We start from the raw sequence: 56,751 nt of genomic DNA, 5'->3' as shown, positions 1-56,751 counted from the left end.
ATCCTGGATTTTATGAAAAATTTTATTTCACGCCCGGTGATCTGGGCTTTGAACCCATCGCTACAAGCGTGGGGAAGCTGGGTGTGCTGGTGTGCTGGGATCAGTGGTATCCTGAAGCAGCTAGGATTATGGCACTAAAAGGGGCAGAAATCCTTATCTACCCTACAGCGATCGGTTGGTTTGATAGTGATGAGCCCAGCGAGAAAGAACGCCAAAAAGAAGCCTGGACGGCGGTGCAACGGGGGCATAGCATTGCTAATGCCCTCCCGGTGGTGGCGGTGAATCGGGTCGGGTTTGAAAAAGACCCATCGGGCGTTTTGGAGGGCATTCGTTTTTGGGGCGGGAGCTTTGTTTTTGGACCTCAAGGGGAGCTGTTGGCTATAGGGGGCAGTGAAGATGATGTTATCATCACCGCAGAAATAGATTTGCAAAAATGCGAGGAAGTGCGCCGTATTTGGCCCTTTTTGCGAGATAGGCGGATTGATTTTTATACTGATATTTTAAAAAGATTTTGTGATTAGGGGGAGATAGTTTTGATCGTGTTCAATCCTGTTGTCATCGCTGTGGTGGTGATGTGTGTGTTGTGTTTGTTTCGCCTCAATGTAATGCTTGCTATCATCGCAGCTTCTTTAGTGGGGGGCTTGGTCGCAGGGATGGGGGCGATCGAGACGATGGGCGTGATGATAAGCGGGATGAAAGGCAATCTTGAAACCGCTTTGAGTTATGTGCTTTTGGGTGCTTTGGCAGTGGCGATCTCACGGGGAAATCTCACAAAAATATTGATTTATAAAATCGCAAAATTCATCGATGGCAAGGCGATTTTCCTGTGTTTTTTCATCGCATTTATTGCGTGTTTTTCCCAAAATCTCATCCCCGTGCATATCGCTTTTATCCCGATTCTTATCCCGCCACTTTTGGGCTTGATGAATCGCCTTAAAATCGATCGTCGGGCTGTGGCGTGTGCCTTGACCTTTGGGCTGGAAGCCCCGTATGTGAGTATCCCTGTGGGGTTTGGATTGATTTTTCATACGATTTTGCGGGATCAAATGCGACAAAATGGTATCGATGTGGGGCTTTCAGATATCGCTAGCGTGATGTGGATTGGCGGTTTGAGTATGCTTATAGGGCTTATTATCGCTATTTTGGTGCTTTACCGCAAGCCCCGTGTTTATCGGGAGGAGATTTTAGAGGCCCAAGTGCAAAAGCTAGAAAATATCCGACTGGGATTTAAAGATTATTTTATGCTTTTGGGTGCGGTGGTGGCTTTTGGGGTGCAGATCTACACGGGTTCTTTGCCGTTTGGGGCATTTATTGGCTTGCTTGTGATGTTGCTTGGCAAGGTCATCGAATGGAATGAGATGGATTTGGTGATGGATGAGGGGCTAAAGATGATGGCTTTCATCGCTTTTGTAATGCTTATCGCTGCGGGATTTGGCGAAGTGCTAAAAGAGAGCGGGGCGATTGGCGAGCTTGTCTCTGCGACTACGGATTTAGTCGGTGGCAAGCTCGGCGGGGCGATTTTAATGCTTGCGATTGGCTTGCTTATCACGCTAGGGATTGGCACTTCTTTTGGGACGATCCCTGTGATTGCGGCATTTTATTGCCCGTTGTGTGTGGCTTTGGGCTTTGGCACGCCAGCGACGATTTTATTACTTGGTATTGCGGGGGCTTTGGGCGATGCGGGCTCTCCGGCATCTTCAAGCACGATGGGACCGACTTCAGGGCTCAATGCCGATGGCCAACACAATCACATCTGGGATACCTGCGTGCCGACATTTATTTCTTATAACATCCCTTTGCTTATCGGTGGCATTGTGGGTGCGATGGTGTTGGGGTGAAAAATGGCAGTGCGTAATCTTATCGTTGGTGCGGGTATTTCGGGGTTGGTGCTAGCAGAGAGGCTGGCAAATGAGTGTAAAGAAGAGGTTCTTATCATCGATAGGCGTGATCATATCGGCGGGAATATTTATGATTACGATGATAATGGCGTAAATGTCCATAAATACGGCGCACATATCTTCCATACCAACATATCAAAGGTCTGGGAATATCTGCGGCGATTCACACGCTTTTATCCTTATATGCACGAAGTTTTGGCATTGGTAAAAGGCGCACTGGTCCCTGTGCCTTTTAATCTCAACTCCCTAGCAACGCTATTTCCTGAATCGATGGCAAAAGAATGGGAAGAAAAATTGCTAAAAACCTATGCCTATGGTAGCAAGGTTTCCATTGCCGAGCTAACCACGCAAGAAGAATTAAAGTTTTTGAGCGATTTTGTTTATGAAAATATCTTTTATCACTATACATTGAAGCAATGGCAATGCGCGCCTCAAGATCTCGATACCTCCGTGCTTTCTCGAGTGCCTGTGCGTATTGGCAAAGACAATCGCTATTTTGAGGATAGATTTCAGGGTATCCCGCTTGAGGGCTATACCAAGATGTGTGAAAAAATGATAGAAAATCCCCTGATTACCCTAGCATTGCAGACTGATTTCAAAGAAATGCCGAGCGGGGAGTTTGAGCGGGTATTTTATAGCGGGGGAATCGATGAATTTTTTGATTATTGCTTTGGGGAATTGCCCTATCGGAGTTTGGCATTTGACTTTCTCAAAGTCCCAAAAGAATATTTCCAAAAAGCGAGTGTGATCAACTACCCGAATAATTATGACTTCACACGCATTGTCGAATACAAATATTTTTTGGATCAAAAATGCCCCCCAAATGCTCCCCATAGCGTGGTTTCTTTTGAATACCCTCAGGCCTATACTCTAGGGTTGGAGCGATTTTATCCTGTGCCAAATCCAGCGAGCAAAAATCTCTATGAAAAATACGCCCACAAGGCAAGCGAGCTAAAAAATGTTTATTTTATCGGGAGGCTGGGGCAATACCAATATTATGATATGGATAAGGCGATATTAAAGGCTTTGGAGCTTTTTGAGACGCTAGAAAAAACGAGATAAAATCATTCTATTTAGCGATGTTACAAAACTTTCGCTATAGTATCGTTATAATCTTCCTCATCAACAAGAGAATTAGAAAAATCATCAAACAAATCTACGAAATAAAAAAGGATTAATGATGGAATATTTTGTTTTTGGATTAATTACTCTAGGATTTTGTGTGATTGCTTATAGTGCCTATACTGCAACGTTAGAAAATAATGATTAATTTTTCATTCTTTCAACCAAGCCTATTCAAGGATAAACAATGCCAAAGCTAGATGAGAAAAAAGCAAAGCTCGAAGAATTAAAGACTTATAGAAACTTTGCTCTTACTTCGTTATTGACCTTAATTGCCTTTATTTTTACTCGAATTACTGAAAGCAATGCTTTGGATACTAGGTTTAAGTGCTTTAACGATTGTAGTGCTTGGATTAAGCGTTTTTATGCTACAAAAGAAGATATTAAAAATAATCAAAGAGATAGGAGAGCTGTAATGGAAATTTTAGCTATTTGTGCCGCCGTATTTGGATTAATCAGCTTCTTTGCCACGATTGCCCTTGTGATAAGAAGTGTTTAATCTGTCATTCTTTCAACCCAGCAGTAAGAATCTACGCTCTATAAAGTAATTTAAAGATAAATCTGACTACAATGCACGCTTTGAATCTGCAAAAATAAAATATAGGAGATGAGGCTTTGATAATAATGTATCGCACACAAACTAGTGCACAACCCAGCAATGCGAAAATATCAAGTATCGCAAATATCGCAAGTAGCGATTTTGTCCGAGAAACCCCGAGCGCTTTTGATGGAGTCTATGCCACTCAAGCACCCACAAATCACATTTGCCCCCCCCCCCAGCAAAAACCAACAAAATTTTAGTGCCTCCAAACGTATCAGCTAGCCTAAAGCCACGTTTGCTCCGTGCCAGAGGATTGTAAAATGCCATCGGTTTCTATCATTATCCCTAGTTACAATACCCAAAGCTTCATCGGCGACGCACTTGAATCGGTGATTTCGCAGAGTTTTAGCGATTTTGAATGCTTAGTCGTTGATGACGCTTCAACCGATGGCAGTGTGGCTATCATCAAAAAATACGCCAAAAAGGATTCTAGGATTATCCCTATTTTTCTAAAAACCAATCAGGGCGTATCCCAAGCCAGAAATCTCGCTTTGGAGCAATCAAAAGGCAGATATATCGCATTTTTGGACTCCGATGATACGTGGGAAAAAGACAAGCTAAAAATCCAGATTGCCTTTATGCTCTCTAGAAATATCGCCTTTTGCCATACGCCCTATTTTGTCATCGACACGCAGGGCAAAAAAATCGGCTCATTTTCCCCCAAACCAATCATTAGCTATCAAGACGCCCTAAAAACCTGCGATATTGGCAATTCAACGGCTGTTTATGATACTGCAATCTTAGGCAAAGTCAGCAGTGGTGTGATCCGCCACGATTATGAAATCTGGCTAAAAATCCTCAAAAACCAAAAAAGTTATGCCCCCCCCCCATTCCAGCCTCCTTGCTTCCTAGCTTCTATCCGCATTCGCTGTGGGAGCGATACGCACAATAAAATCAAATCCGCCAAACGCCAATGGCAGGTTTATCGTGAGATCGAAAAACTTAGCCTACTAAAAAGTGCGTATTATTTTGCCCATTATGCGTTTTATGGGCTAAAAAAACGCCGCCAATACTTCAAAGGTGTGGCGTGATGGCAACCCCTTATCTAAAAAACCCCGATAACATCGCTCTTTGGAGTGTGATTTTTTTGGCTGTGGCATTTTTTACCATCTCGATAAATACCCATTTCTTGATCAAAGATACGATTTTAGCCATTGGTGGGCTGTTGTATCTGGGTTATCTTTATCAAAATGGCTTTAAAATCGGGCGGATTTTTAGGGAGCTGCACCCGATTAGATTTTGGATATTTAGCTTTTTGGGCGTGGTTGCGATGGCGCTTATCTCGTTGCATTTTGCTTTTGATTCCATAGCCACGCTCAAAGCCATCGGGCAGTTTTTGATTTTGCCATTAATCTTGGCATTGTTCTTTTATCTCGTGGCAAAGACCTGCCCGCCTAAAGCCTTGCGATGGTTTTTGGTCTTGCTAGGCGTAGCGATTTTTTCTCATCCCATCGCTACGATTGTAGATTTTCTCCTCACGCACAATCCCCGTGCGACTGGCTTTGGTGAGCGGGCAATTATCCCGTATGCGATATTTTTGCTCCTCGCATTAGCCCTTTCTGTGGCAATGGTGATTTACCTCAAAGGCAAATGGCGGTTTGCTTCCTGCCTGCTTGTGGGTGTGAGCCTTTTTGGGTTGTTTGCCAATGGCACGCGTAGCTCGATTTTGGCGGTGGGCGTGATGGCAATCGTAGCGATGTTTTTCTTGCCCGTGCGACACAAAAAACCAATCATCACGCTAGGATTTGTCCTGATGGTAGGTGCTGGGGTGGGGCTGGTGGTCAAAAGTGCGGATTTTAGCGAGCGGTTTAATTTCAAAAAAATAATCGAGCATATCGGCATTGTCTGGAGCTATGCCCCTGCAGAGATGGGGCGCTTTGATAGAAATTGTTTTATTGATTATGTTTATTCTTGCTCGCCTTTTAGCGGGGAGAAACTTGATGAGCGATTTAGCTTTGAGATGAGTGCGTTGAATCGCTTGAGCCTTTGGAAAAGTGCTTGGCTGGCTATCAAGGAAAATCCTTTTCGCCCTAATGGGTTTTTTAATGCTTCTTTCGATGTGAATCTAAAAAATATCTTTCCTATTGATTCGCTCCAACACCCTTATATGCAGAATCGTTCCCGCACATTGCTTTATTATACAAGCGCCCATAATATGGTTTTGTCTTTTATTTTTGAGTTGGGTATTGAGGGGTTTATTTTTATACTGATGAATTTTATATCAATGCTTCTTATCATCAGGCACAAAATTTTTGAGGTTCAAACAGAAGTGGTTCCAAAAGTTTTTTTGGTCGGATTTTTTATTTTTTTGATTGGAGTAGTTTGGAATATATTTTTTGATGCAACATTCGCTTGGTCAAATATTAATTATTTTTTCTTTATCCTCTGTGGTGTTGCTTTGGGGGTGAGTTGTCGGCGGTGCGATAATGGTATTTGATTGTTTTACATTTTATGATGAATTAGATATTTTAGAAATCCGTCTCCATATCCTTGATAGCGTGGTGGATAGATTTATCATCATCGAAGCCAATGAGACTTTTACGGGGATGGCAAAGGACTATGTATTTGAAAAAAACAAATCGAGATTTGAAAAGTTTTTGCCTAAAATCATCTATATCCCGATGGTTTTCCCTGAATTTCCCCAAAAAAATGCCGAAGAAACAAGGTGGGCGAGAGAAAATTACCAAAGAAATCAGATGGCTTTGGGGCTGGAGGGTGCGTGTGGGGAAGATGTGATTCTCATCTCTGATGTCGATGAAATCCCAAGCCCGCAAAGTATCCAAAACCACCGCCACAAACCCGGAATCAAAGCCTTGGATATGCTGGCATTTTATTTTTATCTCAATGCGTTATCAAAATACCATATCTGGACACACGGGACAAAAATGCTTTTTTATAAGGATTTTTTATCCATTCTTGATGATGTGGGTGATTTGTCTGATTATGGCGTTTGTTTTCAGTCTGATGTCAATATTGGCACGACCGCTACAAAAATCAGGCTTTATGAGGGCAAGCACCAAAGGCATTTTTTCCCTAGTGGGTGGCATTTTTCTTATATGGGGGGTGAGCAAAAGGTTATCCAAAAGCTTGATTCATTTTCCCATCAAGAATGGCGGGAGCAAATCCCTGAAGCCCGCACAGAGGCAAAACGAATGATGAGTGAGAAAAAGCCCTTTGGCTATGAGCTGGTAGGGTTTGATTTGGCATTTTGCTCCAAAAAAGGCTTATTACCTGGATTTGTCATCGCCCATCAAGACAAATATCCCCATCTTTTTGCCAAAGATAATTTGAAAAAATCGGGGCATATTATTTTTATCAGTAGGATTATTCTGATTAAAGAATTATTTATTAAAAAATTAAAAAATTATTTTAAATATTTGATAAAAGCCACACGATGAAAATTATTTTTGATGTTAGCACTTTGAGCGATATGGTTACTAAAACTTCAAGTCGGGTCGGTATTTGTCTGACTACGTATAATTTGCTTGGTGAATTTTTGCACTATGCTTCCTGCCACGATGAGATCGAAATATTGTTTTATGTGGATATGAGGAGTGATGTCGCTGTCAAAAAATATTTTCAATCTAGCGATGTTTATAAAAAAATTGACAATATTTGTATGTATTCCAAGCTTAGCCAATGGGTTTCTTGGGGATTTTGTTGGCGTTTTGGTTTCACCCCCAAAAATGCTTTGGAAAAATTTTTGGCAAAGTCTTTTACCGCATTGCTTTTATTGGGGCAAAAAATTTTTGCCCCCTTTGATAAAATCGTTTTGGACAAAGAGGAAACTTATATATTTTTTTCTCCAAGATATAAAATCCCTGACATTATTAAAAACCACCCTCATATCATCAAATTTACACTGCTCCACGACACCATCCCTTTGGAATTAAGCGAGTATTTTCCCCAGAACAAAAAGCAATGGTTTAGAGAGCTTTTTGATTCGCTTAATAGCGAGGATTATTATTTTGCCAATTCGATTTGCACGAGAAATGATTTTTTGAAGCACGCCCCCCAGATCAACCCTAGCCATTTTTGGGTTACTTACCTCGCAGCCAATAAAAGCTTTTTCCCCGATGTCAATAATGCCAAAAACCAGCGAATCCGCCAAAAATACCATATCCCGCCAGATAAAAAATACATTTTTAGCCTCTGTTCGCTAGAACCTCGCAAAAATCTTTTGTTTGTGGTGGAAAATTTTATCCATTTTATCCGTGAAAACGCCATCGATGATGTGGTTTTCGTGCTTGGTGGGGGGCATTGGGAAGAGTTTATCGGCAAGCTAGATCGCAAGATCGCTTCTTTGGGGGATTATCGCTACAAAATCATCAAGGCAGGCTATGTCGATGATGAGGATCTGGCAAATCTCTATGCGCACAGCCTCTGTAGTGTGTATCTTTCTATCTATGAGGGGTTTGGTTTGCCGGCTTTGGAGGCGATGGCGTGCGGGGCGCCCTTGATCGCTTCTAGCACGACATCGCTTCCTGAAGTCGTCGGCGATGGGGGGTTGCTCGTTTCTCCAAGCGATGATATAGCCTTGCGTGAGGCATTTGGCAAAATCTATTTTGACCCCGAGTTTGCCAAAGCATTGTCTATGCGGGGGCGAGAGCAAGCCAAGCAATTTAGCTGGGAAAAATGCGCCCAAGAGATGATAGAAAAAATGCAAGCGGTCGCGGGGGCAGGGCAAGGGAAAAAATGCGAGGAAAAATCGGAAGAAGAATCGGGCAAAAAAGAATGCCAAAAAGAATGCGAAGAGAAGCGGGGCGAAAAATGCGAACAAAAATCGGGCGAAAAAAATAGCGAAAATAGCGAAAAATGCGAACACAAACAGGAGAAAAAATGTCATTAAAAACTATCCATCGGATATTTTTTGGCTTTGGCGGGGAAGAGGACATCTACCAAGAGTATTTCCAAAACTGGCAAGAAAAGCTTAGCGACTATGGCTATACATTCCAATGCTGGGATGCGACCAATCTCCCCCTAGACCTCAATCCCTACGTGCAGGCGATGACCCAGCTAGGTGATGGGGTGTTTTTGAGTGATTATTTTCGCTGGTGGGTGCTGAAAGTTTATGGCGGGGTGTATCTTGATGGCGATATTGAAATCATCGATGGCAAGAAGCTTGATAAACTCGTCGAAGAGCTAGAGGCAACGAGCGAATATGATGCCTTTATCGGGACAGAATACAACGAAAAAGGCGGTTATACCAGCCATAGTATGGGGGCAAAAAAAGGCTCGAAGTTTTGTGCGTTTATGTGTGGGATTTATGAGAATCTAGGCAAGCTTTATCTGGCTCGCAAGGAACTCCTCATCGGTCCCAAGATCACGGCGTTGTATTTTCTGGATAATGGCAGTTTTGTCGATTCCAAAGGCTATGTGTATGGGATGAGCGAACCCATCGTGAGCGCGGGGGTGAAGATCTACCCGAAAGATTATTTTTCCCCTATCACCTGTGGGAAAACCCCGATTTTAGAAGATCTGACCGATCGTTCGGTTTTGGCTCACCATTATGGGAATTCGTGGTGGGAAAAGGATTCGTATTTTTTTACCCAAAAACTCGCAATGCAAAAACGCCGTAAGATGATAAACGACTATCTACAGGAACAAAAAAGCTTAAAATTTCGGCTCAAAATGGGAGTGAAAAATCTATTTATCAAGCTGTTGTTCCCTATTGGCTCGAAACGCCGATTGTTAGCCAAGCAAATCGCCCAAAAAATCATCCATCTCGCTATCAAATAAAGCCCCCAAATGAAAACTCCCAATAAAACCCTTAGCGTGATTATCCCTGTTTATAATGTCGAAAAATATTTGGCACAATGCCTAAATTCCGTGCTAGCCGTTAGCGTGGAAAATATGGAAATCCTCTGTGTGAATGATGGCTCTACCGATGGGTCTTTGGAGATTTTGCAGGCTCACAGCTTGCGTGATGGGCGGATAGAGGTCATCAATAAGCCCAATGGTGGCTATGGGCATAGCTGTAATCTCGCTATGAGGCGGGCAAGGGGGGAATATATTGCGATTGTAGAGCCGGATGATTTTATTGATCCGATGATGTATGCGACGCTTTTGTCGGTGGCAAAATCAAAGGATTTGGACGTGCTCAAATGCGGGTATTATGAGTATTTTGATGGCGATGATTCCCAGCAAGCGCAGTGTAAAATCGCACAATGGACACAGCGGACACAAAAAATCGCCCCGCAAAACGATGTTTTTACGATAAAGGATTGCCCGGCGTTGCTGTTTTTTCACCCCAGCATTTGGGCGGGTGTGTATAAACGGGCGTTTTTGCTCCGCCACAAAATCGCATTTGTAGAGGCAAAGGGGGCAGGCTGGGTGGATAATCCATTTGCACTCCAAACGCTTTGTTTGGCTGAAAGGATCGGCACTATCAAAACGCCCTATTATTTTTATCGCCAAAGCAATCCTGAGGCTTCCAGTCATCTCAAAGATTTTACTATCCCGCTCGATCGTGTCTGTGATATGCAGGCATTTTTTAGGGACTTTGCCAAAACGCCAGCATTTTGCCCGCAACTCATTGTGCCTGTGTTGAAAAAATACACCCGTTATATCCTGCTAGCTATCTATGTGGGTAAAAAAGCACATATCCCAGAATGCCATATCCACGCCCGTGTGGCTAGCGTGGTCGAAGCGATCAGGCAGGATTTTGCTATCCCGCCCGTGTTTGCGATTTGGTTTTGGCTCTTTTTGCACGTGCCTATGGGTGTGATTGCCCCGATTTATGGCTGTCTCAAATGGCTAAAATATAAAATTTTCCGATAACAAAAACGATTTTTTAGCTTTGGGATTTGGTTTTGTCAAGATGAGATTCAATCGGATTTGGATATGATTTTGCAAAATATCGGAGAAGAACAATGAAAGAAGACGCGCTCAAATGGGATGAGCGACATTCTGGAGGTTTTATGCCCCAGACCCCGAGCGATTTTTTGGTCCGTTTTAGCGATAGTTTGCCCCAAGGTAGGGTGCTAGACATCGCTTGTGGGAATGGGAGAAATGCCCTATTTTTAGCCCAAAAAGGCTTTGTTTGTGAGTGTGTAGATATTTCATCGGTGGGGCTTGCCTCGCTTGCGGGTGTCGCAGGTGTGATCCCAATATGCGTGGATTTAGATGATTATGCGATAAAGCCCTGTGCCTATGAGGTGATTTTGGATTTTTATTTTCTCAATCGCAGGCTTTTTGGCGGTATCAAGGCGGGCTTGAAGAGAGGGGGTGTGTTTTTGATGGAGACATTCATCGCTGATGAGGCTTTTCCTATCGATATGGGTGCGGATAAGATTTTGCAACCTGGTGAGCTTGAAAGGGAGTTTGGTGATTTTGAGATTTTTTGCAAAGAAGAGCGGACCGCTTATCGGCTCGAAAAAGAGGTAAAAGTCATCACATTTGGGGCAAAAAAACCACAATGAAAGACGCCAAAATGAAAGAAACCGCAATGGAAGAGCCGAAAATAAGCGATTTGACATTTTTTCAAAAATTGCGGAAAATCTTTAATATCGCCCTGCCATCGGGGGCAAATTCGTTTTTGGATATTTTTGTCATTGCGATTTCGATGTTTTTTATGGGGAGGCTTTCTGATAGCCATATCGTAGCAGTCGGCGTGTCGATGAATTTTTTTATGCTGTTTTATACGATCAATGCGATTTTTTATATCGGGACAAACGCCCAAGTTTCGAGATTTTTTGGGGCAAAGGATAGGGAAAATGCGAATTTGGTGTTTTCTACGATTCTCATCGGGGCGTTTTTTGTGTGTATCCCTGTGATAGGGATCGCATTTTTGGGCTATGGGGCTTTTTTGGATTGGATCGATATGGGAAAAGACGCCAGAAGGCTGGCAGAGACCTATTTGTGTGTCGTGATTTATGCGATCCCAGCGATGTTTTTAAAAAACATTATGATTTCTGCACTCGCCGGGATTGGCGATACACTCACCCCTTTTGTAATGCGTCTTTTTACGACAACGTTTTGCATTGGCTTGAATTATGCCCTGATATTTGGGGAGTTTGGTTTCCCAAGACTTGAGATTATCGGTGCGGGCTATGCCAACAATATCACGGCTTATTTGGAGCTTGTGATTTTGCTGGTGTTAATGCTTTCAAAAAGTCGGTATTTGCGTTTTCGCCTCAAATTTCATTATTTGTTTTTCAAAAATGCCCTCAAGATCGGTATCCCTGCGGGGCTTGAGAGGCTTTTGACATTATTTTCTTTGGTGCTGACAACGAAATTTTTGTCTGAATATGGTGATAGCGTGTTGGCAGGTTCGCAAATCGGCACACGGATTGAGGCATTTTCTTTTATGCCCGGTTTTGGTTTTATGGTCGCAGCGATGGCACTGATGGGGCAAAGTCTGGGGGCAAATCGGATCGATTTGGCGGGGGATTTTATCAAAACGATTTTAAAGATTGCTTCCGTGCTAATGGGCGTTTTGGGCTTGGTGATGGCGGGGTTTGCCCTGGATTTTTCATCGATTTTTACCTCAAAAGAAGAGGTGCTTTATGTTTCAAAGCTGTATTTGTTGGCTGTGGGGCTTTCTCAAATCCCTTTGATCTGGGTTTTTGTGCTTGATGGGGCGTTGCGGGGTGCGGGGATTACCAAGATTTCTTTGTGGATAAATGCTGGGAGTATCTGGGTATTTCGGATTTTTCCGATGTGGGTATTGCTACGGCTGGGCTTTGGGGTGGAGTGGATTTTTGTGATGATTTTTTTAGAAACGTATATCCGTGCGTTGATATTTTGGCTTGTCTTTAGGACGGGGGTGTGGCAACGCCCCGGTAAGATTATTTAAAAAATATTTAATTTAATTCCCTGTGATTTATTTGCATTGTTTGGGGAGCATTTTTTCGTGCAAGGTGCTTTTTTCCATCACTTGATGGATCGAACTGGGGATGATTTGATTATGTTCGTCCAAAAACACCCTGTATAAATACCCATCAATGCACTGGTCGAGATGGGCGGGGAAATGCACGATTTTGCTCGGCGTTTGTGCGGGGTTTTGATTAGGGTTTTGATGGGTGGCTATCAAAAAGGATGTGCTGAGTAAAAAAGTCAATAAAATTTTTTTCATTTGTGCCTACCTTTGTTTTTGATATGTAATTTTCTCAAAATTTATTAAACCTTAAGCAGATTACAAATAAATCCTGATTATACTGCCTAGACAAAACAATAACAAAACAAAACAAAAAAATAGGGAGGTTGTTATGCTGAAAAGCTTTCAAAACAAGGTTATTTTTACTTTGATTATCTTTTTTGGCATTGGTTCAATGGCTATCTATTGGCTATTGAAGCAAGATTATGAAAAAATGGCGATAACAGAGGGGAATAAAACGGCTATGATGTTGAGTAACTCTATCTTCAACACTGTGCGTGCGAGTATGGCGATGGGGACGCGGGAGGCGATTGATGATTCGCTAAAGGCTTCCCGAGAGATTCAGGGGGTGAGCTCTCTTAAAATCCACCAATCCCAAGATGTTTTGCAGCTTTTTGGCATTAATAAAGCATTTACTAAAAATCCCGAGATTCAAAAAATATTTTCTACCAAAAAATCTGACATCGAGCATATCCAAGATACTGACGGGCAATCTATCTTGCTTTTGCAACCCCTCATCGCACAAAAAAATTGCTTGGACTGCCACGCAAATTCTCAACTTGGCGATGTTTTGGGCGTGATGGAGTTGCGGATTTCTTTGAATGAATTTTATTCTCAAATCCAGTCGTATTCTAAAAATATTCTTTTTACGATGATTGTTATTTCCTTGTTGGCAGTTTTTGGGCTTTGGGTGTTTTTTCAACGGGAGTTGATAAAACCGCTCAATAAACTCACCAATATGGCAAAAGATCTCACCGCTACCAATGAGGGCGATTTGACGAAACGGATCGCGATAAAAAGCCAAGATGAAGTGGGGATCACGTCATTTTATTTCAATGCCTTTATCGAAAAGATCCAAAATACCATCTCGATAGGGAAAAATATCGCCAACAAAAACAACCAAACCAGCCAAACGCTAAAAAATATCTCGGGGACACTGAGGACAAATTCTGATGAAGAAGTCGATTCTATCAACTTGATGAATGGCCTTAGCAAAGATATAGGCAAAAACCTAGAAACCGCCCAAGAAGATTTGAATGTTACGATTGAAGACCTTGAAAAAACCGATAGCACGCTAGAAAGTTTCGCCCAAAAGTTGCAGGTTGTTGTTGATCTGACCTTGCAATCAAGCCAAAATCAAAGCAATATTATGGAAAATTCCCAATCCCTCATCCATAATACCAACGAAATCAAAAGTATCCTTTCTATCATCGAAGATATCGCCGAGCAAACCAATCTCCTCGCCCTCAATGCTGCGATTGAGGCGGCGAATGCTGGCGAACACGGCAGAGGCTTTGCTGTCGTCGCTGATGAGGTTTCCAAACTCGCAGCAAGGACGCAAAAATCTTTGACAGAAATCGCAGCGATGATCAATGTAGCTGCCCAAAGTATCGAAGATGTCAATCAGCATATACGGGTTGCTGGAGAAGAAAGCAAAGAAGTTTCTCAAAAAGCTTCCGATCTCATCAATGATGCCAAGCTCACCCAAGAAAACCTAGCGAACACAAAAAATATATCCGAAAGCGTCGTGCATAAAAATTCTTTGATCGTCGCACAAATGAAGCAACTCAATGAAATGACCGATAGGATTGTTAAAATTTCTTCAGATACCAAAAAAATGGGGCAAAGTATTGAAGAAATCGTGCTTGATTTGACAAAAAAAGCCCAAGAGCTTGATTTGGAACTTTCAAAATTCAAAACCTAAAATAAGGTTGGGATTTACATTTGAATGTAAAAATACGCCACAAAAATAACAAGAGCTTCACGTTCGAGTTATTGCCTATTGGAGAGAAAAAATGATCGAACTACTTATCAATGGTGAAAACAAACGTTTCGCTAAAGCGCTCAATATCCAAGAGATTTTAGACACGCTCGGTATCGAGTCAAAAGTCGTGGCTGTGGCGCTGAATGCGGTCGTGGTGAAAAAACACGATTGGGGGAATACATTCCCCAAAGATGGCGATAAAATAGAGTTTTTGCAATTTATGGGCGGGGGCGGTTTTGATGGGGCATAGAAGCGAATTGATGGGAGAAAAAATACGCAAGATTCCTGTAGGGATCATCGGTGTGAGCGGGTATACCGGGCTTGAACTCATCAAGATTCTTTGCGATCACCGGGTTTTTGAGATTGTCTATATGGGAAATTCTGAGGGTGGCAAGGAGCTATCTGCGATCCATCCTTGCTTCAAAAATGTGTTGGAAATGCCTGTGGTGAAAGCCGATGCTAAAGAAGCAGCCAAGCATTGTGAGTTGGTTTTTCTCGCTCTCCCGCACAAGCACGCGATGGCATTTGCCAAAGAAATCTTGGAATGTGGCAAAAAAGTAGTCGATCTTTCTGCAGACTATCGCCTCAACGCCCAAAACTACGAACAAAACTACCAAACCCCCCATACCGATACGCATAATCTCACCCACGCTGTTTATGGGTTGCCTGAATATGCCCGTGAGGCTATCAAAAACGCTTCTTTGGTCGCTAATCCGGGTTGTTACCCTACCGCAACGCTTTTGGCGTTGTTGCCATTTTTGGAATTTTTGGAAGATTCTAGCGTGTTTGTTGATGCCAAAAGTGGCGTGAGTGGGGCGGGCAAAACCCCCACAGATAACACGCATTACCCCCATATCAATGAAAATATTTTCAGTTATGCCCCGCTTAGCCATCGCCACCAAATCGAGATAGAAGAAAAATGCGAGATATTGGGGGGCAAAGGCGTGCAGGTGAATTTCATTCCCCATCTCACGCCACTAAGTCAGGGGATGTTAGTAAGCGTTTTTGGCAGGCTCAAAGCCCCCATCGACCCTATGGAAGTCCTGCATAATCGCTATGAAAAAGAAAAATTTATCCGCATAAGAAATCAAAGCGTGGATGTAAAAAATGTGCGTGGCACGAATTTTTGCGATCTTTTTGCCCTCCGTCGCAACAAGGATATTTATATCAATGCGAGTATTGATAATCTTTTGCGGGGCGCAAGCTCGCAAGCAGTGGTAAATGCGAATGTGATGTGTGGTTTACCCGAAGATCTTTGTATCCCAAAAATTGCACGATGACAAATCTTGCCACCGACCCTGCCATCAATCTTGCCACCGACCCCGCCATTGATCCTATCACTAATCCCATCACCGACCCGGCGATAGAAATTCCTGTTATCAAAAATGGCGCTGTTTTCCTCGCCGATTCGCATTTTATGGATTCGGGCGGAAAAACCATCGAGTTTTTGGATTTTGTAAAAAATCTTATCATTTCGCCTCCCGAGCAGGTTTTTTTGATGGGTGATGTTTTTCATCTATTTTTGGGTCATCTCCCCTCGAGCCAAAAAGAAAATGCTGGCTTGATAGCCCTTATCAACGCTCTTAGCGAGAAAACCGAAGTATTTTATTTTGAGGGCAATCACGATTTTGGTATCAATAGCGTTTTGTTGCCTTGCGTGAAGCTCTATCCGCGTTCGTTGCAGCCGGCATTGTTCCTCTGGGAGGGCAGGCGGTTTTTTTTGGCACACGGCGATATTTTTATCACCAAGACTTATGAATGCTATATCCGCACGATGACAAGCCCGCTGGTCCTAAGTTTGCTAAAGCTTCTTGATAGGCTAAGCTTGGGGGTCATTTATGCTAAGGTTTCTAAAAAAATCCAAAAAAAACCTATCAAATTGTTGCAGATGGATGGCGGGGCTTTTGAAAAATTTGCTTTGGAAAGATTTGAAAAATATTCGCAATTTGCGAAAAAAAATAATCTGGGATTCGTTGGTGGCGTGATCGAGGGTCATTTCCATATTGGGAAAAAACTTGATTATTATATTTCGCTCCCGTCTTTTTATTGTGAAAAAAGGGCTTTTATTATACAATCAAACCAAAAGTCATAAGGAAGTGGAGTAGATTTTGAGCAATACCAATTTAAAATTAGCCTCGAATGAAATCGAATTGATTGACTTTAGGATTTATGAAGCCCGAGAAGATGGGATTTATGAAGGTATTTATGGCATTAATGTCGCCAAAGTTCAAGAAATCATCAAAATGCCTGAAGTTTTTGAATGCCCCTCAGATCTTGATTATGTGGTGGGTGTTTTTGATTTGAGGCAAACCATCATCCCTCTGATTGACCTTTCTAAGTGGATAGGTATCGTTTCTAGCCACACGCACGAAGAAAAAACCGTTATTATCACAGAATTTAACAATATCAAGATCGGCTTTATCGTGCATTGTGCTAAGCGGATTCGCCGTATCAATTGGCAAGATATTGAGCTGGCGCATTTTAATTCTTCTAGCGTTATTGAGAGGGAGCGTATCACAGGAATCACGAGAATCGAAGATGACAAAACGCTTTTGATACTTGATTTGGAAAGTATCATTGATGATTTAGATTTTTATCAAGAGAATAATAAAAAATCACCTTATCCCCCCGACCACAAAAAAGCCAAATTTAATGGTATAGTTTTGTTTTTGGACGACAGCAATGCAGCGAGAAAAATGATTCGAAAAAACTTGGTTGAGATGGGTTTCACTATCATAGAAGCGATTGATGGCGAAGATGGTATGAGGAAATTAGAAAAACTTTATGATGAATATGGCGATCAGCTTTCTGAGCATTTGAAGTTGATTATTTCGGATGTGGAAATGCCAAAAATGGATGGTTTTCATTTTTTGTCTCAGATCCATCAAGATAGTAGGTTTTTGAACATACCTGTGATTTTTAATTCCTCAATTTGCGACAAATACAGCGCAGAAAAAGCCAAAGATCTAGGAGCTGAAGCCTATTTGGTTAAGTTTGATGCGGATAAATTTTATGATGAGATTTCAAAAATCTTAGGCTAAATCAAAGTTTTATAGAAATGATTGTAAAATACGACAAATCTGAATCAATATCAAAAAAGAGGTGTTTAAATGGATGATATGCAAGAGATAATGGAAGATTTTTTAATTGAAGCATTTGAAATGATCGAACAGCTAGATCAAGATCTCGTCGAGCTTGAGAATAGCCCTGAGGATCTTGAACTCCTCAATCGAATCTTTCGAGTTGCCCATACTATCAAAGGTTCAAGTTCGTTTTTGAATTTTGATACCCTCACGCATTTGACACATAATATGGAAGATGTTCTTAACAAAGCCAGAAAAGGCGAGCTAAAGCTTACTCCCGATGTTATGGACGTGGTTTTGCAATCAATTGACTTGATGAAAGCCCTTTTGGTAACCATCCGAGATACGGGGACAGATTCTAATAGTGGCATTGATATTTCTGATACCGTCAAAAAGCTCCAAGCGATTTCAAATGAAAAGTCTTCCCAAGCTCAAGAAGAGGTCGCTTCTCCAGCGAGTCCAAGCACTCCAGAAAACGCCCCAGAAGCAGAAAATCCGCTAGCTGATGAACCTGAGCTTGATTATGCGAATATGAGTGCTGAAGAAGTCGAAGCAGAGATCCAAAGATTGCTCCAAAAGCGACAAGAAGCAGACAAGCAAAAACGTTCTCAAAAGAAAAAAGATGGCGCACAAGAGGAAGTCCAAGCGCCCACTGCCCCTACAGAGGCGCCTCCCAAAAAACAAGAACCCCCAAAAACTGCCCAAAGCAAAAAGCCTGAAGCACCCAAACAAAAAGCAGATGAAAACAAATCCCCATCTACAGGTGTTGAACAAACCGTCCGTGTTGATGTGAGGCGTTTGGATCATTTGATGAATCTCATTGGCGAGCTTGTGCTTGGCAAAAATAGGCTCATCCGTATCTATGGTGATGTGGAAGAGCGCTACGATGGGGAAAAATTCCTCGAAGAACTCAATCAGGTTGTTTCTTCTATCTCAACGGTTACTACAGATCTCCAGCTTGCCGTGATGAAAACGAGAATGCAACCCGTTGGAAAGGTTTTCAACAAATTCCCCCGAATGGTGCGTGATCTTTCTAGGGAATTAGGCAAGAGTATTGATTTGATTATCACTGGAGAAGAAACAGAGCTTGATAAATCCATCGTCGAAGAAATCGGCGATCCGTTGATCCATATCATTAGAAATTCCTGCGATCACGGCATTGAGACCCCAGAGGAGCGAAAAGCTGCGGGCAAAGAAGAAACCGGCAAGGTTGAGCTTAAAGCTTATAATGAGGGCAATCATATTGTCATTGAGATCGCAGATGATGGCAAGGGCTTAGACCCTGATATGCTAAAGCAAAAAGCCATCGAAAAAGGCGTGATTACCGAGAGGGAAGCCGATACGATGACGGATAAAGAAGCATTTGGCATTATATTCAAGCCCGGTTTTTCCACTGCAAAAACCATCTCGAATGTTTCCGGGCGGGGCGTTGGGATGGATGTCGTTAAAACCAATATCGAAAAACTCAATGGGTTGATTGAAGTCGAGTCTGAAAAAGGCGTCGGCACGACAGAAAAGCTCAAAATCCCGCTCACGCTAGCGATTATCCAAGCCTTGCTTGTAGGCGTCCAGGAGGAATATTACGCCATCCCGCTTTCATCAGTTCTTGAGACCGTTCGGGTGAGCCAAGATGAGATTTATACCGTTGATGGCAAAAGCGTGTTGCGATTGCGTGATGAGGTTTTGTCTTTGGTGCGTTTGGCTGATATTTTCAAGGTTGATTCTATCTTGGAAACGATGAATGAAGTCTATGTTGTCATCGTTGGTTTGGCAGATCAAAAAATCGGCGTGATTGTAGATTATCTCATCGGTCAAGAAGAAGTGGTTATCAAGTCTTTGGGTTATTATCTCAAAAGCACCACAGGTATTGCAGGGGCAACCGTGCGAGGCGATGGTAAAATCACATTGATTGTCGATGTCGGGGCGATGATGGATATGGCAAAAAATGTCAAAGTCAGTATCAATAAGCTTATCGATGAAGCCGAAGCCTCGAAGGTAAAAAATTCTCCTAGCGATTATGTTGTGCTTGCAATTGATGATAGCAACACCGATCGGGCGATTATGAAAAAATGCCTCAAGCCTCTAGGTGTTACCGTGCTTGAAGCTGCCAATGGATTAGAGGGGCTTGAGATCGTCAAAAATGGCGACAAAATGCCCGATGCGGTTTTGGTTGATATTGAAATGCCTCGAATGGATGGCTATACCTTTGCTGCTGAGGTTAGGAAATATAATAAATTCAAAAATCTGCCTTTGATCGCAGTTACTAGTCGGACAAGCAAAACCGATCGTATGCGTGGGGTGGAATCAGGGATGACAGAATACATCACCAAGCCCTATACCGCAGAATACCTTGCTAACGTAGTCAAGCGTAATATCAAACTCAACATAGACGGAGCAAGCGATGAGCAATAATAAAACACTCAAAGATGTCTTTGATAAGCAAAAACAAACCAATGAGCGCCCCAGCAGACAAGAAGAAATCGAAGATATTCTTCAAGTCATCGGATTTATTGTCGGGAATGAAGAATTTGCTGTTCCTATTTTGAATGTCATTGAGATTGTCAAGCCCATCGAATACACGAGGGTGCCAGGAACTCCCAATTATGTCCTCGGGGTTTTTAACCTTAGAGGCAATGTTTTCCCACTTATCAACTTGCGATTGAAGTTTGGCATCCCCTCTGCCAAGCAAGACAAAGACACCCGTTATTTGGTTGTGCGCCATAATGACCAAATCGCTGGTTTTGTTATCGACAAGCTCACCGAAGCGATTCGGATCAAAAAATCTGACATCGACCCTGTCCCAGAAACCCTTGCTGAACAGGACAATCTAATGTATGGTGTGGGCAAAAGAGAAGATCGCCTCGTTACGATTCTCAAAATTGAGACCCTTTTAAAAAGAGATTTCTAAATCTCTCTCCCGCTCATACTGGCGATAAAATCACCGATAAATGCGTTTTTTGCCCCGCAAAGATGGATATTACAACCCATACTTTCAAGATCGCCATAAAGCTTGAGATTCGTCCCGAAAGGATCTTTGCATAGGTTTTGCCTGTATGAATCTGGGATGTCAAACCCGAGATTATCTGTGAGTATTTTTTGGCATAAACTGCTTTCATAGATGGGAAAAAATCCCATCGCTACTTTCACCCCAGAGCCTTTGGCTACCTCCTCAAAACTTTTCAAAAACTTTTGAGCGCTTTTTGGGTCAAATGCGGGCTGGCTGATAATCATTTTTGCACCATTGGCGATTTTATTTTCTAATGATTTTTTATTTTCTTTATCAAGGTTCAAGCCACTCCCACAGATGATAAAACTTTTTTCACCCAAGATTTCTTTTGCCTTTTTTGCGAGTTGCCAGCCACCAAGTTCGCCATTTTGTCGTTTATCCCCACCAACAACAGCGACCTTGTGAATGCCTGCATATCTAAGCCCCAACAAAAGACTTTCAATCCTTTCTTCTCGCCTGCCAGAACCTGCAATACTCGCAATCACATCGACCCCCAGCCTATCCCCCCATATCGTGCTGATAAGACAAGCTTCTGGGGTGGGTTTGAGTTTGGGGCTATCTGGGACAATCAAAAAATCAACTTTGAGATGTTTTAGCCAATCCTGCAGGATAGTCATATCATTTTCTTTATCTTTGGGGATATATTCTAGGCTTAGCACATTGCCTCCGTTTTTGTTAGAATTATACAAATTTTATGGAGGCAAGAATGAACCAATCGATAAACCCAATCAAGCCTACTAAGCTCGCTGTATTTGATTTTGACTCAACGTTGATGGACGGAGAGACTATCGAAATCCTCGCCCACCATCACGGCGTAGGGCAACAAGTCGCTACAATCACTGCCCAAGCGATGGCAGGGGAGCTTGATTTTTATGAAAGCCTCAAAGCCCGCACGAAAATGCTTCAGGGAATGTCTGAAACAAAAGCCCGCCAAATCTGTGAAAATCTCCCTTTGAACCCGGGCGCTCACGAGGTTGTCTGTGGCTTAAAAACCAAAGGCTATCTTGTGGTGTGTTTTAGCGGGGGGTTCAAATTGGCAACTATATATTTCAAAAAGGTGCTTGGACTCGATGCAGAGTTTAGCAACACGCTCCATTGCAAAAATGGCTACCTCACTGGCGAGGTTGGGGGCGAGATGATGTTTGGCTCTTCAAAGGGTGAAATGCTTGCCACGCTCCAAGATTTGCTTAAGATTTTGCCTGCAGATACGCTTGTGGTAGGCGATGGGGCTAATGATGTGAGTATGTTTGCCTACGCCGATAAAAAAATCGCATTTTGTGCCAAAGAGGTTTTGAAAAAACAAGCCAATATCATCATCGACAAAAAAGACCTCACAGAGGTGCTTGCCTATGTGTGATTTGCCCCAAAAATCGCTAATCTGCCAATACTACCCATAGATTTGAAAATTATTCAAGATACCCAAAATCATAAAGCGCATTTGCCATTTTTACCAATATCGGTCCGCCATTCCCGCCACTTTGCCCGTGTTCTAGGAGAATAGTGATGGCATATCGGGGATTTTTGTAAGGCACAAATGCTGTGATCCAAGCGTGAGATCGGCGAAAGTATTCCATTTCGCTTTCTTTCATCCTGACTTTGACTTCTTGGGGGATTTGCACCACTTGTGCCGTGCCTGTTTTGCAAGCTAGCGGGACTTTTGAACCCCGTGTGCGCCGGTAAGCTGTGCCTGTTGGGACGCTACAAGCCTCATACATCCCTTTTCGCAAAATAGCTAGCTTGGATTTTTGAAAATCATTGAGCACATCTTTGGATTCATAATCAGCAGCTTTATTGCCAAACATCTTGGCAAAATGCGGGGTAGGCAAACTCCCCCCAGCGATGAGGGCGGTATATCGGGCTATCTGCATAGGCGTAACCAAAAATGCCCCTTGACCGATGGAAGTAACGACGGTATCGCCAGTATACCAAACCTTGCCATAGCGCTTCATCTTCCATTCAGGATCCGGCACGATACCGATAAATTCATTGGGGATATCGATACCCGTTTTTTCTCCAAAGCCCATTTGTCGCAAGACATTGGCGATATTATTCATCCCCGCATTTTGAGAAAGCTTGTAGAAATAAACATCGACAGATTCCCGCAATGCTTTGGTGAGATCGGATTTTCCGTGTCCTGAGGGTTTCCAATCTCGAAATTTTCTACCCCCAAGCTCGATATAAGGCGGTGTGTCGATCTTGGTGTTTTCATTGATACCCGCATATTCCAAAAATGCCAGCCCCACGCCCATTTTGACAACAGAGCCGGGCGGGTAGAGGGCATTGACTAGTTTATTAAGCAGGGGATTGTAAATATTTTCACGCAGGGCATCCCATTTGGTGTGGCTGATACCGCCGACAAAATCATTGAGATTGTATTCAGGGTAGCTTCCTGCCACGAGGAGTTCGCCGGTGTGAATATCCATCACGATGAGAGCGCCTTCTTTGTCTTGGAACTCGGTATCAGCGATTTCTTGGAGTCGCATATCTAGGCTTAAAACCAAGTCATTTTGGGTTTCAGGCTTTTGTTCTTCTAAGACTTCAAGTTCTTGATTGAAAGCATTCACTGCCATCACACGATAGCCGATTTGTCCTTGTAAAAAAAGATTGTATTCTTTCTCTAGCCCGGTTTTGCCGATGATTCCTGTGTATTTACTCACCGGATCGCTCTGGATATCTTCTTCATCAGCAGCGCCTACATAGCCAATCACGTGGGAAGCCGAGAGGGTATTGGGATAGAGCCTTTTGGTGGCAGGTTCGACCAAAATATCGGGGTTTTGGATCATTTGGGCATAGATTTTTTGCATTTGCACATAGGGAATGAAATTGATGACCTTGATAGGGGAATGGTTGTAGATGGAATCTTGCTTTTTGTATGCTTTGGTGATTTCTGAGCTATCGGCATTGGGGAAGAAGCTCTGGATGATCGTGATTTGTTTTTCTAATTCTTTATCTTTGAGCGAGGGGTTGAGTAGGATTGAAAAACCGAGTTCATTGATAGCCAAAGGTTCGCCGTTTCTATCGAGTATTTGCCCACGAGAGGGGACAAGGATTTCTTTTTTTGTCATATTTCTTTGGGCGAGTTTTTCAAAATATTCGTGGGATTTGATAGTGATAACAAATATTTTTGTGATGAGGGCTATCCAAACGAGGATAAAAATAGAGATGAGGATTTTATATCTGATGTTTAATTTTTTCATACGCAATACCCAAACAGGCTTCATAAAAAATATAAGAAATAAAGATGGAACTCAAATCCAGTGAATCTTCATTCCCTCCAAATATATTTAGTAGATATAAAGTAAAAAAATAAGCAAAATAAATCAAAGGAACATAGACAAAAACAAAAAGTAGATTGTCTTCAAATAATAATCGAAATTTTTTGATAACCAGCCAATTGGTAACCACAAAAACAATAGGCAAAACCCCGGCGGTTTTGTCGTGGTCAAATTCAGAAAATATCAGACAAAGCACAATCGCAAAGGTGAAAATCCAGCGATTTTCCCTAGAAGCTTGCATATAAAGAATAAAAAGGAAGCCAATCATCGGGGGCAAAAACAAATAAATATCACTCAAGCAGGTATAAAAATAAAAGCAAATTAAAAGCAAAGAAGCTTTTAAAGCTTCTTTAAGAGTGCTATTTCGTCGCAAATTGGAAAATGTTTGCATTTGATACAATCCGCCCAGATTTTGTGGTTTGGCAATAATGATTTTTCAATGACTTCAAAGCCGAGTTGTTTGAATAAATCATCACAATAAGTCAAGACCAAACATTCTTGAAGCCCAAGGGCTTTGCCTTCGGCTAAAACGGCATTCACAAGCTTTTTGGCGATGCCTTGACGGCGGTATTTCCCATCAACGACCAAGCTCCTGACCTCCCCAAGTATGGGAGAATAAATATGCAAAGCGCAAAATCCCACTATAGTATTATCTTGAACGCCATCTTGCTTGGCAACAAAATACGATCGTATCGAGGTTGCCATTTCTTCGGGGCTTCTTGGGAGTATCAAGCCTTTTTGAACTTCTGTTTCTACCATCGCACCCATCAAAGGGATATCGCTTAGCACTGGTTTTTGTATTTGTATTGCCAAACTAGTTTGTGTCAATCCCTAGCACCCCGTTTAAAATGATTTCTTGAATCTTGGTTTTGCCCCCAAATCTCTTATCTATAATTTTATCATTATTTGATGCGACCAGACAGCCTTTTTGGTAAAAAATATGCTGCTCGTTCTTCTTTAACTTATCAAATTTGGTATAAATATCTAAAATTCTTTGATCAGCGCGTGCGATATTTGCCAACATCGAGCTCACGTCATTGTCAATGCCTAGCCCGGTATGCCTCGCATCAATGAGATGGATAAATAATTTGATAGAAATGCGCTTGTTGAGAAATTCCCAAAGATGTTTTTCCCATTTTTTCTTGGTGTCTTTGGAAACTTTTGCATACCCAAATCCGGGCAAATCCACAAAACGGATCGAAAAAATCTCCCCGCTCTCTTGCCTCTCCCACGTCGTGCCAAAAAAATTTATCAATTGCGTTTTGCCCGGTGTCGAGGAGCTTTTGGCTAGATTTTTTTCTAAAATTAGATTGATAAATGTGCTTTTGCCTACGTTGCTTCTCCCCAAAAATACGACTTCCATCAAATCAGGCGGGGGACAATCAGCAAGCCTGGTGGCTGAAGTGAGGAATTTTGCCTCTTTGATGGTAATCATTGGGCGTCTTTATCGGGATTGGGTGGGGTTTGTTTGTTTTTGGGTGTGGTGTCTTTTTGATCCATCTCATCGAGATTGAAAATGAATTTTGCGGGTTTGTTTTTGCTCCCTAGTATGTTGGCATAGCCATTTTCGTTATTGACGATGATTTCTTCGCCCCGAATCGTGTTGGATTTGCCTACCTCATTGACGAGGGCATTTTCAAGCAAGCGATATTCTCCATTTTGGGCATTGTAGGTGAGTTTGTCTGAATGCCCTTTAAACTCCCTGCCATCTTCCATAAAAATATGGAATTTAACATTGCCTTGGGCTTCATAAAATTGGGGTTTTCTTTTTTTGTCTGAATAGATAATCACCTTGTCAGCCTCAAGCGTATCTTTGGCTTTTTTGATATGCACGTCCCCTTCGATGACCATTATCCCTTTGGCATCGTTGCTCAAAAATTTATTGGCAGTTACTTCAAGCGTTTCTTGACCAAAAGCGATCACACCCAAAGATAAGCAAAACAACCAAAGGATAGCTTTCATTTTTTCTCCTTTTTTCCATCACTAAGATGAATCTCTGAAGTGATATGGATCGCTTGAATCATCTGGGTTTTTCGATTGTAAATAATATTTTTGCCCTCAACATCGCCCTCAGGAGAATCAAAGACAAAATGCCCCTTGCCTCTAAAGATTTCTTTGCGATAATCATAAGTTCCCTTTTCACTCCAAAATCCCCCCCCATCGCTTTTGGTATAGACCGCTCCATTGGGGAAATCGTATATATCGCCTTTTCTGATGACCTTATCCCCGCTAATGTATTCGTATATTTTTTTAGATCGTGTATTATAGCGACTTGCCAAAAAATCATACAAAATCTCATAATCATCAAATTGCAACGCCCGCGAACCCTCGATTTTCATATCCACAAAATCACCATTGGCTTGATACATATTGAAATTGCGTAGCTCGATTTTGGGAATGTCCTCGTTTGTGAGGGTTTGAGATCTTTTTGATGGGGCAAAAAAGAATATCGAAGCGATCGTTAGCACAAACAATGCTAAAAAAAAATTCAATACGCTATTGGTAGAAACCAAGTGCTTCATCTTTTAGCCCATCTTTTAATAAAATATACTCAATCATTTCCCGCACCGCTCCTGCGCCTCCCGGGCTTTTTAGCACCACATCGGCAGATTCTTGAAGCCATTGGCTTGCATCACTGGGGGCAAAAGACAAACCACATTCTTTAAACATCGCCAAATCATTCAAATCATCGCCAATGCAAGCCACTTCAGATGTTTTTAGATGGAGTTCTTCTTTGATTTTAGAAGCGATTAGCGCTTTGTCAGAAATCCCCATAAAAACATCGGTGATACCCAATTCTTTCATCCTAAAAGCTGTGATTTTTGAATCCCGCCCAGAGATCACAGCTACTTTTTTGCCAAGCTTTTGCCAAAGCACTAGCCCCAAGCCATCTTTGATATTGAATGTTTTGCTTTCAATCAAATCGTGATTGTAGATAAGCTCGCCATTTGTCAGTGTCCCATCGACATCGAGCAAAATCAACTCAATCATAGTGCGCCTTTTGTGCTAGGGATAGCGATACGTTCATTGGGCGTTAGGGCACGACGGAGCGCTAATGCAAAGGATTTGAATGTCGCCTCAATAATGTGATGGAGATTTTTTCCTCTTTTGAGATGGATATGCACACACAAGCCCGCATTCATCGCTACAGCCCGAAAAAACTCCTCTGTAAGCTCGACATCAAAATCCCCCACCCTGCCTTTGAAATCAGCGTGGCAGCTCATATCAAACACCAAAAACGCCCGATTGCAAATATCCATATCGCATTCTACGCAAGCCTCATCCATCACGACAGCACCATTGCCAAATCGTTCGATACTTTTGATCGGATAGATTGTCTCTCTCAAAAGCTTGCCGATGACAATCCCGCAATCTTCGACACTATGGTGTCCATCAACGTGCCTATCGCCCGTGCATTTTAGATGGAGATCCATCAAAGAATGTTTCGTAAAAGCCTCGAGCATATGGTCAAAAAAACCTATACCTGTGGTTATTTTTCCCTCGCCCTTGCCGTATAATTCTAACGAAGCGCTTATCTGCGTTTCTTTTGTGTTGCGTGTGATTTCTTGCATTGTTTTACTCCCGAATAATAATGCCCGCTAGGTTTTTGGATTTGGCAAAATCAAGGGCTTCATCTTCGCTTTGGAAACCTTTGATAAATACCCGATATGTCCCGTTGCCATTGCTGGGTTCTTTGATATCGATTTTATAATCGCTCGATTTGATGGTATTTTGGGTTTGCTCTTTTAGAGAAATCGCCCCTTCTTTTTTCTTGAATGCCCCGATTTGTAGGGCAAATGTCCCGCCCTCAACGCTTGCTTTGCTTTCGCCGATTTTAAATTCTTCTTTGAACGTTTTTGATTCACTCATATCTTTGCTGATGGAATGTTCGTAATCTTTTGAAATCATCCCGCCAAATCCCAAGACCTCCAGCCTCACTTTTGCCGTGCCTTTATCGACCATTTGGATATCTCTAGCTGCGGCATTGGATAAATCGATGATACGCCCATCAACAAAAGGGCCCCGATCGTTGATACGCACCACCGTGCTTCTGCCATTTTCTTTGTTATAGACTTTCACGACCGTATTCATTGGCAGGGTTTTGCTCGCTGCGGTATGGGCGTGCATATTGTAGATTTCGCCATTGGATGTTTTTTTGGCGTGAAAATTTGGCCCATACCAGCTCGCAATGCCATCAAAGATTTCGCCCACATCGACACGTGTGGGGTAATACCATTTGCCCGCTATCTGATAGGGGCGCATTGTTGCCCTTTGGATCGCAGCAGATTCACGCATTCCCTCTAACATCGATGGATTTGAGCTTGCAAACATATCGCCGGGAGCATTGCCCGAGCCAAAGCCAGAATACCCATCAGAATAGCTCTGATTGGCGTAGTTGGAGGTGTATTTTTTGGATCGATACGCCCCTAATGCTTCATAATCGCTAAAAGCACCCATACCGCCATTATAGACACTTTGAGGCGAGCAACCCCAAAATAAAACTAAAAATCCCGCTACGCTAAAAAAAAATCCCTTCAATGCTTAGCCTTTTTGAGCTAGTTTTTGATGATTTTTCCTGATGATAGGGACAATGAGTTTTTGATTGATAGATAAAAAGGAATTTTTGAGATTGTTGGTGATTTTGAGTTCTTGGATACTGACCTTATACCTTTTAGAAATCGAGCTGAGCGTTTCACCTTGCTTGACTTTATGGAGGACAAACATTTCGTTAGGATTTTCTTCTTCTTTGAAGTTTTGCTTGAAATACGCAAGTTTTTCATAGGGGATATAAACGGCGTATTCATTGTAGCCCGGGGGTAAAAAATCATAACGGAATTGTCGGTTGTAAGTTTTGAGTTCAGCAAGGCTCATCCCTGCGCCCTTAGCAATGCTTTCTAGGAGCGTGCCGGCTTTGATATTCACGCTTGCAAGAGTGTTCATCGCTCCCCGATTGAGGAGATATTCTCTATCTTCGCTTTTGAGCTTGTCGATATTGTTGAATGCCACAGACATTCCCAAAATCATTCGCATATAGTCTCTGGTTTCTTTGGGGAGGTATTTTTTCTTATCATCTAAAAGCACATCAATGTCGGTGGTTTTGGCTTCTTTGATGGCTTTTTGCAGTCGCCCCACACCGCAATTATACGCCATCGCCGCTAGATACCACTGCCCGGTTATTTTGTAGAGAAATTGCAGGTATTTAATCGCTGCTTGCGTGCTTTTGATAGGATCGCGCCGCTCATCGATATAATCATTGATTTTTAGCCCGAGCTGTTTGGCAGTTACTGGCATTAATTGCCAGATCCCAGAGGCTTTTTTGGGGCTGTAGGCGCGGGTAGAAAATTCAGATTCTGCCATCGCGAGGAATAAAAATTCTTGCGGGATGCCTGCTTGGGCGATCATACTTTTGAGGATAGGGATAAATTCATAGCTAGAATCAAATTTTTGCAAAAAATAATCCCAGCGCCCTTCGGCACTATTGGTTTTGAGGGAGTTTTTTGCCTTGAGTTCAGCCAAAAATGCCCCGCTGACATCAAAAGAATTTAAGATATTTTCACTGAAGCGATCATAAACCAAGCTATTGAAATCCGCTTTTAGCAAGCTTGATGAACATAAACACGACAATGATGATAATAAAATCATTGTTTTTAACTTCATTTATCTCCCTGATTTAAAAATCCAAAATGGTGTGCATTTTACTTTAAAAATGCTTAAATCAAAAAACATTGCACACAAATACTAGCCAAAAGCATACCAACACCAGTTATCACGCCATCATTCACAAATAGCCAAGCCAAACAAATCATAAGCATTTTGGGTCGTGAGTGAGGCGAGTGAAGCCACATCTATTGCTAAGATTTCAGCGATCTTAGTGGCAATAAGCGGGATACGCATTGGCTCATTGCGTTCGCCCCGATATGGGTGTGGGCTCAAATACGGGGCATCGGTTTCAAGCAAAAGCCTATTTTTGGGGATTTGAGGCAGGATTTCGACAATTTTTTTGGCATTTTTAAATGTCGCCACCCCGCCAATGCCATAATAAAATCTGTTTGATAGCCCGAGCAAAATCGCATCGGCATTAAAACAATGCAAAACCCCCCGGGCTTGAGGGTAATGGTTTAAAATTTCAAAGGCATCAAAACTCGCCTCCCGAATATGCACAATCAAGGGCTTATCAAATGCGATAGCGAGCTTGATTTGGGCAATGAACGCTTCTTTTTGGGCATTTTTGTAATCTTGCCTCTCTTCTTGTGGGGGAAGCCTGTAGTAATCAAGCCCGCATTCACCCACAGCCACGCATTTGGGATGGCTCAAAAAATCCCTAAAAAAATCCACGCTAAAACCTGCGATCTCATCAGGATGAGCGCCTACAGCAAAATAGATTGGGGGATATTTTTCAGCAATGGCGATAGCTTTTGCCAAATCTTTCGTGTCTGCCCCGGGGATAATGATTTTATCGACACCAAAGGCAAAGGCACGATTGATGACGGCTTCCAAATCGTCTTCATAGCGCTCATTATCCAAATGGCAATGCGTATCAATCACGCCACACCTCTTTCCTTTTTTTGTTTGTGGTAGAATTTTATTTTTAACAAACGCCATTTTAGTCAAAAATTTTTAGTATTTGACAACGGGCATTCAAAGGATATGATTTTGTTTAGCGGGCTTGTACGTGAGATTGCAAAAGTAAAAAAATTTGAAAATAATGTGCTGTATCTGCAAGCCGATTATAAACCAACCATTGGCGATAGTATCGCGGTGAATGGGGCTTGCTTGACTGCTATTGCGGTGTTTGAAGATGGTTTTGGGCTTGAACTAAGCGCACATACCCAAACCCAAATCGCCCTAGAAAATTATCAAAATCTCGTGCATATCGAACCGGCTTTGCAGGCAAACTCAAGATTAGATGGGCATTTTGTCCAAGGGCATATTGATGGGATCGGGATCATTGAGCGGATCGAAAAAAGGGCAAATCAAACCGATTTTTTTATTCACGCTGACAAAGAAATTCTTAGTCTCATCATCCCGCAAGGCTCGGTAACCATCGATGGTATTAGCTTGACCGTGCCAGAGGTTTTTGAAAAGGGCTTCAAACTCACTATTATCCCCTATACGCTAAAACAAACGCTTTTTCACACCTATAGACCCCACAGGCGGGTCAATATCGAAACGGATGTGCTGGTCCGCAGTATCGCCCATCTCCTCAAAAAGCGGGATAAAACGCTCAATGTTAGCTCGTGGAAAGAAATTGATTCGATTTTGTTGGGGTATTGAATGGGGGCGTGTGAGCTTAGAGACCTACGGGTGCGGGGTTATTTGCTTGTAGTGGTTTTTGATTTGTGGGTAGATAGGGTTTCCAAACCTTAGAAATCTATCTCGAACGCACAGCCTTTGGCTGGGTGTGAGAGGAGGAGCGTTAAGCCAAAGACAACTGCTTGTCTTTGGTAGCTCCGCACGGCGATGCGTTTGTGCTCCGATAGGAGCATAGCATACGCCCTTACTTTAGGAGCGAAGCGGGGATTTATTCCCTGCGAGCGGTCTTCAGGTTTGTTTAAAAACAAACCGAGTAAAAACCTTAGAAACTGGGTTGATAACGAAGTGCAACGCACGCCGTTATAACCCAATAACTTTAGGAACGAACGGGAGCTTAGCTCCTGCGAGCGGTCTTCAGGTTTAATTTTTCAGAGAAAAAATTAAACCGAGTAAAACATATAAAGGATAGACAACAATGAAAACCCCAAGAGCTGCTGCCCTTGCTTATGATTCTCAAACCGACGCTGCCCCAAAAGTCATCGCCTCTGGCGTGGGTGAAATCGCAAAAACCATCATCAAGAAAGCAAAAGAATTGAATGTGCCTATTTTTGCCAACCCCATTTTGGCAGAATCGCTAACAAGAATCCCCATTGATGAATCCATCCCTGAGGAGCTTTATGCCAGCGTGGTCGAAATCTTTATTTGGCTAAAAGATGTCGAATCCTCTTGCCAGCTGAGCAAATCGCTTGAAAACTAGAATAAAATGAGAATATTTGTAACATTTTGAGACAGAATCCAGAAATAAATCTCAAATACAATTTGTGTTTTTAAAATATTAATATAAAATCGCACAAAGTTTTTAAATGGGGTTCTGTTTTCAAAGCAATGATAAGGAGGATGGTTTGATTAGCTTAAAAAATATCAAAAAAACCTATCCCAATGGCTTTTGTGCGATCAAAAATCTTGATTTAGAGGTTGTAGCCGGCGATATTATGGGGATTATCGGGTATTCTGGAGCGGGAAAATCCACGCTGATTCGTATCATCAATCGCCTCGAAGAACCCAGCGAGGGCGAGATTGTCATCGATGGGGTGGATCTGCTTAGCCAAAAACCCAAAGAACTCCAAAAAATCCGTCAAAAAATGGGGATGATTTTCCAGCATTTCAATCTTTTGAGTTCAAGAGATGTGTTTGGAAATATCGCTTTTGCGCTTGAAATCGCAGGCTGGAAACGTGAAAATATCGCTCTACGTGTTGGGGAGCTTTTGGATTTAGTCGGGCTAAAAGACAAGGCGAGTTTTTATCCTAGCCAGCTTAGTGGCGGGCAAAAACAACGCGTCGCCATCGCGAGGGCATTAGCCAATCACCCCAAAATCCTTTTGTGTGATGAAGCCACGAGCGCATTGGATACTAAAACAACAAAATCCATCTTGGAGCTTTTGAAAGATATCCAAAAAAAATTTTCTCTCACCATTGTTCTGATCACCCATCAGATCGAAGTTGTCAAAGAAATCTGCAATCAAATGTGTGTGATGAGCGGGGGAGAGATCATCGAAAGGGGTTTGGTGCACGAACTTTTTGCCAATCCTAAGCACGCCGTTACCAAAGAACTCATCTCCTATCTCCCGCCTGCCGATGATGCGCATATTTTTTCTCATCTTAAGGATCAAAAAAATGTGTATAAAATCATCTTTACGGGAGAAAATGCCAATGAACCCTTGATTTCAGATGTTATCAAGCGTTTTGGCATTGATGCGAATATTTTGTCGGGCAATATTGAGGATTTAGCCACAGAGAGTATCGGGCATTTGATTATCCAGTTTGGTGGGGAAGAAAATGCGATTTTAGCCTCATTGGAATACCTAAACCAAAAGGGCTTGACAATCCAAAGTTTCGATACTGCTACAGACCTTGAGAGAACGAGTTGATGATGGAGCGTAGCTTTAGAATAACTCGGGCGGGCAGGTCAAAAAATTTTAGGAGCGAAGAAAAAAGAGCTTCAAGGCAAATTAAAGATTCCTTTGTCTTGTTTTTCCTTGAGGGGGACAAGGGGGGCTAGCCGTATTGCCATACTTCTTATGAAGTTCGCAGGGCGGGTAAAATCCCCTGACCCACCCCTTAGTGGATAGGGCGAAAAAGCGTAGAGGGCTTTGGTTTGTTGGCGGATAAGGTTTCCAAACCTTAGAAAACGGGTTGATATTCCTGCGTTAGCAGGATATAACCCAATAACTTTAGGAGCGAAGCGAGGCTTTGCCTTGCGGAGCGGTCTTCAGATTCAGTTTTTAAACTGAATCGAGTAGGCATAATGTTTTTTCCATAGCAGTGTTTTCTAGTTATTGTTTCTTATACTAGCTAGAAAGGGGTCAGGGGGGCTAGCCGTATTGCCATACTTCTTACGAAGCATAAGGCAATCGGCGTGCGAGGCTACCAGAGCCAAGCAGTTGGCTCTGGCTTTACGCCTCTCCTTGCGAAGTCCGCCCTTAATGGGTGGGCGGGTCAAAAAGACCCCTTTAGAACCCCTACCCCCCGACACGCCCCCAATGCAATGCGGGATTAAAAAGCGTAGCGGACTTTGGTTTGCAAGCAGTTTTAGAATTGTTACCAAAAGAGCAATCTACGCACTTTCACCCTATCCACTAAGGGAGCGGGTCAGGGTTTGGGGGAGTTTGAGGGGGATAAGGGGCGGACTTCGCAATTTAAGCCTCTTATCCCCTCTCAAGAAGAAAACAAAACTAGGGATTTTTAATTCGCCCTTTGGATTCATCGTAGAAATCAAAAGACTCTTAGAAAACGGGTTGATATTCCTGCGATAGCAGGATATAAAACGGGTGGGTGGGTAAAATAACTTTAGGAGCGAAGCGAGGCTTTGCCTTGCGGAGCGGTCTTCAGATTCGCTAAGCGAATCGAGTAAAAATAATCTTATAGGATATAGGTGTGAGATGATTTTCGATATGATTTTTGATGCAACGCTTGAGACCATTTATATGGTGTTTTTTTCGTGTATTTTTGCGGTGCTTTTTGGCTTGCCTCTCGGGGTGTTTCTCGAGATTACCAAAGCAGGTGGTATCCTCTCAATGCCAACGCTCAATAAAATCCTCGGCGGGATTGTCAATACCGCAAGATCGTTTCCTTTTATCATTTTGATTATCTTGCTGTTGCCACTTTCTCGGCTTATTATCGGCACGAGCATTGGGAGCACGGCTGCGATTATCCCGCTTTGTATTTCAGCGATCCCTTTTGTGGCGCGACTTTTTGAAGGTGCTTTGGCTGAAGTCCCTAAAGGTCTCATCGAAGCTACGTTAAGTATGGGTGCAAATAAATTTGTTATCATCAAGGTGATGATTGCTGAAAGTATGCCCTCGCTAGTCAATGCCCTCATTATCACGACGATTTCTCTGATAGGCTATTCGGCGATGGCAGGGGCTGTTGGAGCTGGCGGGCTGGGGGATTTAGCGATTCGCATTGGTTATCAGACCTATCGCCCCGATGTATTGTTTTATTCGGTTATTACCATCATTGTTTTGGTCCAAGTCATCCAGACAAGCGGGGATTTGATAGTCAAGCGCCTCAGAAAATATAAATAAAATTAAAAATTAACAAGGAAAATTAAATGAAAATAACACAATCTATCGCACTTTTTTTTGCACTCGGTGTGAGTGCGTTTGCGGGCAATCTCAAAGTAGCTGCCACGCCTGTTCCAGCTGCTGAAATCCTCGAATTTGCCAAGCCGATTTTGGCTAAGCAAGGCGTAAATCTCATTATCCAAAGCTTCACAGACTATGTTACACCCGATGTTTCTTTGAATGAAGGCTCAAGCGATGCTAATCTCTACCAACACAAGCCATTTTTGGAAAAAATGAATCACGACAGAGGTTTTCATCTTGTCGCTCTCCATCCTATTTATGTCGTGCCATTGGGGTTTTATTCCAAAAAATACACAAGTGTAGCGAGTATCAAGGATAAAGCTGTCATTGCACTGCCAAATGATCCGACAAATTATTCCCGTGCGTTGATACTCCTCAATGATAATGGGCTCATCAAGCTCAAAGACCCTACGAATCTTGATTCTACGGAGTTTGACATCATAGAAAATCCCAAAAAACTCAAATTCAAACAAGTCGAAGCCGCAATGCTTCCCAAGGTTTTAGACGGCGTGGATGCTGCAGTTATCAATGCTAACTATGCCCTCCAAGCAGGGATGAGCTTGAGCCAGGCATTTTTTCACGAAAATGACAAATCTGTCTATACCAATGTATTGGCTGCTAGAGAGGATAATAAAGACAATCCTGATATTCTCAAACTCCAAAAAGTTCTTTTGAGTCCTGAAGTTAGAAACTTTATATTGGAAAAATACAAAGGGCAAATCATCCCTGCGCAATAAAATAAATTTTTTAGAAAGGAAAACAATGAAAAAAATCATCTTCATCTTGCTGGTTAGTCTGAGTCTCGCTGGTGCTGAAACGCTCAAAGTTGGGGCAACGCCAGTCCCCCACGCCCAAATCCTAAAATTCATCGTCCCCATACTAAAAAAAGAGGGCATTGATCTAAAAGTCGTTGAATTTACTGATTATGTAACGCCCAATCTTGCGCTTGCTGATAAATCTTTGGACGCAAATTTTATGCAACACCAGCCTTATTTGGACAAAATCAATAAAGACAGGAATCTCCATCTGGTTTCTATCGCAAAAATCCACGTCGAGCCTTTGGGATTTTATTCCAAAAAATTCAAATCCATCGATGAGATCCCTAACAAAGCAAATATTGCGATTCCTAACGACCCTAGTAATGCGGGTAGGGCGTTGATTTTATTACATAATCACGGGCTTATTACACTAAAAGATCCTACAAATCTCTATGCGACTGAGTTTGATATTATCAAAAATCCAAAAAATATCAAGATCCGCCCCTTAGAAGCGGCAATGCTGACTAAAGCATTGGGCGATCTTGATGGCGCGGTGATCAATACAAACTACGCACTCCAAGCAGGACTTAGCCCCAAGAATGCTATCTTTAGCGAGGGCAAGGATTCCCCGTATGCGAATGTTTTGGTCGTGCGTGCTGGTGATGAAAACAAAAAAAGTATTCTCAAGCTCAAAGAAGCCTTCCAAAGTCAAAAAGTAAAAGATTTTATTATTAAGACATATCAAGGCGAGATTGTTCCAGCATTTTAGCTGGGGCTTAATGCTGTATAAAAACATTTAGCTAGCACAAAAATGCAAATCAAATTCCTTGATTTACCCGCAGAATACAATATCCTCAAGCCTCAAATCGATTCGCTCATTTCTGAAATCGTTTCTTCGGGCGAATTTATCGGGGGCAAACATCTCCAAGCATTTGAAAAAAATTTCTCACAATTTAGCCAGACAAAAGGCTGTGTGGGTGTGGGAAATGGCACGGATGCGCTTGAAATCGCTATTAAAGCGTTGGCACTCCCAGAAAAAAGCGAGATTATCGTGCCATCTAATACGTTTTTTGCTTCGGTAGAAAGCATTTTAAATGCTGGACACAGGGCTGTTTTGGTTGATTGTGATAAAGATTATCTCATCGATAGGCAAGCCCTAGAAAATGCCATCACTCCCAACACTGCTGCGATAATGCCTGTCCATCTCTATGGGCGGGCGTGTGATATGACTATGGTAATGGCTATGGCCCAAAAATATTCTCTGAAAGTCATTGAAGATTGTTCCCAAGCCCACGGGGCAAAAACCCTCTACAAAAACGAACTCAAAAGCGTTGGGAGTATCGGCGATATGGGTTGTTTTAGCTTTTATCCGGGCAAAAATTTGGGCGCTTATGGTGATGGGGGTGCGATCGTGAGTAATGATAATCGATTGCTTGAAGTTGCCCGAGAGATCGCTAATCACGGCATTAGAAATAATACCAAATACGCACACGCTCGTATCGGGAGAAACTCTCGCTTAGATAGTATGCAAGCAGGGATTTTAAACATCAAGCTTGCTCGCCTCTATGAGGTCAATGCTTCCCGTCAGGCTTGTGCGAAGATGTATGGTGAGGCTTTAGGCGGGCTTGAAAATATCATCTTGCCGAAAGCAGGGGATTTGCCAGCCAATAATGTGTGGCATTTGTATGTGGTGCGGTTGGCAAAAATTTGGCGTGGCAAAAGAAAAATGTTGGTGGAGTATCTAGCAAAAAATGGCGTGGCTTGTGGGGTGCATTATCCGCAAGACTTAGGAAGCCTAGAAGCCATCTTGCAACACCCTGATTGCAGGGTTGCTTCCAATCAAAATGCCAAAAATTTTGCCTCTGAAATCTTGAGCTTGCCCATCGGGGAACATATCAGCAGAGAGGAAGTCGCCTATATCGCTGAAAAATTGCACGCATTTGCAGGCGAGCTTGCAAGATAAGTTTTTGATTACAAAATAGACTAAGAGATGGCTAGAGGGATTTAAAAATCTCGTTTTTTGGGATTTTGTTGGGTTGCAAGCCTGATGGGTGGGGTTATTTTGCCAACACCACCAGGTTTTTATTTGAATCTTGAGAATGCAAGTCAAAATTTCCAACCAATGCTTGCATAAGTGGCTAGATTGCTGATGTCAGCTTGCTTGCTACTTCTGTTTTTGTATTTGATATTGATTTCAAGTTGGGTTTTGTTTTTGTTGGTAAAGATAAAGCCGGCTTGGAGGTTGTAGCCCCCAGCAAAGATTACTTCAGAAAAAACAAAATCTTCGTAAAGTGCATTTGTCGTTGGGGTATTATTGAGATAATCAATACTATAGCCATAACCGCCCCCGCCAAAAGCGCCAATATCCCAGTTTCCAGAATGGTAAAAATCAATCCGATAATCCAAGTTTAAGCTAAAATCAAACAAATATTCTTGCTTTTTATAGATCATTGATAGTGTATTGTTATTTGCTGATAGATATTGGAATCCGGTATCTAGGGAGATTTTCAACCCGTGCATTGGTGTGAAAAAAATTTCATAACCATTGATGAGAGCAAACGCAAAGCCCGTGCTTTTGCCATTAGATGTGATGGCTTGTGTCGTATTGTCAGGGAGCGAGGTCTCATTATTAAAGGTATAGCCAAATTGAAACGCATAGGTATTGCCTGTTTTTTCTTCAATGCCAAAGGCATTGCCTAGCGTAATCAAACACGAGGCAAAAACAATGATAGGGATAAATTTTTTGAATAGTTTTTTCATTATCATTCCTTTATGTTTTTATCGATGGTATTGGTAGGCAAAGGCAAGCCCAAAGTTTTGCCCATTTAGCTTGATAGTATCGCTTCCCATATAAGGAACCCAAGAAAATCGAAAGCCCAATCTGCCAAATTGAATCCCAATATCAAAGCGTAATTTGCTATACCCTGCACCATAGTTGTATATAGAAAAATCATACCCCGCACCCGCATAGATACTGATATTTTTGGATCGTTTCGCAAAGTTGGTGATGGCATAATCCACGATGATTTCCATAGGGATAAACATACCCGCTCCAAGATAGGGCGAATCATCAATGCTAAATTCAGCCTTTGGATCCTGCAGAAGATTCCAGAGTGCTTTAGGGATAGTCGTTTGCAGACCAAACCCTATCAAAGCCCCCACGCTCAAGCGATCAAGGATATTATAATTCGCCCCGATTTCAAGGGGGACAACATTGATGGCATAAACTTGTTTTCCAAAATAGATCGCAAGAGGCACGCTCCTAGCCAAGAAATTCCATTTATTTTGATCTATGGCTTCGCTTTTTGGTTGATTTTTGGTGTTTTCGGCAGTTTGTGGCTCTTGTGTGGGTGGTTCTGTTTGTTCCAGATTTGTCCCATTTTTTGGCTCTGTCGCTAGGGTGGCGACACAAAGACACAATGCCATCGCCCAAGCAGAAACTATTTTCCCCATTATCTCTCCTTATTTTTTTGAATCTTTTAGAATTTTGGTGCTTGATATTTCAATTTCTATAAATACTGGCGACAAAATTCCATAAATTCTATTTTAAAAATTCATTATAATTTTAATATATTTTTTATGGGTTTGCTACTTATTTAATAATAAAAATGGAAAATATTATTAATAATAGACCATTAGTGTTCTTAGCAAAGCAATAAAGATAGTTTTTAGGCTTTCAAGCAGTGGCTTGGGGATTTTTAAAAATCCTTAAACCACGCCTATTGCTTGAAAAAATGTTGATTTTGGGGTTATTTGAAGTCTTTGAGAAGCAAATCTTGGGTATTCATCACACCCACGCCCTTGTCTAAAATATCGCGCGCAATATCTTGAGCCTCTTTGAGTGAGTGCATTTTGGCAGTCCCGCATTGATAGATATTGAGTTCAGGGATGTCTTTTTCATCTTGGACCCTCAAAACATCTCGCATACTCGCTTCCCAAGCGTCTTTGACATCATAAGGATCAGGCTCGCCAATCAAGCTCATATAAAAACCCGTTCGACAGCCCATCGGGGAAATATCGATGATTTCGACGTTAGAATTGTTGAGGTGTTCGCGCATAAAGCCCGCAAATAAATGCTCGAGCGTATGGATACCCCGCTCGCTCAAAATCTCTTGATTGGGTCGGCAAAACCTCAAATCAAAAACAGATATTTTATCCCCTTTTGGGGTTTCCATACTTTTGGCAAGCCTCACAGCTGGGGCGGGCATAATGGTATGATCGACTTTAAAACTATCTAATAACGGCATAAAAACTCCTTGATTTCAATAAAAATTCTATTATATCCAAGCTTGGGATATATTGGGATATAATAGAAATTCAAACTCAAGCAAATAAGGAAAAAATATGAAATATCTCCTCTCTTTTGGCACATTTTTTTTGTTAGTGATAGCTGGGTGTGTCCAACCTGAAAAACCCACCAGTTCTTTTCCGATGAAGCAATGCCCCGCTCCCCTCGCAAAAATCCATCTGGAGTCTATCACTGCTGGGCAAAATGACCTTGATATTACCCCTGAGTTTATCAAAACCTTGTTGGATAAAAATTTGCAAGATAATTGTTTGGTCCTCACTGATAAGCCAGATAAAGACACCTATGAAACAAAAATCACTTATAAAACTTCTATTCAAAGTTCTTCAAGTGAGAAAATTGCCAGCTCCGAAGAGAGAAACACTATCCAGTCAGAAATTACCTTGTCGCTAAAAAACCAAATGACCACAAAGATTTTTGTGGGTAAAAATGCGATCCGAATCAATGGCAAAAAGATTTTAAGTATCGGGCAAGACGCTTCAATTACGCAAGATGACAAAAATCACTCGATTGCAGAAGCTTTTAAGGCAGCGTATAACTCGGCTGTAAGTAGCTTTCAGACGGATGTAAAATGAAGATAGCCTCCAGTCTATTGTTGTTTGCTTTTTTGCTTTTTGGTTGCGCCCCAAAAACGCCCCCAGCCAAAAAAAATTTTAATGCGATTGAATGTAAAATGATGTGTGAGGGCGATCAGTGCAACCAAAAATGCGAAGAAATTCAAGAATGAAATCTCATATTTTTGTGTCATTTACTTTTGTATTCTCATTTATGATACAATTATGATACAAATTTAATTTGTAAGGAGTCTTTAATGTTATCAAAAGAAGTAGTAAAATTATTAAATTCACAAGTTGAAAAAGAAATGTTTTCTTCAAATTTGTATTTAAGTATGAGTTCTTGGTGCTATGAGAATAGCTTTGATGGTGCTGGGTTGTTTTTGTTTGATCACGCAGAAGAAGAGCGCGATCACGCCAAAAGGATCATCACCTATTTGAATGAGACCGATTCTCACGTTGAGTTGGCAAAAATCGATGCTCCAGAAAGCAATTTCAAAGGTTTGCTGGACGTATTTGAAAAAACCTATGATCACGAAAAAAAGATCACACTTTCTATCAACGAACTCGTTGATCATATGTTGGAATCCAAAGATTACCCAACATTCAACTTCCTCCAATGGTATGTGAATGAGCAACACGAAGAGGAAGCACTTTTTAGGGGTATTGTTGATAAAATCAGGTTGATAGGGGATAACGGAAACGGGCTCTATCTCGCTGACCAATACATCAAAAATATCGCACTCTCACGAAAATCATAACCAATTTCAGATGGCAATTGCCATCTGAAACCACTCTCTCACTTTTTTATCATTTTTTAAATCAAATCCCCCAGCAATATCATTTTATAGTTTAAATATTTTTTGCATATTTGGCATTTTTAAAGAAACGAGCAGGGAACAATCGAAGCGATAATTATTCAAATCAAGGGTTTTAGCGTTAGCGATGGGGCCGAGATTGGCAATAAATCCCGCATTTGTTATCAGATAACACGAGATAAGCCAAAGAACAAGTTATATATACGGATGGTTTTTGTTTTTATTTTTTATCTGCTTGATCGGGGGTAAAGAATTTATAAAATCCCCAGCTTTTGTTTTCTTGTCGCACACGTGAAATCACCAAATCCCCTTCTTTGGCGTCTTTTGTCATTGTCGTTCCGCTACCAATGAGGACATTGGAAGCTATCTTGAGTGGGGCGACTAGCTGGGAATCGCTACCGATGAAGACATTTTTGCCGATGATGGTTTTGTGCTTAGCCTTGCCATCATAATTGCACGTAATCACGCCTGCGCCAACATTGCTCCCCGCTCCGATCTCACAATCGCCCAGATAACTCAAATGCCCCGCTTTCACGCCACTAAGCTTGCTGGCTTTGAGCTCTACGAAATTCCCGATATGGCTTTGAGAGATATTGCACTTTGGTCTGATGTGTGCCATCGGTCCGATGTGTGAGTCTTCAATCGTGCTATCTTCGATCACGCTGTGGGCTTTGATATGTGAATTGATGATTTTTGTCTGCCCGTATAGGCAAACTCCGGGTTCAATCTCACACTCGCCTGCAAAGCTAACGCCAGTTTCCAGATAGATGGTTTGGGGGGCGTGCATTATCACACCTTGTTCCATCGCTTGGTCTCTGAGGCGCTCTAGCATTACATCTTGCGCTTTTGAGAGTTCGAGTTTTGAATTTACGCCCATAAAATGCTTGGGATTGACAAAAATCGGGGGCACATCAATATGATTTTTGGTCGCTAGGTCGATCAAGTCCGTGAGGTAGTATTCTTTTTGGGCGTTGGTATCTTTGAGTTTTGGCAGATAGGTCTGCAAAAATTTTTTCTCAAAGACATACACGCCTGCATTGATCGTTTTTAGCGCCTTGATGGCAGGTGAGGCGTCTTTTTCTTCAATGATTTGAGAGACTTTATCATCTTTGATGATGACACGCCCATAGCCGTGGGGGTTTGTAAGCTCAAACACCCCGAGGGCAATCGAGGACCTCGCTGTTAAAAAACCCTCAAGAGATTCTTTGGTGATAAGGGGCATATCGCCGTTGAGGATGAGGATGTTATCGTGCTTGACAGGGAGGCACTTTTGGTCATCACCTTGCATTAAAGCCCCGCCTGTGCCGGGGTATTTGGAATGATTTTGGAGATGGAACGTGATTTTATTGAGGTCATTTTGGTGGATATTTTGGATATATTCGCGGATTTTTTGATGGTGAAAAAACAAAACAATATGGATATCATCGCTGATTTTTAGCGCTTCAGTTACCGAATAAGAAAGCATTGCTTGACCGCATATTTTATGGAGGACTTTCGGGAGAGAAGATCGCATCCTGCTCCCCGCCCCCGCTGCCAAAATAATAATAGAAACAGGCATTTTTTTCCTTTATTTATTTTGTTTTATATTCAAGGATTTATAAAATTTTAACACAATTATGTCTATACTACTGCTTGAAATTAGGTTTTAAGAGACTGCTAAAACGCATTTCCAACGCAAATTGATTAAGTATTATAGTCTCTTGTTGGATTTGTGGGTGTTTGGTTTCTAAGCTTTGTTCTTTGACAACATTGGGTAGGCGGTAAAATCCCAGCCCCGCCTACCTTAGGTGATGGGATGGCGGAGCGTAGCAAGCTAGGCTTGAGATTTGGTTTGTGAATGAAAACCTTAGAAAACGGGTTGATAACGAAGTGCAACGCACGCCGTTATAACCCTATCCTTTAGGAACGCAGGGCAGTTGGACTGCCCGCAGTGATCTTCAGGTTTGTTTCAGACAAACCGAGTAGGCATAATGAAAACCTTAGAAAACGGGTTGATATTCCTGCGTTAGCAGGATATAACCCAATAACTTTAGGAGCGAACACGGGCTTTGCTCGTGGTAGTGGTCTTCAGATTCAGTTTTTCAAAAACTGAATCGAATAGAAAAAATGTTTTTTCCATAGCCGTGCGACTAGTTATTTTTTCTCATACTCGCTAGAAAGGGACCAGGGGGGGCTAGCCGTCTGCTATGCTCCTATCGGAGCATATACGCATCGGCGTGCGAGGCTAGCAAAGCCAAGCAGTTGGCTTTGCCTTTACGCCTCTCCTTGTGAAGACCGCCCTTTATGGGTGGGCGGGTCAAAAAGTCCCCTTTAAAACAATGGGTGGGTGAAAACCCCCGTCACGCCCCCTTAGCAGGCGATATGACAGGGCGTAGTTGGTTTTGGTTTGCGAGTAGGTAGGACACAAACCTATGAAACTGAGTTGATGACGTGCAAAGCACGGAATAACCCAATCCTTTAGGAATGTAGGGCGATTCATTCGCCCGAAGTGATCTTCAGATTCAGTTTGCAAAACTGAATTGAGTGAGCATAATAAAAACCTTAGAAATTTATCTCGAACGCACAAGCTTGCTTGGGTGTGAGATGGTAGCTTTAGGAATGTAGGGCGATTCATTCGCCCGAAGTGATCTTCAGATTCAGTTTGCAAAACTGAATTGAGTGAGCATAATAAAAACCTTAGAAATTTATCTCGAACGCACAAGCTTGCTTGGGTGTGAGAGGAGAGGCGTTAAAAAAAGATAACTGCTTGGCTTTGCTAGCCTCGCACGGCGATGTGTTTATGCGACCTTAAGGAGCATAGCAGACGCCCTTACTTTAGGAATGTAGGGCGATTTATTCGCCCGAAGTGATCTTCAGGTTTGTTTTAACAAACCGAGTAAAAAATAATGTTATTTAAGGAAAATATTTTGAGATTGATATTTATAATGTTGGCAATGTTTGTTTTTGGCGGTATTGGCTATGGGGCTGAAACCACCATACCCACGGTGAATCTTTCCCTTTCAGCTCCCTCAAGCCCCAAACAACTTGTTACCACGCTCAATATTGTCGTTATTTTGACTTTCCTTGTGCTTGCTCCATCTTTGGTGCTTGTGATGACGAGTTTCACGAGGCTCATCATTGTTTTTTCATTTTTGCGAACAGCGTTGGGAACACAGCAATCCCCCCCAACCCAGATTCTTGTTTCTTTGGCGTTGGTGCTGACATTTTTTATTATGGAACCTGTTGCAAAAGAGGGTTATAACGCCGGTATCAAGCCTTATATGGATAATAAAATTTCTTATGATGTTGCGTTTGAGAGGGCAGTTGGACCTTTTAAGGATTTTATGATGAAAAATACGCGCGAAAAGGATCTCGCACTTTTTTTTAGAATCCGCAATCTTCCCAACCCGCAGAATATCGAGGATGTGCCGTTGAGTGTGCTGGTGCCTGCATTTATGATTAGCGAGCTCAAGACTGCTTTTCAGATAGGTTTTTTGCTTTACCTGCCTTTTTTGGTGATTGATATGGTGGTGAGTTCGATTTTGATGGCAATGGGGATGATGATGTTGCCCCCGGTGATGATTTCTTTGCCATTTAAGATATTGATTTTTGTGCTGGTTGATGGGTTTAATCTACTGGTGGGGAATCTGGTGGCGAGTTTTAAATAATGGCGTTAAAAAACTAGCGGGGAGGTGGTGGACCCTGCAGGACTCGAACCTGCGACCGATCGGTTATGAGCCGAGCGCTCTAACCAACTGAGCTAAGGGTCCTTTTTTATTCATATTCCTAAAAGGGCTGGAATTATACTCAAAATTAAACCTAAAGGCAAGGAGATTTTCGAGTATGCCGAGTAGCACAATGAATGTAATAAAGCTACTTCCCCCGTAGCTAAACATCGGCAGAGGCACGCCGACAACGGGTGCGAGACCGATAGTCATCGCCACATTTACGCCCATATAAACAAAAATCAGTAGTGCCACCCCGCTAGCCATCACCCGCAGTCGATAATCCCGTGAATCAATGAAGCAAAACGACAAGATATGTAAAATCAAGCCCACATAAATGGCTAGCAAAATAAATGCCCCCACAAAGCCAAATCGTTCGACATAATAGGCGAATATAAAATCGCTTGTGGCGATGGGTAGGAATTTGAGCTGGGTTTGTGTGGAATTTTCTTTGGATTTGCCAAGCAACCCGCCCGAACCAATCGTGATGACAGACTGCCTGACGTGATAACTTGGCTTTTCGGCGATAAAATCGTGGATTCGCTTGCGTTGGTAGTCGTGCAAGGAATGATAAATCAATGGGGAGGCGATGGAGACAACCAAAAAAATGGAGAGCCAAATTTTATAATTCACACCGATCAAAAACAAGATACCAAAGCCCATAATCAAAACAACCAAGGCGGTTCCAAGATCGGGTTGTTTGAGGATGAGTAAAAAGGGCAGAATGATATAAAAGCTGATTTTAAGAAAATCTTTCCAGCCATAGCCATTTCTTGGTGGCGGGTTATGCGCAATGATATTGGCCAACATCAACAAAATCGCTACTTTAACTGGTTCGCTTGGTTGCAATGAAGCCCCAATGCCCGGGATAACAATCCAGCGTTGTGCCCCTAGCTTCATCGTTCCATATACATCGACAAACAAAAGTAACAATATACAAAACCAATAAAAAATACTGATACTTTTACTCAGAGAGCGGAATGGGATAAAAAAGATAATCCAGAATAAAAAAAATCCCGCCGTGATGTAAATCCCTTGCTTGATACTGAGCGACTCGCTGGCTTCATTGATGAGAAAAAATGACATCGCAATGATAGGCAGGATAAGAAAAAGTAGCAAGAAATCAAAATGTGTTAAAATCCGCCTGTCAATCATCATCGGGCTTTGCCTTTGGTAGGTATTTTGGTGAATATTTTGGCATTCTATCAAATTTAAATGGATATAGCAATGAAAAAAGTCCTCCATATTGAGGCGACTTACGAGCGTTTGGATACATTTTTGTCTGGGGAGCTTGGGATTTCTAAAAGTCAAGCCGGACAGCTTATCAAAAAATCGCTCGTTTTTTTGAATGATGTGGTTTGCAAAAAAGGCGGGCAACGGCTTAAAATCGGCGATAGATTGCATATCATAGAGCCAGATAACGTGCCTACACCACCCAAAGAAATCCCCTGGGATGTCCCAATCATTTATGAAGATGATGATATTTTGCTACTCAATAAACCCCCCGGACTAGTCGTCCATCCTGCTCCTAGCGTCAAAGGGGCGACATTGGTTGATTGGCTAAAATTCAAGGGATTTTCGCTTTCAAACTGCAGTGGCGAGGAGCGTTATGGGATTGTGCATCGGTTAGATAAAGAAACCAGCGGGGCGATATTGGTCGCTAAAAATAATCTTGCCCACGCCCAGCTTTCTGAACAGCTCAAAAATAGGGAAATGGGGAGGTATTATCTGGCGGTTTTGACAGAGGGGATAAACAAACCCATCACGATTGAATGCCAGATGGGGAGACACCCTAAAAATCGTTTGAAGATGGCAAATCTCGATGGATTTAGGCAGAAAATGCCTGCCTCAAGGTATTCTAAAAGCCAATTTGTGCCGTTATTAGCAAGCGATAAAAGCGGTTTGGGTCTCATTGCTGCGAAGCTCTATACGGGGAGAACCCATCAAATACGGGTGCATTTAGAAAGCATTTCTAGGCATATTGTAGGCGATAAGCTTTATGGGCGTGGGGATGATTGGAATGTGCGGGTGTTGTTGCACGCTTATTTGATTTATTTCTCTCATCCTGTAACGGGTAAAAAAATGTTTTTTAAAGTTCCTGTTTTTGATGATATGTTAGAATTTTTGAACAAAAATTTTGATGAGGCAGGTTTGAATGAAGCGATCCGAGAGGCTCATATCCTTAGCGCTTTTGATGCTTTTTAGTTTGCTAGCAGGCTGTGCTTCCGTGCAAAATAATATGCTCTCTCTTTTTGGCAGGGATGACAAAATTGATATTACATTGCCCGTAGTCAAGGACGTCAAAACTATCAATGATGTCAAATCCGTTGGGTTTGAATGGGAAAAAATCGATGATACCGCTTCCATCAATGGGTTTGTGCTTTATCGGGTTGAAAAAGATGGGAGTGCCAAAAGGGTAGCGACTATCAAAAATCCTTTGGCAACGCATTATTATGACAATGGATTGCTTCCCCAGACTTCGTATTCTTATCAGGTTTCTACGTTGGGCAAAAATGGCTTGGTCTCGCCCCGCTCACCGATTGTGCATATCAAAACATCTTTTATCGATCCGATTGAAAGCGTGTTTGCTAGTGATGAATATGCCAAAGAAGTCAAAATCATTTGGAGCCCGCACCCCAATCCGAGCATTTCAAGATATATCATTCAAAGGCAGGATTCCAAAGGTGTTTTCCTCAATATTGGCGTGGTAAAAAATAGGCTTTATGTCGAATATTTTGATAAAAACTTAGAAGATGGCAAAGACTACAAATACCGCGTGATTGCTGAGAGTTTTGAGGGGGCAAAATCATTGCCTAGCGCCATAGCTGTAGGCAGGACAAAAGCCCAGCCCCCCGCTATTACAGGGCTAAAAGCCAGCAATGATTTGGCTAAAAAAATCCAGCTCCAATGGGACAAATCCCCTCAAAATGATGTGGTGAAATACCGCATTTATCGATCAGATTCTTTAAAAAGTCATTTTAATCTTATCGGTGAAACAAAAAATCCCGCTTATACCGATAAAATCGAATCTGATGGTGTGGCGCGGTTTTATAAGGTTGTCCCTGTTGATAGTGCTGGGATTGAGGGGGATTTGCCTTTGGGTGCGGTGAAAGGCGCTTCGTTGCCACCCCCGCCTACGCCTGTTATCATCAAGGGCGTGATCGAAAATGCTCAAGCTATCATTGAGTGGCAACCCATCAATGATGATCGTGTCAAAAGTTATGCTGTTTATCGCTATGAGGGGAGTTTTTCTTCCAGACCCTTGCGTTTTGGCGATATTACCAAAACACAATTTGTCGATAAAGAAATGACTAATGGCAAAAAATACCGCTATCGTGTGGTGAGTGTCGATGCCAATGGGCTTGAATCTGCCCCTAGCAAAGAAGTCGAACTTCTTATCAATAGGTAACTAATGCCCCATTTTTTCGCCCAAAACTTTTCTGATCAAAACCCTCCTGATCAAAATCTTTTCGATCCAAATCTTTCTTGGCAGGCTTTCCCATTTGAGGCAGATGGGTATGACTTTTTGTTTGAAGCAAAAAGCCTCAAAAATCCCAAAGAAAGCTTGATTGGGGTGCGTTATGGGGATATGTTATTTTTTATCAGAAAAATCCAGCGTGAAAACGAGATTTTATTTAAGGGGGAGAAAAATACCAAACCCCATCCCATCGGCATTCTCAAAGGGGCTTTGCGGGTGTTGGCTAAAAAAACCCACCTGCTTTCTCATAATCTCAATAATGACTCAATGCGTCAAGTAGTTCGGAGTAGATTTTTGCTAAAACCCTCTGAAATTCCCGCACGCAAACTGGAGGGTTTTTGTATTGAAATCGGCTTTGGATCAGGCAGGCATTTGCTAAGGATGGCGCAGAAAAATCCCGACAAAACATTCATCGGGGTAGAAATCCACACCCCATCGATCGAGCAGGTCTTAAGACAGATTGAATTGCTCGGGATTGAAAACATCGTGATTGCATGCGTGGATGCACGGGTATTGCTTGAGATTCTCCCCTCTAATCAATGCGAAGCAATTTATGTGCATTTCCCAGTTCCGTGGAACAAAAAGCCCCATCGTCGGGTGATTAGCGCGAGGTTGTTGTCTGAAGCGTTGCGGGTGCTCAAGCAAAATAAAGCCATTGAATTGCGCACAGATGACGCGGTGTATTTCAAAGATAGCTTCCATATCGTAATGGAGATGAAAAATGCCAAGTTAGAAATTGCCAAAAACCTCTCTGGTGAGGTTGTGAGCAAATATGAAGCCAGGTGGCAACGCCAGCATAAAGATATTTTTGATTTGAGAATTTTTTCTTTAAATGAAGATGAAGCCAAAAAAATAGAGTATGATTTCAAGATAGATTTTGTCATATTCAAGCATCCCGAGGCGTTCAAAAACATCCCAAAGATCGTAAGAGAGGATTATTTTTTACATATTTGTGATGTATTTGTGTGCGATGCTTTGGTGATTTTTTCAGTAAGTTTTGGCGATTTTAATTGGGCGATCAATAAAATGATTGTATTTGATAAGGAAAATCAAACGGCTAGTTATGTTGGCGATATTCCTTTGGCGACACCAGCAAATATCAAGGCACATCAAGAATTATTGACCTTATTAGCGGAGGAAAGATGAGTAATATTATTCGCGCAAAAGATTTATGTTTGGGCTACAAAAAAGGTGAATTGGTCATAAAAAATGCAAATTTTACTATCGAACGCAAGGATTTTGTGTTTATCTCTGGGGCGAGTGGGAGCGGGAAAAGCACCTTATTGCGCTCGCTTTATGGCAATCTTTCGATCTTTGGGGGGAATCTTGAGGTATGCAATATCAATATCGAACGAGCGGGCAAAAGGCTTATCAACGAGCTTCGGCGAAATATTGGGATTGTTTTTCAAGATTATAAACTCATCGAAGAATGGAGCGTGGAAAAAAACATTTGCTTACCAATGATTATCAATGGCTATAAAAAAGAGGTTTGCAATTCTCAAGTTGAAAAACTCCTCTCCCACGTTGATTTGCTTTATAAATCCAATCGCTATCCCCTCGAGCTTAGCGGTGGCGAACAGCAACGAGTGGCGATGGCACGAGCGATTGCCCACCGACCTTTGTTGATACTTGCTGATGAACCTACGGGCAATCTCGATGATTACTCGAGCGATATGATTTGGAGTTTGCTAAAAAGTGCCAATGAGCAACTTGATGTCACCGTTGTTGTCGTAACGCACAGAATCCCTGACCGCCTCAATATCCCTTATCGAAAATTAAACATCAAAGATGGAGAAGTGTATGAATACTCTTAAAAGGCATTTTTCATTGATTATTCCTTTGTTGGCGTTGCTTTTTAGCCTTGAGAGTATTGTTTTGGTCAATCGTGCCATATCCATCAAGGAAGACAAACTTTCTCAAAGTTATTCGATTTTATTAGCTAGCCAGCAAAAATTAAACCTTGATTTTATCACCAAAAATATCAAAGAAGCCAATAATCTTATCCCTATCAACCCCGATTTTTTGCTCGAACGCTTGAAACAAAATATGACCGAAGCCAATCTTAATAATGTCAAAAAAGATTTGCCGTTTTTTTATTCACTCAAACTTTCTAGTTTTCCTGATCAAAAACGCCTAGAAGCTATCACGCAAATGCTTTTGAAAGTCCCTGGAATCCAGAAAGTCGAGTCGTTTAGCAAGACACATAATCAGGTTTATCGCCTATTATTTTTGATAAAAATCAATGTGTGGATTTTTGCTTCTTTGATTGGAGTGCTTTCGATATTGCTAATGATCAGACAGATCCAGATTTGGCGGTTTGAACATAGCAAGCGGATGGAGATTATGAGTTTTTTGGGAGCGCCGGGCTGGATCAAAAATGGTGTTTTATTCAAACTTGCCATCATAGATTCGATCATCACAAGTATTGGTATTGTCGCGGGGATGTTTTATCTATCGTTGCGAGAAGATGTCAAAGAGATGATTGACGCCCTTGAGATCCAAGAAAGTATTTTTAAATTTGGTTCAGATTTCTTGATGTTGCTTGCATTTTCGATTGTGATTTCAGTATTTTCGGTGCTGGTGGTTATCGCTTGCCAGAGGAGATCATAAGGGTGAGAAAGGCGAGTTTGCATAAGATTTTTTTGGTTTTTTTGGGAGTTGTTTTGCTGTCTGGTAATGCGATAGAAGATATTGATAAAAATATCAACACAAACAAATCCAAACTCCAAAAAAAAGAAAAAGAAAAAAACGAAATTAGCAATTTATTAAGCACGCTCGGGGTTAAAATCAACCAAAAACACGAACAGATCAAAGAGCTTGATAAACAGATCGAACAGATTCAAAACAACATCAACAAAAACCAGTCGCAAAATTTTGAACAAGAAAAAGCCCTCAAGGAATATAAAAATTCATTAAACAAGCTTGAGAAAAAAAAGCTTGATATTCAAGATAATATTGCCAATATTTTGATTAAAGATATGGCGTTTATTATGGTTTTAAATCACAAAAGCCCTATTTCACCCGATGATATTATTTTGCAAGAGATTTTCAAAAGCCTCAATAAAGATTCTAAAAACAGAATTGAAGCATTGAGTAAAGAGCAAAATACCATCAATGCCCAAATATCCCAGCTAAGCAATAATATCAATCAAATCAGTAGTGTTATCAATGTCCAAAAAGATAAGAAGCAAAAACTCCAAAGTATGATTACAGAACAAAAAAAATTGGTCGGGAATCTGCAATCAGAACTGCAGGCTTATAACAAAAAACTCAAAGATATTGATAGCGAGAGAAAAAGTCTTGATAAAATCCTTGGCAATCTCAATATTTTGAAGCAAACCAAAGAAAAAGAGCTATTGACAAAAAAACTCAAAGAAGAACAAGCCAAGCAAAAGCTTGCCCCCAAACCGCAGTCTGTAGCCACAAACGAGTTGCAAGCGCCTTTGGATGTGAGGCAGGTGGCTAGCTCTTATCGGAGTATTTCAACCACCAAATACACAGGACCAAAGACAATCTCCCCGCTTGCTAGCTACCGAGTCGAACAAAAGTTTGGCCCTTATTTTGACCCTGTTTATAAACTCAAAGTCTTCAACGAATCGGTAACGTTGGTTTCTAAAGTGCCTAATGCGGTGGTGCGAAATATTTTTGATGGGCGGGTTGTTTATGCCAAAGAAGTGCCGATATTAAAAAAAGTCATTATTATTGAGCATAGCAATGAAATGCACACGATTTATTCCCAGCTTGATAAGATTGCCCCAACAATCAAGCCGGGTTTGCGGATTCAAAAAGGCTATGTTATTGGCAGGGTAGATCAAAGATTGGGCTTTGAAGTAACGCAAAAAGATAAACATATCGATCCACTTGAAATCATTTCTCAAAGTAAATAAAAATTTTTTTTCAATTGTCGATATTAAATAGGTATATTAATTGAGTAAATAAGAGATCAAGGAGAGAATAATGATGGACAATATACAAGGAAGTTCATTTTCATCATTGCAAAATAAACTTGTCAGTCTTGTCAGTAACGCTGGGAGACCATCAAAAACAGCTGAAAAAACATTCGATGAACCCCGAGTTTCTACGCAGAGACAAAATCAAGATATTGAGGCGTATCACAATGATAGGCAAAAAGATGAACTCAAACAGGAACTAATATTGCTTAGTGGTGAGTTGAATAAAGAAATGAAACGGATCAACACCGATATTAATTTTAACTACAACGACGATATTCAAGGCTTGGTTGTTACGGTCAAAGAAGTCAATGGCGATAAAGTAATCCGTGAGATTCCTTCAAAAGAAGCGATTGAGTTGATGAAAAAAATGCACGATATCGTTGGGTTGATTTTTGATAAAAAAGGCTGATACGTTTCTTAAGGAGTAGCTGGTGGCAATGGGCAAATTAAGCTCCCTTGGTATTGGGAGCAACGTTCTAAATTATGACGTCATTGATAAGCTCAAGAATGCCGATGAAAAGGCAATGATCAAGCCCATTGACAAAAAAATGGAATTGAATGTTGAGAAACAAAAAGAGCTTATTGAGGTTCAAACTCTCATCAGTGCTTTAAAATCCCCAGTCAAAACTCTTTCGGATTATTCTTCCTATATAGCTAGGACAAGCAATGTGAGCGGGAATGCCATCAAGGCAAGTGTTGGTGCGGGTGTGCCGATACAAGATATCAAAATCGATGTGGAAAGTTTGGCACAAGGCGATATTAATGAGGTGGGGACAAAATTTTCATCCCGAGATGATGTCTTTAGCGAGCACGATATTAAGCTAAAGTTTTTTACCAATGGGAAAAATTATACGATTGACATCAAAGCTGGGATGAGCCTGGGCGATGTTGCCCAAGCGATTACAGATACGACTAAAGGCGAGGTTTCGGGCATTGTGATGAAAACGGGTGGGGCAAAGCCCTATCAATTGATGATAAATTCCAAAAATACCGGCGAAGCTAGTAGGATTTATTTTGGTTCAACGCTTACTTCCAATCCTATCCCTGAAACCCCTATCGACTTGCAACAAGGGGATTTTACCCTGACTATTAGGGACAAAAACGGCAACACTCAAAACATTGATGTTCTTTTTGGTAGCAAAGAAAAAATGTCCGCACAAGACAAGGCACAGGCTTTAGAAGAGGCCATCAAAGAGGCTATCAAGGCAAATCCTGATACCAAAGATTTGCTTGATGGGGATATTAATATCGGGCTTTCTGATGATGGAAAGTCTTTGGTTGTCAACGATCGGAGAGGCTATGAAATCGAGCTGGGTGGCAAAAAGCTTTCCCAACTCGGTTTTGAGCAAAGCCATTCACCAAAAGAAGATTTATTTGAGTCCAATATTGCTGTGAAGCCCGGTCATTTAGATGGCGTGTTTAGTGTTGGGAGTGTGCCTTTGGATCTTGCCAAAATGACTAAAGCAAATAATACTAGCGAAGAAAATGCAAAAATTATCGCCCAAGCTATTGAAAATATTGCAGGGATGCACGCCAAGACTGATGGGAATGGCAAGCTGATTTTGAATTCAGAAGTTGGGGAGATCAAAATCACTGCCAACGACAATGCCGGCAAACAAGCCATCAAGGAATTAGGGCTAAAAGAGGGCGTGATACAGGATTATTCAAAAGTGCAAAGCGAGATCTTTAAATTCAAAAATCTTCAAACCGCCTCAGATGCAAGATTTGTCTATAACGGGGTTACCATCTCACGCCCTAGCAATGAAATCAATGACGTCATTAGCGGGGTTTCTTTGACATTGCAAGAGACCACAGAACCCGGAAAGCCCGCTATTATTAGTATTGGCAGGGATAATCAAGTGATTATGGATAATATCAAAGAATTTGTCAAAGCTTATAATGAGTTGATTCCAAAGCTCGATGAAGTTACCCGTTATGATCCTGATACAAAGGTCGCAGGTATTTTTAATGGCGTGAGCGATATCCGCACGATTCGTTCTACTATCAATAATGTTTTTTCTTATACGGTGTTTTCGCAAGGCGATATGCAGAGTTTGATGCAATATGGTTTGAGTATCGATGACAAAAGCAAGATGAGCTTGGATGAAGCCAAGCTTAGCAGTGCGCTAAATGCAGACCCTAAAAAAACGCAGGATTTTTTTTATGGGGCAGATAAAAAGAATTTTGAGGGAAAAGAAGTCCATCAAGATGGTATTTTTACAAAAATGAATCAAGTTTTATCTGGTTTGGTCGATGGTAGTAATGCAAAGCTCAAGATTTATGGGGATTCATTGGATAAAGATGCCAAAAATCTCAAAAAAGATAAAGAAAGTGCGATGGATCTCCTCAAAACCAGATACGACATTATGGCAAATAGATTTGCTGCCTATGATGGGCAGATTGCGAAGGCAAACAATTCTTTCAATGCCGTTCAAATGATGATCGATCAATCTATGAACAAGAAAAAGTAAGGAAAATAAGGAAAGATAATGCGAAGTGCCAATGCCTACCATTTATACCAGCAGAATTCAGTTTCTGTAGAATCGCCTGCAAAGCTCATTGAAATGCTTTATGAGGGTATTTTGCGGTTTGCCTCCTATGCACGCAGGCATACCCAAGCCCAAGATATTGAAAAAAAGATCTACTATATCAACCGAGTAACGGATATTTTTACCGAGTTGCTTAATATTCTTGATTATGAAAAAGGTGGTGAAGTTGCGGTTTATCTGACCGGGCTTTATACCCATCAAATCAAATTACTTACCCAAGCAAATGTTGAAAATAATTGCGAAAAAATCGATACGGTTATCAATGTGGCAAAAGGCTTGCTTGAAGCGTGGAGAGAAATCCACCAGGATGAATTGGCAAAATAAACATCTGAGCAGATTGGCAAAAATGGAATGGCAAGAATGGACTGGATAGACCGATTAAAAATCGCTATTTTAGAGGGTGATACCCAAAAGGCTTACGAACTCGTTACTCATCTTCCAAAAGATTCTTTCAAGGATATGGATTCCTTGCTCATCGCTCAAGAACTCATTGCCCAGACGATCGAAATGCTAGAAAACGATCAGGAAAAAGTCAAAAAACAAATGCTTCAGATCAAAATGGCAAAAAAATTTTTGGAATAATTGCTTCCATTTATTTTTTACTCGGTTGGCAAAGCCAACCTGAAGACCGCTCCCACCGATTAAATCGGTGTTCGCTCCTAAAGTAACCATCTCATACCCAAAGCGTTGCTTTGGGTATTGGAGATATATTTCTAAGGTTTTCATTATGCGAACTCGATTCAGTTTTTCAAACTAAATCAAATCCAAAATAATGATTCTTTTCCATAGCTGTGCGACTAGTTATTTTTTCTCATACTAGCTAGAAAGGGACTAGGGGGGCTTAGAATTGCGAAGACCGCCCCCCTAAGCCCCTTAAACAATGGGTGGGCGGGTGAAAACCCCCGTCACGCCCCCAATGCAATGCAGGATTAAAAAGCGTAGTGGGCTTTGGTTTGTTGGTGGATAGGATTTAAAAGCCATCTAAGGCTTCAAGTCTCGAACTGCTTGCCTTTATCGTTGCTTGTGTGCTGTGAAAAATCGGAAACAAGGTTGCAGTAGTGTAACCGCCGAATTTTCGCAAGGAGACACAAGCAAGCGACTTCCCCTCCCATCGATTAAATGTCCTGCCAAAAAGCAGGGCTTCTTTTTGGGGCTAATTGGGGGAGAGGTGTAAAGCCAGAGCCAACTGCTTGGCTCTGGTAGCCTCACACGCCGATGCGTATATGCCCGCAAGGGCATAGCAGACGGCAGGTTAGGGGAGGGTTAAACCCCTTTTGTTGAAAAAAAGAATATTCTCATTATTTTTTACTCGGTTTTCATTATGCTTTACTCGATTCAGTTTAAAAACTGAATCTGAAGACCACTTCGGGCAGTAAAACTGCCCTGCGTTCCTAAAGTGATGGGGTTATAGTCAAGCTAACGCTTGCCTTATCAACCCGTTTTCTAAGGTTTTTAAATCCTATCCACCAACAAACCAAAGCTCACTACGCTTTTTCACCTTATCTGCTAGGGGGGCGGGTCAGGGGGTTGGGGAGTTTGAGGGGAATTTTGACCCGCCCACCCATAAAGGGCGGTCTTCGCAAGGAGGAGAGCCTAAAAAAGATAACTGCTTATCTTTTTTAGGCTCGCACGGCGATGGTCCTATGCGACTTTTAAGGAGCATAACCATACGCCCAAACCTTTAAAAAAGCCAACTGCTTGGCTTCACTAGCCTCACACGCCGATGCGTATATGCCCGCAAGGGCATAGCAGACGGCTAGCCCCCCTTCCCTTCAAAGGGCGAAGCCCAAACATCAAACCTTGCATATTACAAAATACATCAGGCGAAAGCCTTTATCTTTTCCACTCGGTTTGTTTAAAAACAAACCTGAAGACCACTACGCAG

60 protein-coding genes and 1 tRNA gene (1 of these 61 only partly in view) are annotated in these 56,751 nt (G+C 41.8%); 42 read left to right on the top strand and 19 right to left on the bottom strand.

Annotated elements, in window-relative coordinates; translation table 11 throughout:
- The 13 genes from BJI48_RS06110 to BJI48_RS06055 form a co-directional block, all read left to right on the top strand.
- Positions 1-521, top strand: the 3' portion of a protein-coding gene (locus BJI48_RS06110) for a carbon-nitrogen hydrolase (protein ID WP_095333003.1). It extends 361 nt beyond the left edge of the window; 521 of the gene's 882 nt are visible here — the last part of the coding sequence; the start codon falls outside the window, past its left edge; its stop codon occupies positions 519-521.
- 12 nt (positions 522-533) lie between these two features.
- The gene (locus BJI48_RS06105) at positions 534-1,838 is read left to right on the top strand and encodes a Na+/H+ antiporter NhaC family protein (RefSeq protein ID WP_180763071.1); all 1,305 of its coding nucleotides are present in this window, start codon (positions 534-536) and stop codon (positions 1,836-1,838) included.
- A gap of 3 nt (positions 1,839-1,841) precedes the next feature.
- Positions 1,842-2,960: a UDP-galactopyranose mutase gene (gene glf / locus BJI48_RS06100; RefSeq protein ID WP_095333001.1), complete on the top strand. Its 1,119-nt coding sequence runs from the start codon at positions 1,842-1,844 to the stop codon at positions 2,958-2,960.
- A gap of 247 nt (positions 2,961-3,207) precedes the next feature.
- On the top strand, positions 3,208-3,519 hold the full coding sequence (locus BJI48_RS06095) for a hypothetical protein (protein ID WP_095332999.1): 312 nt from the start codon (positions 3,208-3,210) through the stop codon (positions 3,517-3,519).
- A gap of 159 nt (positions 3,520-3,678) precedes the next feature.
- Positions 3,679-3,843 (top strand): hypothetical protein, encoded by a 165-nt coding sequence (locus tag BJI48_RS09455; protein WP_180763070.1) that lies wholly within the window; start codon positions 3,679-3,681, stop codon positions 3,841-3,843.
- Between the two features lie 38 nt (positions 3,844-3,881).
- Positions 3,882-4,652, top strand: a complete 771-nt coding sequence (locus tag BJI48_RS06090; RefSeq protein ID WP_095332997.1) for a glycosyltransferase family 2 protein — start codon at positions 3,882-3,884, stop codon at positions 4,650-4,652.
- Positions 4,652-6,058, top strand: a complete 1,407-nt coding sequence (locus BJI48_RS06085; protein ID WP_095332995.1) for an O-antigen ligase family protein — start codon at positions 4,652-4,654, stop codon at positions 6,056-6,058. Before BJI48_RS06090 ends, BJI48_RS06085 begins: the two co-directional genes overlap by 1 nt.
- Positions 6,048-7,019, top strand: coding sequence for a hypothetical protein (locus BJI48_RS06080; protein ID WP_095332993.1), 972 nt, complete (start codon positions 6,048-6,050; stop codon positions 7,017-7,019). The genes BJI48_RS06085 and BJI48_RS06080 overlap by 11 nt, the downstream gene beginning before the upstream one ends.
- Complete coding sequence (locus BJI48_RS06075; protein ID WP_095332992.1) at positions 7,016-8,470, top strand: glycosyltransferase family 1 protein; 1,455 nt, start codon at positions 7,016-7,018, stop codon at positions 8,468-8,470. The genes BJI48_RS06080 and BJI48_RS06075 overlap by 4 nt, the downstream gene beginning before the upstream one ends.
- Complete coding sequence (locus BJI48_RS06070; RefSeq protein WP_180763069.1) at positions 8,461-9,360, top strand: glycosyltransferase; 900 nt, start codon at positions 8,461-8,463, stop codon at positions 9,358-9,360. Before BJI48_RS06075 ends, BJI48_RS06070 begins: the two co-directional genes overlap by 10 nt.
- 9 nt (positions 9,361-9,369) lie before the next feature.
- Positions 9,370-10,401, top strand: a complete 1,032-nt coding sequence (locus BJI48_RS06065; protein WP_095332988.1) for a glycosyltransferase — start codon at positions 9,370-9,372, stop codon at positions 10,399-10,401.
- A gap of 92 nt (positions 10,402-10,493) precedes the next feature.
- Positions 10,494-11,042: a methyltransferase domain-containing protein gene (locus BJI48_RS06060; protein ID WP_095332986.1), complete on the top strand. Its 549-nt coding sequence runs from the start codon at positions 10,494-10,496 to the stop codon at positions 11,040-11,042.
- Positions 11,039-12,418, top strand: a complete 1,380-nt coding sequence (locus tag BJI48_RS06055) for an MATE family efflux transporter (protein WP_257874416.1) — start codon at positions 11,039-11,041, stop codon at positions 12,416-12,418. The genes BJI48_RS06060 and BJI48_RS06055 overlap by 4 nt, the downstream gene beginning before the upstream one ends.
- A gap of 27 nt (positions 12,419-12,445) precedes the next feature.
- Here the strand turns inward: BJI48_RS06055 and BJI48_RS06050 are convergent, their stop codons facing one another.
- The gene (locus tag BJI48_RS06050; RefSeq protein ID WP_095332984.1) at positions 12,446-12,697 is read right to left on the bottom strand and encodes a hypothetical protein; all 252 of its coding nucleotides are present in this window, start codon (positions 12,695-12,697) and stop codon (positions 12,446-12,448) included.
- A 133-nt stretch (positions 12,698-12,830) separates the two neighbouring features.
- Between BJI48_RS06050 and BJI48_RS09590 the strand changes: the two genes are divergently transcribed.
- From BJI48_RS09590 to BJI48_RS06015, 7 genes are all read left to right on the top strand, one after another.
- Positions 12,831-14,423, top strand: coding sequence for a methyl-accepting chemotaxis protein (locus BJI48_RS09590; RefSeq protein WP_095332982.1), 1,593 nt, complete (start codon positions 12,831-12,833; stop codon positions 14,421-14,423).
- A gap of 91 nt (positions 14,424-14,514) precedes the next feature.
- A complete protein-coding gene (gene thiS, locus BJI48_RS06040; RefSeq protein WP_343286667.1) occupies positions 14,515-14,733 on the top strand; it encodes a sulfur carrier protein ThiS in 219 nt (72 codons plus the stop codon).
- Positions 14,723-15,763 carry an N-acetyl-gamma-glutamyl-phosphate reductase gene (gene argC / locus BJI48_RS06035; RefSeq protein ID WP_257874415.1) on the top strand — a complete coding sequence of 347 codons (1,041 nt, stop codon included), beginning with the start codon at positions 14,723-14,725 and terminating at the stop codon, positions 15,761-15,763. Before thiS ends, argC begins: the two co-directional genes overlap by 11 nt.
- Entirely contained in the window at positions 15,760-16,575 is an 816-nt protein-coding gene (locus BJI48_RS06030; protein WP_143428776.1) for a metallophosphoesterase, read from the top strand. Before argC ends, BJI48_RS06030 begins: the two co-directional genes overlap by 4 nt.
- Positions 16,576-16,591: 16 nt before the next feature.
- On the top strand, positions 16,592-17,524 hold the full coding sequence (locus tag BJI48_RS06025; RefSeq protein ID WP_257874414.1) for a chemotaxis protein: 933 nt from the start codon (positions 16,592-16,594) through the stop codon (positions 17,522-17,524).
- Between the two features lie 69 nt (positions 17,525-17,593).
- Positions 17,594-19,978, top strand: a complete 2,385-nt coding sequence (locus tag BJI48_RS06020) for a chemotaxis protein CheW (protein WP_095332976.1) — start codon at positions 17,594-17,596, stop codon at positions 19,976-19,978.
- Positions 19,968-20,474 carry a chemotaxis protein CheW gene (locus tag BJI48_RS06015; protein WP_095332974.1) on the top strand — a complete coding sequence of 169 codons (507 nt, stop codon included), beginning with the start codon at positions 19,968-19,970 and terminating at the stop codon, positions 20,472-20,474. Before BJI48_RS06020 ends, BJI48_RS06015 begins: the two co-directional genes overlap by 11 nt.
- Here BJI48_RS06015 and BJI48_RS06010 read toward each other — a convergent pair.
- Positions 20,471-21,232 carry a hypothetical protein gene (locus tag BJI48_RS06010; RefSeq protein ID WP_095332972.1) on the bottom strand — a complete coding sequence of 254 codons (762 nt, stop codon included), beginning with the start codon at positions 21,230-21,232 and terminating at the stop codon, positions 20,471-20,473. The genes BJI48_RS06015 and BJI48_RS06010 overlap by 4 nt on opposite strands.
- 47 nt (positions 21,233-21,279) lie before the next feature.
- Here BJI48_RS06010 and serB point away from each other — a divergent pair, with 47 nt between their 5' ends.
- Entirely contained in the window at positions 21,280-21,930 is a 651-nt protein-coding gene (gene serB, locus BJI48_RS06005; RefSeq protein WP_180763068.1) for a phosphoserine phosphatase SerB, read from the top strand.
- Between the two features lie 49 nt (positions 21,931-21,979).
- Here serB and mrdA read toward each other — a convergent pair whose 3' ends face one another.
- The 11 genes from mrdA to BJI48_RS05950 all read right to left on the bottom strand — a co-directional run bounded on the left by mrdA (position 21,980) and on the right by BJI48_RS05950 (position 30,394).
- Complete coding sequence (gene mrdA / locus BJI48_RS06000) at positions 21,980-23,770, bottom strand: penicillin-binding protein 2 (protein WP_095332970.1); 1,791 nt, start codon at positions 23,768-23,770, stop codon at positions 21,980-21,982.
- Positions 23,745-24,179, bottom strand: a complete 435-nt coding sequence (locus BJI48_RS05995) for a hypothetical protein (protein WP_095332968.1) — start codon at positions 24,177-24,179, stop codon at positions 23,745-23,747. The genes mrdA and BJI48_RS05995 overlap by 26 nt, the downstream gene beginning before the upstream one ends.
- Positions 24,180-24,187: 8 nt before the next feature.
- Positions 24,188-24,661 (bottom strand): N-acetyltransferase, encoded by a 474-nt coding sequence (locus BJI48_RS05990; protein ID WP_095332965.1) that lies wholly within the window; start codon positions 24,659-24,661, stop codon positions 24,188-24,190.
- Between the two features lies 1 nt (position 24,662).
- The gene (yihA, locus tag BJI48_RS05985; RefSeq protein WP_095332963.1) at positions 24,663-25,283 is read right to left on the bottom strand and encodes a ribosome biogenesis GTP-binding protein YihA/YsxC; all 621 of its coding nucleotides are present in this window, start codon (positions 25,281-25,283) and stop codon (positions 24,663-24,665) included.
- Positions 25,280-25,810 (bottom strand): lipopolysaccharide transport periplasmic protein LptA, encoded by a 531-nt coding sequence (gene lptA, locus BJI48_RS05980; protein WP_095332961.1) that lies wholly within the window; start codon positions 25,808-25,810, stop codon positions 25,280-25,282. The genes yihA and lptA overlap by 4 nt, the downstream gene beginning before the upstream one ends.
- Positions 25,807-26,370: a hypothetical protein gene (locus BJI48_RS05975; RefSeq protein WP_095332959.1), complete on the bottom strand. Its 564-nt coding sequence runs from the start codon at positions 26,368-26,370 to the stop codon at positions 25,807-25,809. The genes lptA and BJI48_RS05975 overlap by 4 nt, the downstream gene beginning before the upstream one ends.
- Positions 26,345-26,839 carry an HAD hydrolase family protein gene (locus tag BJI48_RS05970; protein ID WP_095332957.1) on the bottom strand — a complete coding sequence of 165 codons (495 nt, stop codon included), beginning with the start codon at positions 26,837-26,839 and terminating at the stop codon, positions 26,345-26,347. The genes BJI48_RS05975 and BJI48_RS05970 overlap by 26 nt, the downstream gene beginning before the upstream one ends.
- Positions 26,836-27,420: an imidazoleglycerol-phosphate dehydratase HisB gene (gene hisB, locus BJI48_RS05965; protein WP_095332955.1), complete on the bottom strand. Its 585-nt coding sequence runs from the start codon at positions 27,418-27,420 to the stop codon at positions 26,836-26,838. Before hisB ends, BJI48_RS05970 begins: the two co-directional genes overlap by 4 nt.
- A 4-nt stretch (positions 27,421-27,424) precedes the next feature.
- A complete protein-coding gene (locus BJI48_RS05960) occupies positions 27,425-28,387 on the bottom strand; it encodes a septal ring lytic transglycosylase RlpA family protein (protein ID WP_343286666.1) in 963 nt (320 codons plus the stop codon).
- A gap of 3 nt (positions 28,388-28,390) precedes the next feature.
- Positions 28,391-29,506 carry a lytic transglycosylase domain-containing protein gene (locus tag BJI48_RS05955; RefSeq protein ID WP_095332953.1) on the bottom strand — a complete coding sequence of 372 codons (1,116 nt, stop codon included), beginning with the start codon at positions 29,504-29,506 and terminating at the stop codon, positions 28,391-28,393.
- Between the two features lie 117 nt (positions 29,507-29,623).
- The gene (locus tag BJI48_RS05950) at positions 29,624-30,394 is read right to left on the bottom strand and encodes a TatD family hydrolase (RefSeq protein ID WP_257874413.1); all 771 of its coding nucleotides are present in this window, start codon (positions 30,392-30,394) and stop codon (positions 29,624-29,626) included.
- Between the two features lie 108 nt (positions 30,395-30,502).
- Between BJI48_RS05950 and ribE the strand changes: the two genes are divergently transcribed.
- The 7 genes from ribE (at position 30,503) to BJI48_RS05910 (ending at position 37,467) form a co-directional block, all read left to right on the top strand.
- Positions 30,503-31,123, top strand: coding sequence for a riboflavin synthase (gene ribE / locus BJI48_RS05945; protein ID WP_095333115.1), 621 nt, complete (start codon positions 30,503-30,505; stop codon positions 31,121-31,123).
- Positions 31,124-31,577: 454 nt separating this feature from the next.
- Entirely contained in the window at positions 31,578-31,859 is a 282-nt protein-coding gene (locus BJI48_RS05940; RefSeq protein WP_095332949.1) for an EscU/YscU/HrcU family type III secretion system export apparatus switch protein, read from the top strand.
- A gap of 106 nt (positions 31,860-31,965) precedes the next feature.
- Complete coding sequence (locus tag BJI48_RS05935; protein WP_180763067.1) at positions 31,966-33,030, top strand: ATP-binding cassette domain-containing protein; 1,065 nt, start codon at positions 31,966-31,968, stop codon at positions 33,028-33,030.
- 1,011 nt (positions 33,031-34,041) lie between these two features.
- Positions 34,042-34,686: a methionine ABC transporter permease gene (locus BJI48_RS05925; protein ID WP_095332941.1), complete on the top strand. Its 645-nt coding sequence runs from the start codon at positions 34,042-34,044 to the stop codon at positions 34,684-34,686.
- Positions 34,687-34,712: 26 nt separating this feature from the next.
- A complete protein-coding gene (locus tag BJI48_RS05920; RefSeq protein ID WP_095332939.1) occupies positions 34,713-35,483 on the top strand; it encodes a MetQ/NlpA family ABC transporter substrate-binding protein in 771 nt (256 codons plus the stop codon).
- Positions 35,484-35,508: 25 nt separating this feature from the next.
- Complete coding sequence (locus BJI48_RS05915; protein WP_095332937.1) at positions 35,509-36,273, top strand: MetQ/NlpA family ABC transporter substrate-binding protein; 765 nt, start codon at positions 35,509-35,511, stop codon at positions 36,271-36,273.
- A 42-nt stretch (positions 36,274-36,315) separates the two neighbouring features.
- Positions 36,316-37,467 carry a DegT/DnrJ/EryC1/StrS family aminotransferase gene (locus BJI48_RS05910; protein ID WP_095332935.1) on the top strand — a complete coding sequence of 384 codons (1,152 nt, stop codon included), beginning with the start codon at positions 36,316-36,318 and terminating at the stop codon, positions 37,465-37,467.
- Positions 37,468-37,610: 143 nt separating this feature from the next.
- On the opposite strand, the gene BJI48_RS05905 is transcribed toward BJI48_RS05910, so the two are convergent.
- The 3 genes from BJI48_RS05905 to luxS all read right to left on the bottom strand — a co-directional run bounded on the left by BJI48_RS05905 (position 37,611) and on the right by luxS (position 39,751).
- Entirely contained in the window at positions 37,611-38,264 is a 654-nt protein-coding gene (locus BJI48_RS05905; protein WP_095332933.1) for a hypothetical protein, read from the bottom strand.
- An 18-nt stretch (positions 38,265-38,282) separates the two neighbouring features.
- The gene (locus BJI48_RS05900; protein WP_095332931.1) at positions 38,283-38,957 is read right to left on the bottom strand and encodes a hypothetical protein; all 675 of its coding nucleotides are present in this window, start codon (positions 38,955-38,957) and stop codon (positions 38,283-38,285) included.
- A 296-nt stretch (positions 38,958-39,253) separates the two neighbouring features.
- Positions 39,254-39,751, bottom strand: a complete 498-nt coding sequence (luxS, locus tag BJI48_RS05895) for an S-ribosylhomocysteine lyase (RefSeq protein ID WP_095332929.1) — start codon at positions 39,749-39,751, stop codon at positions 39,254-39,256.
- Positions 39,752-39,848: 97 nt separating this feature from the next.
- Here luxS and BJI48_RS05890 point away from each other — a divergent pair, with 97 nt between their 5' ends.
- The 3 genes from BJI48_RS05890 to BJI48_RS05885 all read left to right on the top strand — a co-directional run bounded on the left by BJI48_RS05890 (position 39,849) and on the right by BJI48_RS05885 (position 41,125).
- Positions 39,849-40,385 carry a hypothetical protein gene (locus BJI48_RS05890; RefSeq protein ID WP_095332927.1) on the top strand — a complete coding sequence of 179 codons (537 nt, stop codon included), beginning with the start codon at positions 39,849-39,851 and terminating at the stop codon, positions 40,383-40,385.
- The gene (locus tag BJI48_RS09450) at positions 40,382-40,537 is read left to right on the top strand and encodes a hypothetical protein (protein ID WP_180763066.1); all 156 of its coding nucleotides are present in this window, start codon (positions 40,382-40,384) and stop codon (positions 40,535-40,537) included. Before BJI48_RS05890 ends, BJI48_RS09450 begins: the two co-directional genes overlap by 4 nt.
- 84 nt (positions 40,538-40,621) lie before the next feature.
- The gene (locus tag BJI48_RS05885) at positions 40,622-41,125 is read left to right on the top strand and encodes a ferritin (RefSeq protein ID WP_095332925.1); all 504 of its coding nucleotides are present in this window, start codon (positions 40,622-40,624) and stop codon (positions 41,123-41,125) included.
- Between the two features lie 277 nt (positions 41,126-41,402).
- Here BJI48_RS05885 and glmU read toward each other — a convergent pair whose 3' ends face one another.
- Complete coding sequence (gene glmU / locus BJI48_RS05880) at positions 41,403-42,740, bottom strand: bifunctional UDP-N-acetylglucosamine diphosphorylase/glucosamine-1-phosphate N-acetyltransferase GlmU (protein WP_095332923.1); 1,338 nt, start codon at positions 42,738-42,740, stop codon at positions 41,403-41,405.
- 1,345 nt (positions 42,741-44,085) lie between these two features.
- On the opposite strand from glmU, the gene fliP reads away from it, so the two are divergent.
- Positions 44,086-44,829, top strand: coding sequence for a flagellar type III secretion system pore protein FliP (gene fliP, locus BJI48_RS05875; RefSeq protein WP_095333113.1), 744 nt, complete (start codon positions 44,086-44,088; stop codon positions 44,827-44,829).
- Positions 44,830-44,854: 25 nt separating this feature from the next.
- Here fliP and BJI48_RS05870 read toward each other — a convergent pair.
- Positions 44,855-44,931 (bottom strand) — tRNA-Ile (locus tag BJI48_RS05870).
- Complete coding sequence (locus BJI48_RS05865; protein WP_095333111.1) at positions 44,893-46,044, bottom strand: FtsW/RodA/SpoVE family cell cycle protein; 1,152 nt, start codon at positions 46,042-46,044, stop codon at positions 44,893-44,895. Before BJI48_RS05865 ends, BJI48_RS05870 begins: the two co-directional genes overlap by 39 nt.
- 69 nt (positions 46,045-46,113) lie before the next feature.
- Here BJI48_RS05865 and BJI48_RS05860 point away from each other — a divergent pair, with 69 nt between their 5' ends.
- From BJI48_RS05860 to BJI48_RS05815, 10 genes are all read left to right on the top strand, one after another.
- Positions 46,114-47,091 carry an RluA family pseudouridine synthase gene (locus tag BJI48_RS05860; protein ID WP_095332921.1) on the top strand — a complete coding sequence of 326 codons (978 nt, stop codon included), beginning with the start codon at positions 46,114-46,116 and terminating at the stop codon, positions 47,089-47,091.
- Positions 47,042-48,295: a fibronectin type III domain-containing protein gene (locus BJI48_RS05855; RefSeq protein WP_095332919.1), complete on the top strand. Its 1,254-nt coding sequence runs from the start codon at positions 47,042-47,044 to the stop codon at positions 48,293-48,295. Before BJI48_RS05860 ends, BJI48_RS05855 begins: the two co-directional genes overlap by 50 nt.
- A 3-nt stretch (positions 48,296-48,298) precedes the next feature.
- The gene (gene trmB, locus BJI48_RS05850; RefSeq protein WP_095332917.1) at positions 48,299-49,510 is read left to right on the top strand and encodes a tRNA (guanosine(46)-N7)-methyltransferase TrmB; all 1,212 of its coding nucleotides are present in this window, start codon (positions 48,299-48,301) and stop codon (positions 49,508-49,510) included.
- Positions 49,507-50,178: an ABC transporter ATP-binding protein gene (locus BJI48_RS05845; RefSeq protein ID WP_095332915.1), complete on the top strand. Its 672-nt coding sequence runs from the start codon at positions 49,507-49,509 to the stop codon at positions 50,176-50,178. Before trmB ends, BJI48_RS05845 begins: the two co-directional genes overlap by 4 nt.
- A complete protein-coding gene (locus tag BJI48_RS05840) occupies positions 50,165-50,974 on the top strand; it encodes a cell division protein FtsX (RefSeq protein ID WP_095332913.1) in 810 nt (269 codons plus the stop codon). The genes BJI48_RS05845 and BJI48_RS05840 overlap by 14 nt, the downstream gene beginning before the upstream one ends.
- A 17-nt stretch (positions 50,975-50,991) precedes the next feature.
- The gene (locus BJI48_RS05835) at positions 50,992-52,251 is read left to right on the top strand and encodes a peptidoglycan DD-metalloendopeptidase family protein (protein WP_257874412.1); all 1,260 of its coding nucleotides are present in this window, start codon (positions 50,992-50,994) and stop codon (positions 52,249-52,251) included.
- Positions 52,252-52,321: 70 nt separating this feature from the next.
- Positions 52,322-52,726, top strand: a complete 405-nt coding sequence (locus BJI48_RS05830; protein ID WP_095332908.1) for a FlaG family protein — start codon at positions 52,322-52,324, stop codon at positions 52,724-52,726.
- Between the two features lie 22 nt (positions 52,727-52,748).
- Complete coding sequence (gene fliD, locus BJI48_RS05825; protein WP_095332906.1) at positions 52,749-54,788, top strand: flagellar filament capping protein FliD; 2,040 nt, start codon at positions 52,749-52,751, stop codon at positions 54,786-54,788.
- Positions 54,789-54,806: 18 nt separating this feature from the next.
- The gene (gene fliS, locus BJI48_RS05820; RefSeq protein WP_095332904.1) at positions 54,807-55,190 is read left to right on the top strand and encodes a flagellar export chaperone FliS; all 384 of its coding nucleotides are present in this window, start codon (positions 54,807-54,809) and stop codon (positions 55,188-55,190) included.
- Positions 55,191-55,226: 36 nt separating this feature from the next.
- Positions 55,227-55,448: a hypothetical protein gene (locus tag BJI48_RS05815; protein ID WP_095332902.1), complete on the top strand. Its 222-nt coding sequence runs from the start codon at positions 55,227-55,229 to the stop codon at positions 55,446-55,448.
- Positions 55,449-56,751 lie beyond the last annotated feature (1,303 nt).

Origin of the sequence: Helicobacter sp. 11S02596-1, assembly GCF_002272825.1 — a bacterium.
In the GTDB taxonomy this organism is placed as follows: Bacteria; Campylobacterota; Campylobacteria; order Campylobacterales; family Helicobacteraceae; genus Helicobacter_J.
Note: the sequence above shows the minus strand (reverse complement) of the source record. Positions and strands in the feature narration are given on the sequence as shown.

What these genes read in the sequence shown, in the direction of transcription:
- glf (WP_095333001.1), top strand. Translation starts at nt 1,842, where the DNA reads ATGGCAGTGCGTAATCTTATCGTTGGTGCGGGTATTTCGGGGTTGGTG.
- BJI48_RS06095 (WP_095332999.1), top strand. Translation starts at nt 3,208, where the DNA reads ATGCCAAAGCTAGATGAGAAAAAAGCAAAGCTCGAAGAATTAAAGACT.
- BJI48_RS09455 (WP_180763070.1), top strand. Translation starts at nt 3,679, where the DNA reads ATGCGAAAATATCAAGTATCGCAAATATCGCAAGTAGCGATTTTGTCC.
- BJI48_RS06090 (WP_095332997.1), top strand. Translation starts at nt 3,882, where the DNA reads ATGCCATCGGTTTCTATCATTATCCCTAGTTACAATACCCAAAGCTTC.
- BJI48_RS06085 (WP_095332995.1), top strand. Translation starts at nt 4,652, where the DNA reads ATGGCAACCCCTTATCTAAAAAACCCCGATAACATCGCTCTTTGGAGT.
- BJI48_RS06080 (WP_095332993.1), top strand. Translation starts at nt 6,048, where the DNA reads ATGGTATTTGATTGTTTTACATTTTATGATGAATTAGATATTTTAGAA.
- BJI48_RS06075 (WP_095332992.1), top strand. Translation starts at nt 7,016, where the DNA reads ATGAAAATTATTTTTGATGTTAGCACTTTGAGCGATATGGTTACTAAA.
- BJI48_RS06070 (WP_180763069.1), top strand. Translation starts at nt 8,461, where the DNA reads ATGTCATTAAAAACTATCCATCGGATATTTTTTGGCTTTGGCGGGGAA.
- BJI48_RS06065 (WP_095332988.1), top strand. Translation starts at nt 9,370, where the DNA reads ATGAAAACTCCCAATAAAACCCTTAGCGTGATTATCCCTGTTTATAAT.
- BJI48_RS06060 (WP_095332986.1), top strand. Translation starts at nt 10,494, where the DNA reads ATGAAAGAAGACGCGCTCAAATGGGATGAGCGACATTCTGGAGGTTTT.
- BJI48_RS06055 (WP_257874416.1), top strand. Translation starts at nt 11,039, where the DNA reads ATGAAAGACGCCAAAATGAAAGAAACCGCAATGGAAGAGCCGAAAATA.
- BJI48_RS06050 (WP_095332984.1), bottom strand. Translation starts at nt 12,697, where the DNA reads ATGAAAAAAATTTTATTGACTTTTTTACTCAGCACATCCTTTTTGATA.
- BJI48_RS09590 (WP_095332982.1), top strand. Translation starts at nt 12,831, where the DNA reads ATGCTGAAAAGCTTTCAAAACAAGGTTATTTTTACTTTGATTATCTTT.
- thiS (WP_343286667.1), top strand. Translation starts at nt 14,515, where the DNA reads ATGATCGAACTACTTATCAATGGTGAAAACAAACGTTTCGCTAAAGCG.
- argC (WP_257874415.1), top strand. Translation starts at nt 14,723, where the DNA reads ATGGGGCATAGAAGCGAATTGATGGGAGAAAAAATACGCAAGATTCCT.
- BJI48_RS06030 (WP_143428776.1), top strand. Translation starts at nt 15,760, where the DNA reads ATGACAAATCTTGCCACCGACCCTGCCATCAATCTTGCCACCGACCCC.
- BJI48_RS06020 (WP_095332976.1), top strand. Translation starts at nt 17,594, where the DNA reads ATGGATGATATGCAAGAGATAATGGAAGATTTTTTAATTGAAGCATTT.
- BJI48_RS06015 (WP_095332974.1), top strand. Translation starts at nt 19,968, where the DNA reads ATGAGCAATAATAAAACACTCAAAGATGTCTTTGATAAGCAAAAACAA.
- serB (WP_180763068.1), top strand. Translation starts at nt 21,280, where the DNA reads ATGAACCAATCGATAAACCCAATCAAGCCTACTAAGCTCGCTGTATTT.
- mrdA (WP_095332970.1), bottom strand. Translation starts at nt 23,770, where the DNA reads ATGAAAAAATTAAACATCAGATATAAAATCCTCATCTCTATTTTTATC.
- yihA (WP_095332963.1), bottom strand. Translation starts at nt 25,283, where the DNA reads ATGATTACCATCAAAGAGGCAAAATTCCTCACTTCAGCCACCAGGCTT.
- lptA (WP_095332961.1), bottom strand. Translation starts at nt 25,810, where the DNA reads ATGAAAGCTATCCTTTGGTTGTTTTGCTTATCTTTGGGTGTGATCGCT.
- BJI48_RS05975 (WP_095332959.1), bottom strand. Translation starts at nt 26,370, where the DNA reads ATGAAGCACTTGGTTTCTACCAATAGCGTATTGAATTTTTTTTTAGCA.
- BJI48_RS05970 (WP_095332957.1), bottom strand. Translation starts at nt 26,839, where the DNA reads ATGATTGAGTTGATTTTGCTCGATGTCGATGGGACACTGACAAATGGC.
- hisB (WP_095332955.1), bottom strand. Translation starts at nt 27,420, where the DNA reads ATGCAAGAAATCACACGCAACACAAAAGAAACGCAGATAAGCGCTTCG.
- BJI48_RS05955 (WP_095332953.1), bottom strand. Translation starts at nt 29,506, where the DNA reads ATGAAGTTAAAAACAATGATTTTATTATCATCATTGTCGTGTTTATGT.
- BJI48_RS05940 (WP_095332949.1), top strand. Translation starts at nt 31,578, where the DNA reads ATGAAAACCCCAAGAGCTGCTGCCCTTGCTTATGATTCTCAAACCGAC.
- BJI48_RS05935 (WP_180763067.1), top strand. Translation starts at nt 31,966, where the DNA reads ATGGGGTTCTGTTTTCAAAGCAATGATAAGGAGGATGGTTTGATTAGC.
- BJI48_RS05925 (WP_095332941.1), top strand. Translation starts at nt 34,042, where the DNA reads ATGATTTTCGATATGATTTTTGATGCAACGCTTGAGACCATTTATATG.
- BJI48_RS05920 (WP_095332939.1), top strand. Translation starts at nt 34,713, where the DNA reads ATGAAAATAACACAATCTATCGCACTTTTTTTTGCACTCGGTGTGAGT.
- BJI48_RS05915 (WP_095332937.1), top strand. Translation starts at nt 35,509, where the DNA reads ATGAAAAAAATCATCTTCATCTTGCTGGTTAGTCTGAGTCTCGCTGGT.
- BJI48_RS05910 (WP_095332935.1), top strand. Translation starts at nt 36,316, where the DNA reads ATGCAAATCAAATTCCTTGATTTACCCGCAGAATACAATATCCTCAAG.
- BJI48_RS05905 (WP_095332933.1), bottom strand. Translation starts at nt 38,264, where the DNA reads ATGAAAAAACTATTCAAAAAATTTATCCCTATCATTGTTTTTGCCTCG.
- BJI48_RS05900 (WP_095332931.1), bottom strand. Translation starts at nt 38,957, where the DNA reads ATGGGGAAAATAGTTTCTGCTTGGGCGATGGCATTGTGTCTTTGTGTC.
- luxS (WP_095332929.1), bottom strand. Translation starts at nt 39,751, where the DNA reads ATGCCGTTATTAGATAGTTTTAAAGTCGATCATACCATTATGCCCGCC.
- BJI48_RS05890 (WP_095332927.1), top strand. Translation starts at nt 39,849, where the DNA reads ATGAAATATCTCCTCTCTTTTGGCACATTTTTTTTGTTAGTGATAGCT.
- BJI48_RS09450 (WP_180763066.1), top strand. Translation starts at nt 40,382, where the DNA reads ATGAAGATAGCCTCCAGTCTATTGTTGTTTGCTTTTTTGCTTTTTGGT.
- BJI48_RS05885 (WP_095332925.1), top strand. Translation starts at nt 40,622, where the DNA reads ATGTTATCAAAAGAAGTAGTAAAATTATTAAATTCACAAGTTGAAAAA.
- glmU (WP_095332923.1), bottom strand. Translation starts at nt 42,740, where the DNA reads ATGCCTGTTTCTATTATTATTTTGGCAGCGGGGGCGGGGAGCAGGATG.
- BJI48_RS05865 (WP_095333111.1), bottom strand. Translation starts at nt 46,044, where the DNA reads ATGATGATTGACAGGCGGATTTTAACACATTTTGATTTCTTGCTACTT.
- BJI48_RS05860 (WP_095332921.1), top strand. Translation starts at nt 46,114, where the DNA reads ATGAAAAAAGTCCTCCATATTGAGGCGACTTACGAGCGTTTGGATACA.
- BJI48_RS05855 (WP_095332919.1), top strand. Translation starts at nt 47,042, where the DNA reads ATGAAGCGATCCGAGAGGCTCATATCCTTAGCGCTTTTGATGCTTTTT.
- trmB (WP_095332917.1), top strand. Translation starts at nt 48,299, where the DNA reads ATGCCCCATTTTTTCGCCCAAAACTTTTCTGATCAAAACCCTCCTGAT.
- BJI48_RS05845 (WP_095332915.1), top strand. Translation starts at nt 49,507, where the DNA reads ATGAGTAATATTATTCGCGCAAAAGATTTATGTTTGGGCTACAAAAAA.
- BJI48_RS05840 (WP_095332913.1), top strand. Translation starts at nt 50,165, where the DNA reads ATGAATACTCTTAAAAGGCATTTTTCATTGATTATTCCTTTGTTGGCG.
- BJI48_RS05830 (WP_095332908.1), top strand. Translation starts at nt 52,322, where the DNA reads ATGATGGACAATATACAAGGAAGTTCATTTTCATCATTGCAAAATAAA.
- fliS (WP_095332904.1), top strand. Translation starts at nt 54,807, where the DNA reads ATGCGAAGTGCCAATGCCTACCATTTATACCAGCAGAATTCAGTTTCT.
- BJI48_RS05815 (WP_095332902.1), top strand. Translation starts at nt 55,227, where the DNA reads ATGGACTGGATAGACCGATTAAAAATCGCTATTTTAGAGGGTGATACC.